The following is a 56,688-nucleotide window of genomic DNA, read 5'->3' as shown; positions in this document are numbered from 1 at the left end:
ACTACTTCCTGGAGTCCACCCGGATCGCGTTCGCCGACCGCAACCGCTGGGTCGGCGACCCGGACCAGGTCGACGTGCCGACCCAGCAGTTGCTGTCGCAGAAGTTCGCCGACTCACGGGCCTGCCTGATCAGCCCGGCCAAGGCCCTGACCAGCCCGGTCCCGCCCGGCGACCCGCGCAACCCCAAGCCGTGCGGCACCACCGGCCCCGGCGTGACGGCCCAGCAGGAAGGCACGAACACCACTCACCTGACCGTGGCGGACGGGTGGGGCAACGTGGTGGCCTACACGTTGACCATCGAACAGGAGGGCGGCAGCGGGATCGTCGTCCCCGGTCGCGGGTTCCTGCTGAACAACGAACTCACCGACTTCAACTTCGCGCCGCTGTTCCCGGGGGTGCCCGACCCGAACCTGCCCGCCGCCGGCAAGCGGCCGCGGTCGTCGATGGCACCGACGATCGTGTTGCGTAACGGCAAGTTCTTCTTCGCCGCCGGCTCCCCGGGCGGCGCGTCGATCATCACCACCACCCTGCAGATCATTCTGGGCCGGATCGACCGCGGACTGTCCTTGGAGCAGGCCATCGCCGCACCTCGCGCGTCCCAACGCAACAGCGCGCAGGCCCAGGTGGAACAGGCGTTCCTGGATCAGCCCGAAACGGCGGCGCTCATTGCCAGGGGCCAGGGATTCAGCAACGCCCCGGCCGAGATCGGCGCGGCGACGGGAGTGGAACGACGACCGGACGGGCGCTGGATCGCGGCCGTCGAACCGGTGAGACGAGGCGCGGGATCAGCGGCGGTGGTGTGGCCGTTCCGCTGGTAGGTGACCCGACAACGTCGCCGGCCCGGCGAGTTCCGGCTGGGTTTCGGCGTACACCTGGCGTTGTGGCTGGCCCTGGCCGTCGCGGTGGCCTGGGCCAGCGGCCTGCTCCTCACGTGGCTGCTGGGGCCGGCGACCGGGCCGGACCGGTTCGACCTGGTCAAGATCGCGCTGACGATCGCGGCCGGGGTCGGCGGGGTGGTGGCGTTGGTCGTCGCGTTCCGCAAGCAGCACCTGAGTGAGGCCGAGCACGTCCGCCAGGAAGCCGCCGCCCAGCGCGAACAGACGAAGCTCTTCAACGAGCGCTTCGGCAAAGCCGCGGAGCTGCTGAGTTCCGACAAGTCGGCGTCGCGGCTCGCCGGCGTGTACGCGATGGCCGGGCTCGCCGACGACTGGATCGACGGGCAGCAGCGGTGCATCGACGTGCTCTGCGCGTACCTGAGGATGACGAGTTCCAAGGACTTCGAGGAGCGCGTGGTCCGGCACACGGTCATCCGCGTGGTCGCGGCCCACCTGCAGCGGGACGCCTCGCCGTCCTGGCAGGGCAGGGACTTCGCCTTCGTCCGGGCCGAGATCGACGGCGGCACGTTCAACGGTGTCGTCCTGGACGAAGGCACGACCATGCTGTTCGACAACGCCAACTTCAACGGTGACGTGCGGTTCAACCGCGCGAAGTTCGCGGGCGGCCGGGTGAGCTTCCGCGGGGCGACCGTCCATGGTGGCAGGCTCGACTTCGCGGGCGCGACGGTCCGCGGGTCCGGCATCGACATGTCCTCGATGACGGTCGGCGGCGGGGTGGTCTCCTTCGACGCGGTCGACTTCACGACCGGACACGTCGACCTGGGCTACACGTCGTTCGTTGGCGGTGACGTCACGTTCCACGGTGCGAGGTTCGTCGGTGCCACAGTGTGGTTCCGGGGCGCCAGGTTCGACGGTGGCCGGGTCGACATAGGCGACCCGGCCGCCTACGACGTGCCGCCGGACTTCGACAGCTGGCCGGACGGCCAACCGCCCGGACTGACGCTGCCTACAGGCGTTCGATGACGGTCGCGTTGGCCAGACCGCCCGCCTCGCACATGGTTTGCAGGCCGTAACGTCCGCCGGTCTGCTCAAGCACCGACACCAGGGTGGTCATCAGCCGTGCGCCGGACGCGCCCAGCGGGTGGCCGATCGCGGTGGCGCCGCCGTTCACGTTCACCTTGGCCTCCTCGGCGCCGGTCTCCTGCTGCCAGGCCAGCACGACACTGGTGAACGCCTCGTTGACCTCGAAGGCGTCGATGTCGCCGAGGGTCAGGCCGGCCCGGCCGAGCACCTTCGCGGTGGCCGGGATGACGCCGGTCAGCATGAACAGCGGGTCGTCGCCGACGACAGCGAAGCTGTGCAGCCGCGCCCGCGGTTTGAGGCCGAGTTTCCGGGCGGTCTCGCTGCTGGTGATCAGCACTGCGGCGGCGCCGTCGTTGACCGGCGACGAGTTGCCGGCCGTCACGTGCCAGCCGATCTCCGGGAACCGCGTGGCCCAGTGGTCGGCGTAGAAGGCGGGCTTCAGGCCGGCGAGAACGTCCACAGTGGTCGACGGGCGGACGGACTCGTCCTGCGCCAACTCCTTGAGCGGAGCCACATCGCGGGCGAACCGACCGTCGGCCCACGCGGCGGCGGCCCGCTGGTGGCTGGTGGTCGCGAACTCGTCCAGCTGGGTCCGGGTGAGTCCCCACTTGGCCGCGATCAGTTCCGCGCTGATTCCTTGCGGCACAAGGCCTTCCGGGTACAGGTCGGCGACTTTCGGGCCGAGGAAGTCATGGCCGGCGGCCTGGCTGCCGATCGGGATCCGGCTCATCGACTCGACCCCCGAGGCGATGACGACGTCGTACGCGCCGGACATCACGCCCTGCGCGGCGAAGTGGACGGCCTGCTGGCTGCTGCCGCACTGGCGGTCCACGGTCACCGCGGGCACCGACTCGGGCAGCCCGGCCGCGAGCGCGGCCCACCGGGCGGTGTTGCCGCTCTGCTCGCCGATCTGCCCGACCGCGCCGGAGATGACGTCGTCGACGAGTGCCGGGTCGATGCCGGTGCGGTCGATCAGGGCCCGGATGGCGTGCGCGTGCAGGTCCACCGGATGGACGCCGGCCAGCGCGCCGGTTGCCTTGCCCTTGCCGACCGGGGTGCGGACCGCGTCGACGATCACCGCGTCGTTCATGACCAGCCTCCTTGCTGACTTGCTTGAAGCAAGGTTACTTCGAGTATGCTTCTCTGAAGCAAGTCAATGTGAGGAGCGTCCCGATGTCGTTGCGCCAGGACTGGTCGACGCACCCGTGCCCGATCGCCCGCTCACTTGACGTGGTCGGCGACCCGTGGGTCATGCTGATCCTGCGGGAGGCGTTGTTCGGCGAACGCAGGTTCGAGCGATTCCGCCACCGCCTCCAGGTCGCCGACAACGTGCTGAGCCGCCGCCTGAACCAGATGGTGGACGCCGGGTTGCTGCGCCGCGAGTCGTACCGCGGCAAGCAACGGACGCACGACGAGTACGTGATCACCGAGGCGGGCGCGGACCTGCTGCCTGTGCTCGACGCTTTGGCCCAATGGGGCGAGAAGCACACGCAGACGCCACCCGCGCACTCCCGGATGTCGATCATGCACGGCGACCACCGCACCGCCAGCCCGGCCACCTGCACCACCTGCGGCGCCGCACTGACCGCCGCCGACCGGTCTTACCAGCGGGAATGGATCCCCGCGGCGGCTGGCCGCCCCTGATGAACGCGGGCCTGGTCAGGTGGGGGTGGCGGCGGTTTCGTAGAATGGACCGTCGTGACCATCCAACCGATCAGGCTGTTCGGGGATCCGGTGCTGCGCACCCGTGCCGACGAGGTCGTCGACTTCGACAAGGAGCTCAAGGTCCTGGTCCAGGACCTGTGGGACACGATGGAGTCCGAGGGTGGCGCCGGGCTGGCCGCGCCGCAGCTCGGGGTCGGCCTGCGGGTGTTCACGTATCACTGTGACGGGTTCGCCGGGCACCTGATCAACCCGACCTGGACCGCCCTCGACGACGAGTGCCAGGACGGCGAGGAGGGCTGCCTCTCGATCCCGGGCTTCCGCTGGGAGACGAGGCGGATGCGCAACGTCGTGGCCACGGGATGGGACGCGCACGGCGAGCCGGTCGAGATCCAGGGCACGGACCTGCTGGCCCGCTGCATCCAGCACGAGACCGACCACCTGGACGGCGTGCTGTTCCTGGACCGCCTTGACCAGGAGACGCGCAAGCAGGCGATGAAGGAGATCCGGCAGGCGCCCTGGTTCGACGGGACCGTGCCGACCGTCAAACAGAACCCGCACGCGCTGTTCGGGGGCCTGTAGAGCATGCGCCTGGTCTTCGCCGGCACGCCGGCACCCGCTGTTCCCACGCTCAAGGCGCTCATCGAAGCCGAGCGGCATGAGGTGGTCGCGGTCGTGACGCGCCCGGACGCGCCGGCTGGCCGCGGCCGGCACGTGGTGCGGTCTCCCGTCGGCGCGTTGGCGGACGAACACGGGATCGAGGTGCTCACCCCGCAGCGGGTCAAGGAACCGGAGTTCCTGGACCGGCTGCGTGACCTGCGGCCGGACTGTTGCCCGGTGGTCGCGTACGGCGCGTTGCTGCCGCAGGTGGTCCTGGACGTCCCCACCCACGGATGGGTCAACTTGCACTTCTCGGTGTTGCCGGCGTGGCGGGGTGCCGCGCCGGTGCAGGCCGCCGTCCGGGCCGGCGACGAGATCACCGGGGCGAGCACGTTCCGGATCGTCAAGGAACTCGACGCGGGACCGGTGTTCGGTGTGCTGACCGAGCCGATCCGGGCCACCGACACCGCCGGGGAACTGCTCGACCGGCTCGCGCTGGCCGGCGCCGAGCTGATGGTGTCCACCTTGGACGGTATCGAGGACGGTACGCTTCAGGCGATCGAGCAGCGTGCGGCCGAAGGGATCAGCTACGCGTCGAAGATCACGGTCGAGGACGCGCACGTCGACTTCACGGTGCCCGGAATCGCCGTCGACCGGCTCGTCCGGGCGGTCACGCCGGAACCGGGCGCGTGGGCGGAGTTCCGCGGCGAACGGCTGAAGTTGGGTCCGGTGAGCGTGGCCGAGGCGGACTCCCTCGCACCCGGCGAGGTGTGTGTGGAACGCAAACGCGTGCTCGTCGGGACCGCGACGCAGCCCGTTCGGCTCGGTGACGTGCAGGCGCAAGGGAAGAAACGGATGGCGGCGACCGACTGGGCCCGTGGCGTCCGCGTCGAGCAAGGGGAACGACTCTCGTGACACACCGCCCTTCCCGCCCCCGCCAGGCGCATCCGCCGCGTCGCCGCGAACCGTCCGCGCCGCGCCCGCCCGCCGAGGACCCAGCCCGTCGCGCCGCCCTGGACACGTTGAGGGCCGTAAGCGACCGGGACGCGTACGCGAACCTCGTGCTGCCCGGTATGTTGCGTGAGCGCCGGATCGTCGGCCGGGACGCGGCGTTGGCCACCGAGCTCACGTACGGCACGTGCCGCGCGCAGGGCCTGCTGGACCAGGTGATCGCCGCGTGCTCCGACCGGCCACTGTCCCAGATCGACAAAGCACTGCTCGACGTGCTCCGGCTCGGCGCGTACCAGTTGCTGCGCACCAGGATCCCACCGCACGCCGCCGTTTCGTCCACAGTGGACCTGGCACGCGCGGACGTCGGCTCGCGGCTGGCCGGGTTCGCCAACGCCGTGCTGCGCAAGGTCGGCGAGCTGACCGAGGACGAGTGGGTGGCGAAACTCGCGCCGAACCGGGACGAGGACCCGATCGGCTACCTCGCGACCGCGACCGCGCATCCCCGCTGGATCGCGCGGGCGTTCGCGGACTCGTTGGGCGACAAGGGAAGCAAGCTCCAAGCGGCGCTGGAGGCGGACGACGAGCGGCCGGCCGTGCACCTGGTGGCGCGGCCCGGCGACATCACCGCCGAGGAACTCGCCGCCATCACAGGCGGCGACGTCGCCCCGTACTCGCCGTACGGCGTGCGGCTCGACGCGGGCGCCGGCGACCCCGCCCACATGGATCCGGTGCGGGAACGGTTCGCCGCCGTCCAGGACGAGGGCAGCCAGCTCTGCGCGGTCGCCCTCACCCGGCCCGTGCTGACCGGCACGGACGAGAAATGGCTGGACCTGTGCGCCGGCCCCGGCGGGAAGGCCACGTTGTTGGGCGCGCTGGCCGGCCTGCAGGGCGGGTCCGTGGACGCCGTCGAGAAGGCGCCGCATCGCGCCCGGCTGATCGAGCAGGCCACCGAGGGACTGCCGGTGTACGTCCATGTCACCGACGGCCGCGAGACCGGCTTCGAACCCGAGTCGTTCGACCGGATCCTGGTCGACGCGCCCTGTACCGGCCTTGGCGCGTTGCGCCGCCGGCCCGAGGCCCGGTGGCGGCGCCAGCCATCCGACGTCGGCGACCTGACCAAGCTCCAGCGGGAACTGCTGACGGCCGCGCTGGACCTGGCTCGCCCCGGCGGCGTGGTCGCGTACGTCGTGTGTTCGCCGCACCTGTCGGAGACCATCGGCGTGGTGGGCGATGTGATCCGCCGGGCCAAGGTCGAGCAGATCGACGCGCGGGAGTTCTTCCCCGGCGTGCCCGACCTCGGTCCCGGTCCGGACGTCCAACTCTGGCCGCACCTGCACGGCACCGACGCGATGTACTGCGCACTGCTCAGGAAGTAGCGGTCAGAACGAGACGCGGTTCGTGGTGTCCGCGCGCAGCACGGACTCCTGGTGGAACTCCTTCTTGTACTCCGTGCGGATCTCCTCGATGTCCTTGGTGGCGTGCCGGTTGCTCAGGGGGTACAGCAGGATCAGCACGTACGAGTCCTCCTTGCCGCCCTTCCACTGGCCGTGCGCGTTCAGCCAGGTGAGGCCGTCCGGGAACGCCGGGGTGACCTCCTTGTCCAGGAACAGTTCGAACTCGGCCGGGGTGACCGCGGTGCCGTCCGGCTTGCCGGAGCCGAAGTACAGTTCCGTGCGCCGGTAGGTGTCGCCGATCGAGAGGTCGGTGGGGGTGGCGGGGGCGGCGACTCCGGCTCCGGTGAGTCCCAGCAGCAGAGCGGCGACCAGGCCCGCGACAGCGGTACGTCGAGTAGTCATGAGGGCATTCAACCGGTCGTCTAGACTCGGCGCCCCTTCACAAGTACATCTGGGGAGAACGAGATGCCGTTGTTCGGCGCGGGGGCGTTCAGCCTGATCGTCCTGGCCTTGTGGATCTTCTGTCTGGTCGACGTGTTCACGTCGGTCGAGGGCACCACCCGGAACCTGCCGAAGATCGGCTGGATCTTCGTGGTGCTGTTCCTGCCGTTGGTCGGGTCGATCCTGTGGCTGGTCGCCGGCCGGCCGGACAGCGGCTACCGGGAGCCGCCGTCCCGCAGCCGGTACCCGGAGTACGACCGGCCGGGCCGGTTCGCGGCGACCAACCCGGACGACGATGAGGACTTCCTGCGCCAGTGCCGGGAGCGGGCCGAGGAACAGCGCAGGCAGGCCAAGCTGAACCAGCGTGAACAGGACGAGTCATAGCCACCCTGGGTCTGGTGGTCTCCGCCTGCTACGGCGTCGACCGGCGGCTGTGCGCGGAGATCGCCGGTCCGGCGGCTGAGCGGGGTTGGCGGCTGGCCGTCACGGTGACACCGACCGCTGAGCGTTGGCTGCGGGCATCGGGCGAGTTCGAGCGCTTGACGGCGCTCACCGACTTGCCGGTGCGCAGCGAGCCACGGCTGCCGGGTGAGCCACGGCCGCATCCGGACCCCGGGCACTTCCTGTTCGTGCCGGCCAGCGCGAACTCGGTGGCCAAACTAGCGCTTGGTCTCGCCGACAACCAGGCGCTCACCGTGCTCTGCGAAGCCGTCGGCGGACCGCCGCAGGTGGTCGTCTGCCCGCAGCTGTCAGCCGAGCAGATTCGGCATCCGGCCTGGTCAGGGCACTTGCGGACGCTTCGGGGCGCCGACGTGCGGATCGAGCCGCTGGCGCCCGACCAACCGTGGACAAGTGTGCTCGATGCCCTAGATACGAGTACCGTCGGAGAACCATAGACTTCCTATGTGCCTGTAGAACCCATGATCGCCCCGAGCATCCTGTCCGCCGACTTCGCCCATCTGGCCGACGAGCTCGACGCCGTCATCGGGGCCGACTGGGTGCACGTGGACGTGATGGACGCGCACTTCGTCCCCAACCTGACCTTGGGACTCCCCGTGGTTGAGGCGTTGCTCAGGGTGACCGACATCCCGGTCGACTGCCACCTGATGATCGACGACCCGGACCGGTGGGCGGTCGGGTACGCCGAGGCGGGCGCGTACAACGTCACCGTGCACGCGGAGGCCGCCAAGGACCCGGTGGCGATCGCCAGAGACCTGCGGGCGGCCGGGGCCAAGGCGGGCCTGTCGGTCAAGCCGGGCACCCCGCTGGAGCCGTGGGTGGACGTGCTCAAGCACTACGACACGTTGCTCGTGATGTCGGTCGAACCCGGCTTCGGCGGCCAGTCGTTCATCCCGGACGTGCTGGCCAAGGTCCGGACCGCCCGGCACCTGGTGGACACCGGGCACCTGCGGCTGCTGGTGGAGATCGACGGCGGCATCAACAACGACACGATCGAGCTGGCCGCCGAGGCCGGCGTGGACTGTTTCGTCGCGGGGTCCGCGGTCTACGGCGCGGACGACCCCGCGAAGGCGGTCGCGGCGCTGCGTGACCGCGCGGCCCGCGGACAGGGAGGGGAATAGATGTTCACGGGGATTGTCGAGGAACGCGGCGAGATCGTCGCGGTCGAGCCGCTGCCGGACGCGATGCGGCTGACCGTGGCCGGTCCGCTGGTCACCCAGGACGCCAAACACGGCGACTCGATCGCGGTCAACGGCGTGTGCCTGACCGTGGTGGACGTGTCCGCGGGCGCGTTCACCGTCGACGTCGTGCACGAGACGCTGCTGCGGTCCAGCCTGGCGAAGGCGCACGCGGGCGACCAGGTCAACCTGGAGCGGGCGATGGCGTTGGGGGACCGGCTGGGCGGCCACATCGTGCAGGGGCACGTGGACGGCACGGCGGTGTTCCGGTCCAGGGACGAGGCCGGGCTGACCACGTTCGAACTGCCGAAGGAGTTGGCGCGCTACATCGTGGAGAAGGGTTCGATCGCGGTCGACGGCATCTCGCTGACGGTCGCCGCGGTCGACGACGAGACGTTCTCCATCGCGTTGATCCCGACCACGCTCGAGGTGACCACGCTCGGCCGGCGGCAGCCGGGGGACGTGGTGAACATCGAGGTGGATGTGCTGGCGAAGTACGTCGAGCGGCTGGTCATCAAGGAGGTCCCCGGTGAATGAGATCGAGCGGGCGATCGCCGACATCGCGGCGGGCCGCCCGGTGGTCGTGGTGGACGACGAGGACCGGGAGAACGAGGGCGACCTGATCTTCGCGGCCGAGAAGGCCACGCCCGAGCTGCTCGCGTTCATGGTCCGTTACACGTCCGGGTACATCTGCGTGCCGTTGACCGAGCAGGACTGCGAGCGTCTGGACCTGCCGCCGATGTTCCACACCAACCAGGACCGGCGCGGCACCGCGTACACGGTCACGGTCGACGCGGCGAGCGGCGTGTCCACGGGCATCTCCGCCGCGGACCGCGCGCACACCATCCGGCTGCTCGCCGACCCGGACTCCAAGCCGACCGACTTCACCCGCCCAGGGCACGTGGTTCCGTTGCGTGCCAAGGAAGGCGGCGTGCTGCGCCGGCCGGGGCACACCGAGGCCGCGATCGACCTGGCGGTGATGGCCGGGCTGCGGCCGGCGGGGGTGCTGTGCGAGATCGTGTCCCAGAAGGACGAAGGGGACATGGCGCGGCGGGACGAGCTGGAGGTGTTCGCCGCCGAGCACGACCTGGCGCTGATCTCCATCGCCGAGATGATCAAGTACCGGCGGCGCAACGAGAAGCAGGTGGCGCGGGTCGCCGAGGCCCGGATCCCGACCGCGCACGGCACGTTCCGCGCGGTCGGCTACGACAGCCTGCTGGACGGGATCGAGCACGTCGCCCTGGTGTACGGCGAGATCGGCGACGGCAAGGAGGTCCTGGTCCGGGTGCACTCGGAATGCCTGACCGGTGACGTGTTCGGCTCGCTGCGCTGCGACTGCGGACCGCAGCTCGACGCGGCCCTGGAGGCGGTGGCGTCCGAGGGACGCGGGATCGTGCTGTACATGCGCGGCCATGAGGGCCGGGGAATCGGCTTGATGCACAAGCTTCAGGCGTACCAACTGCAGGACGCGGGCGCGGACACCGTGGACGCCAACCTGGCCCTCGGTGTGCCGGCCGACGCGCGGGACTACGGTATGGGCGCGCAGATCCTGTCGGACCTCGGTGTGCAGACCATGCGGTTGTTGACGAACAACCCGGCGAAGCGGATCGGCCTGGAGGGTTACGGCCTGACCGTGGTCGACCGGGTGCCGTTGTCGGTGTGGCCGAACCCGGAGAACCTGCGGTATCTGCGCACGAAACGGGATCGGATGGGCCACGAGCTGGGCGACCTGGACCAGTTCGGCGGTGAGGAGGCGCAGTGAGCGGCGAGGGCAGGCCGGACGCGACCGCGCCGGAGTGCGACGGTATCCGGCTGGCGGTGGTGGCCACCAAGTGGCACGGCAAGATCACCGACAACCTGGTGGAACGCGCGCTGGTCGCGGCCAAGCAGGCCAGGGTCGAGGATCCGACGGTGGTGCGGGTGTCCGGCGCGATCGAGCTGCCCGTCGTCTGCCAGGAGCTCGCCAAACACCATGACGCCGTGGTCGCCCTCGGCGTCGTGGTCCGCGGCGGCACCCCGCATTTCGAGTACGTGTGCGACGCGGTGACCGCGGGCCTGACTCGGGTGTCGCTGGACGAGTGCACCCCGGTGGGCAACGGCGTGCTGACCGTGAACACCGAGGAGCAGGCCCTTGACCGCGCCGGCTTCCCGGACTCGGCGGAGGACAAGGGGTTCGAGGCGTGCGTGGCGGCCCTGGAGGCGGCGTTGGTGTTGCGCGGCCTGCGTCAGCCGTGGACGGAACGGGGATTCGAGTGAGCCAGCAGGTGTTCCAGTGCCGGCCGTTCAAGGTTCGGTTCGTCGCGATCGGGTTGGCGGTCGTGTTCGTCGTGGTGTTCACGCTCGTGGCGATCCTGCTGCGCAGCGAATGGACGGGCGCGTACTTCCAGGCGTCCGACCAGTACGCGATGATCGGCATCGGCTTGGTCCTCGCCGGGGCCGCACTGCTGTTGGTCCGTCCCCGCGTGCGCGCTGACATCGAGTGCGTCGAGGTACGCAATGTCCTTGGCGCGCGGCGGTTCTCGTGGGGCGAGGTCGAGCACGTCAGCTTCCCGGACGGCGCCGCCTGGGCCCGCCTTGAGCTGCCGGACGACGAGTACGTGACGATCCTGGCTATCCCGGCCGTCGACGGCACCCGGTCGGTGGCGGCGATTCGGGAGCTGCGGCGGTTGAAGGCGCAGTCGGCCGCCGAGACGCACCAGGCCGGTTAGTCCTCGTCGGAGCGGGCGCCGGTCAGGGTCATCACGTCGAGCGTGCCGGCGATCACCGCTTCGGAGACCACGCTGATGAACTGGTTGTGGTTACGCGAGTAACGCCGGAGCGTCGCGAACGCGTCCTCCATGTCGACGCCCAGCCGCTCGGCGAGCACCCCTTTCGCCTGTTCGATCAGGATCCTGGCGTGCAGTGCCTGCTGGAGCTGTTCGGCCAGCAGTTCGTTGCGGCTGATGACCCGCGCCTGCAGGAGGCCGATGGTGGCCACGTCCGCCATCGCCTGGGCCACCCGGATCGTTCCTTCACCTAGGTCGCCGAGCCGGGTGGAGAACAGGTTCAGCGCTCCGACCGTCTGCGTGCGCAGCCGCATCGGCAGCGCGTGCACCGACCGGAAGCCAGCTGCCACGGCGGTCGACGCGAACTCGGGCCATCGTGACTCGGTCTCAAGGTCGGCGATGGTGACCGGGACACTGGTGAGGTAGGACGCCATGCAGGGTCCCCCTCGGTGTTGCAGCTCGAACAACTCCACCAGCCTGGCCTGTTCGCTGGACGCGCCGACCACCTGCAGTTCACCGTGGTGGTCGGCCAGCAGGATGCCGGCGGCGTCGACGTTCAAGGTGTCGACGCACCGATCCGCCAGCAGTCGCATGAACTCGGCCGGGTCGAAGTCCGCGACGAGCGTGTCGGCCAGCCGTACGAAGGTCTCCGCCAGGTTCTCCAGTGACATGCCCACCTCTTCAGTCATGGCGTGCCGTCCAGGACTCGCACTGTCAACCACATTCTCATGTCGGATCGGGTTCCGGGTTCAGCCGCAGCCGCCGGGTCACCACGTCCCGGGCCACGTCGGCGATCGTTCGTTCGTGGGCGAACGCGTACGCGCGCAGCCGCATCATCGCCTCCTCCATGGGCACGCCCAGTTGTGCGGAGATCATCCCGGCGGCCTGGTGGACCTCGGTCCGGCTGAGCGGAAATCCGTCGGTCGGCCGCCCGCCCGGAGGATGGTGGGTCGGGCGGAGCTCGCCCAGCAGCTGCGACAGGATGAGGTCGGCGACCACCAGCGCGTCCGCGACCTGGCCGGAGGTCAGCGGGCCGGGGGTGGACCGGTGGGCCGCGAGCGTCCCCAGCCGGATGGCTCCGCTGCGGAGCGGGAACGCGAACACCGCCCGCACTCCGGCGGTGACCGCCACCGCGGTGAACATCGGCCACCGCCGACGGCCCGACCCGGAGTCCAGGTCGGAGACCAGTACCGGCATGGCGGAGCGGAACGCGTCCACACCGGGCCCCTCGCCCATGGTGAACTGGGTGTCCTCGATGAGCGCGCTGATCTTGTTCGTGGCGTACTGCGTCTCGCCCTGTCCCGAGCCGTTCATGAGGGACAGCCCCGCGCCGTCGACGTCGAGCAGAGCGACGCACGCCTCGCAGGCGGTCCCGCTGGAGACCACGGTGTGGTTGGCGGCAGCGAGGTCGGCGAGGTAGGCGAGGACGCGAACCAACCGATCATCGCTCACGCACACCGCCTCGGCCGGAAACGACCAGTCTACTTGCGCGTCACTCAGCGTTCCGGACGCGGGGCCCACTCGACCCGACAGGTGTTTCGGGCGCGCGGCGGGAGATCAGCTGTTCCTGGAGAACCTGGAGCGCCCGCGCCTGGGCGGTGGTCACCGCGTCGGGGGTGGATCCCAGCACCGCCGCGGTCTCCTCGACCGACAGGTGGGCCACGAGCCGCAGCCGGAGAACCTCCCGCTGGGTGGTGGAGAGCAGGGCGAGCAGCCGGGCCACCTGATCGGACCTGGAATAACTGGTGCTCATGGTCGGCCTTCCTGCGTAGCGGTCTCGCGGTCGGAGTGGTTTCGTCGTCATGGGGTGGTCGCCGCGTTGAACGAGTCGATTCGCACCGCGAGCTCCCGGGCACCGCTGTGCGCATGGTGTTCCTCGGCCCGCTGCCGCAGTGGACGCATGCGGTCACGGACTCGCGTGGACGTGAGGCTCTCGGCCGAGGCCAGTGCCCGGAAGCCGACGTCGACACCATCGTCGACATCGCCACTGAGCAGGTGGTTCTCCGCCAGCATGAGGAGACCGAACGTCAGGCTGCGGGCCATGTCGCGGCCGTAGCGGTCGGTCGCCTCGGTCAGCGCCGGGATAGCGCGGTCGGTGTGCCGCGGGTCCACCTCACCGGCCAAAGTGGTGTGCACGGCACCCGTCATCGCCAGCATCTCGGTCTCGGTGAAGAACCTCGCCCAGTCCGGCGGGTCGCGGTGGTCGGCTGCCCCGAACTGGTCGGTCGCGCGTTCCATCAGCAGGCGGGCCGGATCGGCGGCACCTGTCTTGGCGTGCGCCCACGCCTGGTTCATCGACAGGATGCTGGCCGTCAGCTCGCCACCGGGCCGGTCCGCGGCGAGTTGGCCGAAGTCGAAGTACTCCAGCGCCTGTGCCGGGTCGCCGTGGTGCAGGCACACGCGACCCAGGCGGTAGAAGACGTTGGCGACCAGGTCGTCGTCATGGGACTGCCCGGCCAGCGCCAGAGCCTGGCTGAAGTGCGCCTGGGCGCGTGCCGGCAGGCCGATGTCGAAGTACACCCAGCCGGTGAGGTTGTGCACGTCGGCCACAGCCAGGTGGAGACGGCCCCGCGTCGCCTCCGTGCCGGCGAGGCCCAACATGTGGTGGGCGTCGTGGATCAGCGTGGGCAGTTCGGGAAAGCTGGAGCCGCCGCCGCTGCGGTAGTCGATGGCGCGCTGCGCACGGGTTCGTGCTTCCAGGCGGTCAACGTCGGAGTCGCCGATCCGGTGATGTCGCTGACCGAGGGAGTCCATGGCGTAGCTCCTGAAGCCACGAAGAGTCTGGACACCGCCGGGGTCAGGAGCGGGATGAACATGCCGCCGTCGGATTCGACGGCGACAGTGTCAGACCTTACCGGGGCTCTCTGGCCGACCCCTGCCGCCGAATGGGGGGTTCGCCGTTCGGCGTAGTGGACATTTTCGTCCACAGTGGACTCGGCGGTGTCCGGGTTGCCCTCGGGGTGATCTCCGGGGTGTCACGGATGGCACGAGTGCGCCACCGTAGCAGGCTTTCCGGCATGAAAACCCGCCATTTCAAGGGAATACCCCGCGCTGCCGGTCTGGTCTGCGGGATTGTGTTGCTGGCGACCACCTTCGCGACCTCGGCATCGGCCACTACCGTGCCGCCGCTGAATCCGGCCGCGCTGCGGGCGGCCATTGCCGGGCTGCCCAACGACGAGGCCAGCGGTGCGCTGGTCCAGGTACGCGGCTCGGCCGGCACGTGGGTGGGCACCTCGGGTGTCGCCGACATCCTCACCGGTCGGCCGGTGCCGGCGAACGGCCGCTTCCGGATTGGCAGCATGACCAAGACGTTCACCGCGACAGCCGTGCTGCAACTGGCCGCCCGGGGCCGGATCGACCTGAACCGCACAGTGCGGAGCTACCTGCCCGACCTGCTGCCCGCCGGGTACGCGCCGGTCACCATCCGCCAGCTGCTCAACTACACCGCCGGGATCCCCGGGATCAGGATCGACCACAAGGACCCGACCTGGTTCCTCGCCCACCGGTTCGACACCTGGACCCCGCGGCAGCTGATCGACCTGGCCACGGCCGGCCAGCCGATGACGTTCGCCCCGGGCACCAAGCAGGACTACGACAACATCCCCTACCTGGTGCTCGGCATGGTCATCGAGAAGGTGACCGGCTGCCCGTACGGCACGGCGATCCGCGACGGGATCATCGAGCCCCTGCACCTGTCCGCCACCTCTGTGCCGGGCACGGACGTCAAGATCCACGGGCCGCACGCGCACGGGTACGAGGCCGTCACCGTCGACGGGCACACCGACTACGTCGACATCACCGAGGCCAACCCCACGTTCCAGTGGGCGGCGGCGGAGATGATCTCCAACGCGCCCGACCTCGACCGGTTCCTCACCGCGCTGGTGTCCGGCCGGCTGCTGCCGCCGGCGCAGACCGCCGAACTCTTCGCCATCCCGAACGTCCCGGACTACGACGGTGACAACGACCCGGGCAACGACGTGCCGGCGCACATCGGTGGCGGGCTCGCCCGGATGACCGTCGGCCAGGTCGTGTTCTGGGGCAAGACCGGCGACCGGCCCGGCTATGCCAGCGGCATGGGCACCACTCTCGACCTGTCCCGCCGCCTGGTCTACTCGGTGAACACCCTGCACATGGGTGGGGACCTGCCGAAGGTCGCCCAGCGCGTCATCAGGGCCGCTGCCTAGCTCAGGAGGTCGCCGATCAGCTTGACCATCGCGCTCGGGTCCTCCACGTGCGCGTTGTGGCCGAGGCCGGGCAACACAGTGGCATTCGCGTCGACTTCCTTGACCTGTTCCGGGCTGCACATCTGGTCGTGTTCGCCCACCGCGAGCAGGGTTTCCGCCTGGCTGGCGGCGAGCAGGCCAGGGACGTCCGGGCGGCCGACCGCGAACGTGCGCGGGTCGAACGCCAACTTCCAGCCGTCAGGTGTCTCGGTCAGGCCGGCGTCCACGCGTGGGTCGTCCGGGTCCACCAGGCCGCCGAGGCCGGAGACCTTCAGGTACCGCTCGGCGGCCTCGGACCGCAGGAAGTAGAGCTTGTTGGCGCGTTCCGCGTACGCCTTGGCGCCGGACAGTTCCGCCGCGGACCAGGCCACCTTGATGCCCAGGCCGCAGGCGCGGTCGACCGAGCCGCCGAACCAGCCGCTGGCCAGCGCCAGGCCGAGCACCCCGCCGAGGGAGTGACCGAGCACGACCACGTGCTCCTCGCCGTCGATCAGGGGTGCCAGCGCGGCGGCGAAGTGGCCGAACGTGTAGCGGTCCAGCGGGTCGGACAGGCCATGGCCGGGCAGGTCCGGGGTGATCCACCGGCAGGGGCCGTCCGCGAGCTGGTCGTGGACGCCCTGCCAGACGTCGCCGGTCGCGCCCAACCCGTGCAGCAGCAACACGACCGCGTCGCCCGTGCCGCCGCTCTGCACTCGAAGCCGTTCTCCCATCCGACGAATTTTGCCGGACCGCCCAGGTGCGCGGCTAGGGAGGTCGGGTTCACACCCGGGGGAACCAGTTGGTCGCGACCTCGGGCAGCTCCGGCTTCCAGCCGGTGGCCTCGGTCAGTTTGGTCGACACCACCCGCTGTGACCTGGCCAGGATCTTCAGGAAACCGATCTTGAACGGGACCGTCCTGGCCTTCTTGCCGCCGGCCGCGGTCGCCACCACCGCACCGAAGTCACGCTTGCGCACCGGGGTGGCGCCCACGTTGTACACGCCGCTGGGCGCGGACAGCGCGGCGGCGATGGCAGTGCCCACGTCGGCCGGGTGGATGGGGGTGATCCAGCCGTCCTTGTTGCCGAAGTACGACGGGCCGCGGCCCTTGGCGCCCTTGAGGATCCAGCGGGTCAACGGGTCGTCGCCGTGCACGTTGGCGATCCGCAGCCGGACCGCGATCCGGCCCTCCCCGGCGAACCCCTCCACGGCCTGGTGCGCCGCCACGGCCGCGGCCGGCGGCCCGACCGGGTTCAACGCGGCGTTCTCGGCCAGTTCGGCGTCGCCGCCGTCGGCGTACGCGAGAACAGTGCCCTCCTGCACCAGGATCCCGACGTCCGCGGCCTTCGCGGCGGCGACCAGCGCCTTGCTGCCCTCGGTCCGGATCCGGCCGTTCTCGACCCAGCTGGACGAACGGATCAGCTTGCCGCCCACCGGGATCCGGGTCGCCAGGTTGATCACCGCGTCGTGCCCGTGCAGCGCGTCGGTGAGCGACTGCACGTCGAACAGGTCGGCCACGACCGGTGTGATGCCTTGCTTGGCGATCACGGCGGCGCGTTCGTCGTTCCGCGCCAGGCCGGTGACCTGGTGTCCGTCGGCGAGCAGCGGGCCCAACGCGGCGCTGCCCAACACCCCAGTCGACCCGATCAGCAGTACTCGCACCGCAGTCACACCCCTTCGGAGAGTTTGCCCTCATGGTGGTGACCGCGTTCCCCTACCTGACACCCCAGCCGACCCCGGGTCAGCCGGCGCCGAGGTCGGACCGGAACGACTTGAGCGGGTTCTCGGTGTGCGACGGGTTGTCGCGCAGCTGGCCGACGCGGTCCTGCCGGAGCACTTCGTCCGACGGCGCCCGGCCGACCAGTTCGGGGACGAGCTCGAAGATGCCCGCCAGCCAGTCCCGGCAGGCTTTGACCGCCTCGGCGGGGGCGATCAGGTCGACGTACGTCTGCGCGCTGCGGACCGCGTCCTGCAGCTCGAAAATCGCCTGCGCCCGGTGCGGGTCGTCGATCCGCAGGACCTTGTCCGGGTCGCTGTCGATCGCGTCGGCGATGGCCGTCCGCCAGCGGTGGATCGCCTCCAGATATCGGTAGTACGTCTGCACGCGGTACAGAAACGGGTCCGCACTGTCGAACGTCATGCCACAGGGTTCCTAACCTTCATGCGGAAACGACAGGAGCATCTCGTCGGCGAAAACCTCCATGCGACCCCGGCCGTTGCGTTTCGCCTGGTACAACGCCACGTCCGCGCGCCGCATCAGATCCGCCGGGTCGGGCATCCCCGGCGTGCTCAGCGCGATCCCGATGCTGGCGTTGACCCGCAGCTGCCGGCCGGCGATCGGCATCGGCTCGCCCAGGGTCCGCAGGATCCGTTCGGCCACCCTGGCCGCGTCGGCCGTGGTCGCCACAGCGTAAAGGAGCACGGCGAACTCGTCGCCGCCCAACCGGGCGGCCACGTCGGTGGCGCGCAGCTGGGACTTCAGCCGGCCGGCGGTGATCGTCAACAGGTCGTCGCCGGCCGCGTGGCCGAGCGTGTCGTTCACGGCCTTGAACCGGTCCAGGTCGATGAACAGCAGCGCGACCCGCCTGGTCTCGCGCTCGGCCTCGCCCAAGCGCTTGGTCAACTGGTCCAGGAACAGGCCGCGGGACGCCAACCCGGTCAGGGAGTCGTGGAACGCCTGGTACATCCGGTCGACGGTGTTCGCGTCGGTCAACGCCAGGCTGACGTGTTCGGCGAACGCCCGCAGGGTCTGCACGTCCGCCGCGGTGTACGTCCGGGTCTGGCGGTGCGCGCCGACCATGAGGCTGCCGGTGACCGTGCCGCTGTCGTGCACCGGCGCCGCCATCGACGCGCAGAGCCGGCCGTCGGTCAGTTCGGCGATCAGCGTGGACGTCTCGCCGTAGCCGTGCAGGACGACGACGTCGTCGGTGAGCATCGCCTGGCCGGCGGCGCCGGCCTCGACGAGCGGGATGACCGGGCGGCGGCGGGCGACCTCGGTGCGCAGGCCGACGTGCGCGACCAGCCTGGCCTCGTCGCCCTCGGGTTCCCGCAGCCACAGTCCGACGATCTCGTCGCCGAGCAGGTCCTGGGCGGCGCCGGTGATCATGTCCAGGATCTGCGCGAGCGGCCGGCGCCGGGAGATCGCGCGCTGGATGTCGAACAGGTGCTCCACCAACCGTTGCCGCTGCTGTAACGACTTCAGCAGCTCAGCGTTCTCGGCCGCGTGCCGTTCGCTGCGTTGCAACGCGCGGAGCATGGTCAGCGTCAGCTCAAGTAATCGAGCCATCCCACGGACCAGGCTCCGCTCCTGGACCGTGAACGTCGCACCCCGGCGAGCCAGGACGAGGCTCCCGGGACGAGCGCCGCCCCACCGCGCCGAGACCGTCGCGCACGGGCCGACACCCGGAACGTCCAGTGTGTTCAACTCATGGCGGGTGACCGCGACGACGTCGACCGCCGGCACCCGGCCACGCGGGAACCCGACGCAGGCCGCCACGCGCTCGCCGAACACGACCGCGGCCACCTCCGCCTCCAACGCCTGGGCCGCCCGTTCGGCCGCGCCGCGGATCGCCGACTCCTCGTCCGGGTACGACGACACCACGGCCAGCAGCTCGAGCAGCTGCTGGCCCTGGATCCACCCGTCCTCGTCGGTCATCAGGTGACAGCCAACACCGCGAGGGTCCGGTTGTGGAAGCCGTCGATGCCGAAAGGTTGGTATGTCTTCAAGACCGGCCGACCAGGGGGTCACCTTCATCTCTGCGGGGGACCGCCCTGGCCGGTGCCCATCTGGGCGCGGTCCATGACCGAGTCGGCGGTCGCGTTGTCCCCGTTGGGTGTGGCCACGACAGTGACGGTGTCGCCGGTCTTCACGTCCGACTTCGAGCCGTCCCGGCCGAACGTCGTGCTGGTGCTGAACGTGTAGACCTTCGTGTATCCGTCGGCGCTCTTGGCCGTCAGCGAGGTGTCGGTGAGGGCGGTGACCTCGCCGGTCTGCATGATCGCGGTCTTGTAGCCGCCGTTGCCGTCCGAGATGGTGAACGTGCCGTGCAACGCGTCCATCATGCCGCCGCCTGGCCCGCCGCGCATCCCGCCGGGGCCGCCGCCGTCCATCCCGGGCTGCGCGGAGGCGCCCGCGGACCCGCTGGCCGCGTAGACGGCGACACCGCCCGCGGCGGCCACCCCGACGGCGATCGCGACGGCCGCCGTGGTCTTCTTCCCGGACCAACGTTTACGCGGAGGTTGCTGCCCGCCCCAGGTGATCTCCTGGTCGGCGGGAGGAGTCGTGTCAGTCATGCCCACCACGGTCGACGCCGTCGCTGTGTGTCCGCTGTGCGGCTGATGGGTCCACGCTATGAGCCGCTCGACGGGTGCGACGGACGCACAGCTGGTACACAGGAACCGCTCAGCGAGCGCACATCAACACCACCGACCATCGAGGCATGCGCGTGAACGCCCAGCGTCCGGACCTCCGCCGACCGGACGGCCAGCCCGTCCGGGTGCTCGTCGTGGACGACGAGCCGACCCTGGCCGAGTTGGTGACGCTCGCCGTGCGGTACGAGGGCTGGGAGGCCCGAGCTGTGCACGACGGCGCCACCGCGGTCCGGACCGCGCGGGAGTTCCGGCCGGACGTCGTGGTGCTCGACATCATGCTGCCCGACTTCGACGGCCTGGAGGTCCTGCGCAAGATCCGCGCCGAGACCCCCAGGCTGGCGGTGCTGTTCCTGACCGCGAAGGACGCGATGGAGGACAAGCTCGCCGGCCTGACCGCGGGCGGCGACGACTACGTGACCAAGCCGTTCAGCGTGGAGGAGGTCGTGTTGCGGCTGCGGGCCCTGCTGCGCCGGTCCGGGGTGGCCGAGTCCGGTGCCGGAGCGTCCATTGTGGTCGGTGACCTGGTGCTGGACGAGGACGCCCGCGAGGTCACCCGGGCCGGCACGGAGATCCAGCTGACCGCGACCGAGTTCGAGCTGCTGCGGTTCCTGATGCGCAACCCGCGCCGCGTGCTCAGCAAGACCCAGATCCTCGACCGGGTGTGGAACTACGACTTCGGCGGCGCGGCCAACATCGTCGAGCTGTACATTTCGTACCTGCGCAAGAAGATCGACACCGGCCGGGAGCCGATGATCCACACCATGCGGGGCGCCGGCTATGTCCTCAAACCAGCGGGGTAGGCGCCGGACCCTCTCCGCGCGCCTGATCGCCGGGCAGCTCGGCCTGCTCGCCGTGGTGTGCCTGGTGATCGGCGTGGCCACCCTGTTCGCCGTCCGTACGCTCCTGGTCGACAAGCTCGACGCGCAGCTCACCGGGGCGAGCGACCGCGCGAAGACGGTCGACCGCGACGGCCCGCCGGGCAACGGCCCTCGCGGCTCGGCGGGGAATTTCCCGCCCGACGGCGGTCCTGCGGGCAACGGCTGCCGTGCCGGCGGCGACGTCCCTCCTGGGCTGGCCGCGCCCGGTCTGCCGCCCGGCACGGTCATCGCGTTGATCTGCCACCAGACCGGAGCCGTCATGGCCGGCCGGCTGCAGCTGGGGACCGCCGCCCAGGAGCCGCTGACCGAGTCGGCGCACACCACCTTGCGCGGGATCCCCGTCGACGAACGCCCGCACAACGTCGACCTCGGTCCGGGCCTGGGGGAGTACCGGCTGATGTCGGTGGTGACGTCCAAGGGCGACACCATGGTCACCGGCCTGCAGTTCGATCCGGTCACCTCCACGCTGGTGACCATCGGGTCGATCCTCGGCGGGGTGTCCCTGGTCGGCCTGGTGATCACCGGGCTCGCCGGCGTCGTCATCATCCGTCGGACCCTGCGGCCGCTCAACCGGGTGGCGGCGACCGCGAGCCGGGTCGCCGAGCTGCCCCTGGACAAGGGCGAGGCCGCGTTGTCGGTGCGGGTGCCCGAGCCGGACACCGACCCACGGACCGAGGTGGGCAAGGTCGGGGCCGCGTTCAACCGGATGCTCGGCCACATCGGCAACGCGTTGGCCGCCCGGCACGCCAGCGAGACCCGAGTCCGGCAGTTCGTCGCCGACGCCAGCCACGAGCTGCGGACGCCGCTGGCGGCCATCCGCGGTTACGCCGAACTCGCCGAACGTTACCGGGACGACGTGCCGCCCGAGGTCGCGCACGCGATCGGCCGGGTGGAGTCCGAGGCCGTCCGGATGACGAGCCTGGTGGCGGACCTGCTGTTGCTGGCCCGGCTGGACGCGGGCCGGCCGGTGGAGCACGCCGCCGTGGAGATCTCCCAGCTGGTGGTGGACGCGGTCAGCGACGCCCGGGTGGCCGGGCCGGACCACGGCTGGCAGCTCGACCTGCCCGCCGAACCGCTCACCGTCGTAGGGGACGGGCCAAGGCTGCACCAGGTGCTGGCCAACCTGCTGGCGAACGCCCGGACGCACACCCCGCCGGGCACCACCGTGGTGACCAGTCTGTCCACAGTGGATGATGGGGTGGCGTTGGCGGTCACCGACAACGGTCCAGGGGTCCCGGCGGACCTGCGGGACGAGGTGTTCGAGCGGTTCGCCCGGGGCGACAGCTCACGATCCCGCGCGGCCGGCAGCACCGGCCTCGGCCTGGCCATCGTCGCCGCCGTCGTGCACGCGCACAACGGCACGGTCACCCTGGACAGCAAGCCGGGGGAGACCCGGTTCACGGTCCGCCTGCCCGCGGACCCATAGTCGGACACAGCCGGCACACAGGATCAGCACATCAATCGCCCAGGCTCGCCGACGACCCTCGTCGGCATGACAGCTACCCTCGCTCCGCCCCGGCACGACGTGGACACAGCGTCCGCGAGGGACCGTTGGGTCCGTCCGTCCTTCTGGGCCTTGTTGGCCGCGACCGCCGCGCTGTACCTGTGGGACCTCGGTTCCTCCGGGTACGCCAACGACTTCTACGCCGCCGCCGTCCAGGCCGGGACGCAGAGCTGGAAGGCGCTGTTCTTCGGCTCGCTCGACGCGGGCAACGCCATCACCGTGGACAAACCGCCGGCCGCACTGTGGATCATGGGGCTGTCCGGGCGGATCTTCGGGTTCTCCAGTTGGAGCATGCTCGTTCCGCAGGCGCTGGAAGGCGTCGCCTCGGTGGCGTTGCTGTACGCCGCGGTGAAGCGGTGGTCCGGGCCGGTCGCCGGACTGTTCGCGGGTGCCGCGCTCGCGCTGACACCGGTCGCGGCGTTGATGTTCCGGTTCAACAACCCCGACGCGCTGCTTGTGTTGTTGCTCGTCGCCGGTGCGTACTGCGTGGTGCGGGCGACCGAGACAGCCAGTCCGAAGTGGCTGATGCTGGCCGGGGTCGCGGTCGGGTTCGGCTTTCTTACGAAGATGCTGCAGGCGTTCCTGGTCCTGCCCGCGTTCGGACTCGTGTATCTCGTCGCCGCGCCGACCGGTCTGCGTCGCCGCTTGACGCACCTGGCCGCGGCAGTGGGCGCGGTCATCGTGTCCGCGGGCTGGTACATCGCGGTCGTGGACCTCTGGCCGGCGGACGCGCGGCCGTACATCGGTGGGTCCACCGACAATTCGATTCTGGAACTCGCCCTGGGGTACAACGGGTTGAGTCGGATCTTCGGCGGCGAGGGCAACGGCGGCGGCCCCGGCGGGAACGGGAACACGGCGTTCGGCGGGACGAGCGGGCTCGGCCGGATGTTCGGTGCGTCGTTCGGCACCGAGATCTCCTGGCTGCTGCCGGCGGCGTTGATCGGGCTCGTGGCCGGCCTGTGGTTCACGCGCCGAGGCCCACGCACGGACCGCACGAGGGCCGCGCTGATGCTGTGGGGCGGCTGGCTCCTGGTGACCGCGCTGGTGTTCAGCTTCATGCAGGGCACAGTGCACCCGTACTACGCCGTGGCCTTGGCGCCTGCCATCGCCGCGCTCGTGGCGATTCCCGTGCGGGAGCTATGGCGCGGCAGGGCGCATCCCGGCGCGCGTATGGCGTTGGCGTCGATGGTCGCGGTAACGGCGATGTGGTCGTTCGTCCTGCTGACCCGTACCGAGGAGTGGCTGCCGGCGCTGCGCTGGATCCTGCTCATCGGCGGACTTCTCGTGGCCGCGCTGATCGCGTGGGGTGCGGCACGGAAGTTCATGGCCGGCCTCGTCGCCGCCGCGCTCATCGCAGGCACCGCCGCGTACGGCCTGGCGACGGCGGCCCAGCCACACCAGGGTTCCATTCCGATCTCCGGCCCGACCGCGGCAGCGGGCTTCGGCATGCGTGGCGACGGCGAGGTCTCGACCGCGCTCGTCCAGGCGTTGCGGGCGACGACGGAGAGGTGGGCGGCGGCGAGCACCGGCGCCCAGGGCTCCGCGGGCCTGCAACTGGCCAGCGGCAAAGCCGTCATGGCCATCGGCGGCTTCACCGGCAGCGACCCGTCGCCCACCCTCCAGGAGTTCCAGCAGTACGTGGCGGACGGCCAGATCCACTATCTCGTCACGGGCGGCATGGGCCGAGGCGACAGCGACATCACCGAATGGGTCGCCGCCCACTACACAGCCACGACGATCGGCGGCCGGACCATCTACGACCTCACCCAAGCAACTGTGAGTTCCTAACGGACGTCAAGGGGTCGCCCGCTTGGCCGCGCCGGTCATTTACGCCGCGCAACACGCCCGACATCGCCCCAGGCACAGCGGCGGCCAGCCATGAGCGAAGATGTCGGTCGCGTGGTGCGCGGTGGAAATGACCGGCTTGAGGCGGCCAAGCCTGTCCGAGCGGAGCGAGGACCATTCAACACAGCCACTCGCTGATCACGTCGGCGATCATGCCGGCACCCCGCGAGTTCTGGTGAATGGTGTCGGTGGTCAGGCTCAGCCCGCGCCGGGCCGAGATGTCGTCGAAGCCCCGACGCAGCATGAAGTGCTGGATCGACGCCCGCGACGACAACCCCATGCCCGGCCGGTACTGGGTCTTCGGCGGCCACGTGCGGGTGCGCAGGTACGCCGTCTGCCGTTCGTGCAACGGCAGGTAGGCGACGTTATGCGCGGTGGCGATCTCGCGCACGATCTCGCTGTACTCGGCCGCGCGGCGTAGCGGCTCCGAGTCGAGCTCCTCGCCGATGACGGGCAGCGACAACAACCCGATCCGGGCGTCTGTCCGGTCCCGCAGGTCCTGGACGATCCCGGCCAGGTCGGTGCGGTACCGCTCGGCGGTCGGCCGGCCCGGCGGCCGCTTCATCAGGGCGATCATCCGCCTGGTGGTGCTGTCGAGCGTCGAGTTGGCGTCGTTGGTGCCCACGAGCACGGTCACGACGTCCGGCTCGTGCGCCGTGACGTGGCCCAGACGCCTGCGCACCGAGTGGGCGAGGTCGTAGTTGACGCCTTCGTTGACGAACGTGGCGGCGGGATGGCGGGTCCGCAGTTGACCGACGTAATCGGCGCTGACCTGGCCACGCGTGATGCTGTCGCCGACACAGACGACCCTCATGGTCCCTCCAGTGGTTAGTGAGTGCTCACTAACCACTATGATGGGTGAGTACTCACTCACTTGTCAACCACGGAGATGCCGTGAGCACTCGCGACCGAATGGTGGACGCGGCGGCCCAGGTGATGCGCGAGCGTGGCCTGGCGCACGCCACCACCAAGGAGATCGCCAAAGCCGCCGGCTTCTCCGAAGCCGCGCTGTACAAGCACTTCCGAGACAAGACCGAGCTGTTCATGGCCGTGCTGGCCGAGCGCACGCCCGGCGAGTTGGGCGCGCTGTTGGCCGGGCTGGGCGAACGCGCCGGCCATGGCACCGTGGCCGAGACCCTCACCGAGGTCGCGCACACGGCGATTCGCTTCTACCAGCACAACTTCCCGATGGCGGCGGCCCTCTTCGCGGAGCCGACGCTGTTCGCGGCGCACCGCAAGGCGCTCGGTGAACGCCAGGCCGGGCCGCACCACGTCAGCCGGGCAGTCGCCGACTACCTGGCCGCCGAGCAACGCCTCGGCCGGATCGGCCAGGCCGCCGACCCGGCGGCCGCGGCCGCGCTGTTGATCGGCGCGTGCCTGCAACACGCCTTCCTCGGCCATTTCGTCGACCGCGGCCAACCGACCGCGTCGGCCCTGGTCCACACCCTGCTGGCCGGCCTGGCGTGACGAGCCGTGGTCACCCGTCTGAGTGTCGGTGCTTGCGCCTAGGCTTGTCGGGTGGCCGATCCCTCGACTTACCGCCCCGCACCCGGGACCATCCCGGACGCCCCTGGCGTGTACAAGTTCCGGGACGCCGGCGGCCGCGTCATCTACGTGGGCAAGGCCAAGAGCCTGCGCAGCCGGCTGAACTCGTACTTCGCGGACGTGCTGGGCCTGCATCCGCGCACCGCCCAGATGGTGACCACGGCGGCCGGGGTGGAGTGGACCGTGGTGTCCACCGAGGTCGAGGCCCTGCAGCTGGAGTACAACTGGATCAAGGAGTTCGACCCGCGGTTCAACGTCCGCTACCGGGACGACAAGTCCTACCCGGTCCTCGCGGTCACGTTGAACGAGGAGTTCCCGCGTCTGCAGGTCTACCGAGGCGCGCGGCGCAAGGGCGTGCGTTACTTCGGTCCATACGCGCACGCGTGGGCGTTGCGCGAGACCCTGGACCTGCTGCTGCGCGTGTTCCCGGCGCGGACGTGCAAGATCGATGTGTTCCGCCGGCAGTCCCGGATCGGGCGGCCGTGCCTGCTGGGTGACATCGGCAAGTGCTCGGCGCCGTGCGTCGGCCGGGTCGACGCCGCGGAACACCGGCGGATCGTGGACGACTTCTGTGAGTTCTTCGCCGGCCGCACGGACGTGATGATGCGGCGCCTGGACAAGGAGATGCAGGAGGCGTCCGCCGAGCTGGAGTTCGAGCGGGCCGCGCGGCTGAGGGACGACCTGGGCGCGCTGCGCCGGGCCATGGAGAAGCAGGCGGTCGTGCTCGGCGACGGCACGGACGCGGACGTGGTCGCGTTCGCGCAGGACGACCTGGAGGCGGCCGTGCAGGTGTTCCACGTGCGCGGGGGGCGCGTGCGTGGCCAGCGCGGCTGGGTGATCGAGAAGGTGGAGGAGACCGGCACGGCCGGGCTGGTCGACCAGTTCCTCAGCCAGTTCTACGGTGATCAGTTCTTTGGCGACCAGGCCGGCATGGCGGAAGGGGCCGACACCGACACCACCCCGGTGCCGCGTGAGGTGCTCGTCCCCGAGCTGCCGGAGGACCACGACGCCATCGCCGAGTGGCTGTCGGCGCTGCGCGGGTCGAAGGTGCAGCTCAGGGTGCCGCAGCGGGGGGACAAGCGAGCCCTGATGGAGACGTTGGAGCGCAACGCCAAGGAGGCGTTCCTCCAGCACAAGCTCAAACGCGCCGGTGACCTGACCGCCCGGTCGGCCGCGTTGCAGGAACTTCAGGATCAACTGGGCCTGGACTCGGCCCCGCTCCGTATTGAGTGTGTGGACATCAGTCACATCCAGGGCAGCGACGTGGTCGCGTCGCTCGTGGTGTTCGAGGACGGGCTGCCGCGCAAGTCCGAGTACAAGCGGTTCGCCATCCGTGAGGCGGCCACCGAGGGTGACGTGGCGTCCATCGCCGAGGTCGTCCGGCGGCGGTTCGCGCGCATGCTGAGCGAGCCCGTGGCCGAGACGAGCACGCCGGGCATCAACCCGGAGACAGGCCGGCCGCGCAAGTTCGCGTACCCGCCGAACCTGCTGGTCGTCGACGGCGCCGGTCCGCAGGCCAACGCGGCCGCGGACGTGCTGAACGAGCTCGGTGTCAACGATGTCGCGGTGATCGGGCTGGCGAAACGACTGGAAGAGGTGTGGCTGCCGGCGGACAGCGAGCCGGTCATCCTGCCGCGCACGAGCGAGTCGCTCTACCTCTTACAACGGGTGCGCGACGAGGCGCACCGCTTCGCGATCACGTACCACCGGCAGAAGCGCGGCAAGCGGATGACCGCCTCCGCGCTGGACGGGGTGCCGGGCCTCGGCGAAGCCAGGAAGACAGCGCTGATCAAGCATTTCGGATCGGTGAAGAGGTTGCGCGCGGCGAGTGTCGACGAGATCAGCGAGGTGCCGGGTGTGGGCCGGCACACCGCGGCGGCCGTCCTGGCGGCGTTGACACAAGAGGTGCTCAACCAAGGGGAAGCTGTGTCGACAGGGGATGGGAACGAACGTGTCTGACCCGACCGGTATCGAAGTCGCGGTGGTGACCGGGCTGTCCGGCGCCGGCCGCAGCACCGCCGCGAAGTGCCTGGAGGACCTGGGCTGGTTCGTGGTGGACAACCTGCCGCCCGAGCTGATCGCCACCATGGTCGAGCTGGGTGTCCAGGCCCGTGGCGCGATCACGAAGGTCGCGGTGGTGATGGACGTGCGCAGCCGCGCGTTCACCGACGACCTGTCCGCGGTGATCAAGGACCTGGACGCGCGCAGCTACAAGCCGCGCGTGGTGTTCCTGGAGGCGACCGACGAGCTGCTCATCCGACGGTTCGAGCACGTCCGCCGCGGCCACCCGATGCAGGGCGACGGCCGCTTGGATGACGGCATCAAGGCCGAGCGGCACCTGCTGATGCCGTTGCGGGAGATCTCCGACCTGGTGGTGGACACGTCGTCGTTGTCCGTGCACCAGTTGCGTGCCAAGATCGAGGACGCGTTCGGCACCGGCTCGGCGACCCAGACCCGGGTGACCGTGCTGTCGTTCGGCTACAAGTACGGCCTGCCGATGGACTCCGACCTGGTGATGGACGTCCGGTTCCTGCCGAACCCGTTCTGGATCCCGGAGCTGCGCGAGCAGACCGGCCTGGACACCGAGGTCCGCAACTACGTGCTGAGCCAGGAGGGCGCCGAGGACTTCCTGGAGCGTTACCACGAGCTGCTGCGGCTGATCGGCGCGGGCTACCGGCGGGAGGGCAAGCGGTACCTGACCCTCGCGGTCGGCTGCACCGGCGGAAAACACCGCAGTGTGGCCATATCCGAGGAGCTGGCCACTCGTTTGTCCAAAGAGGATGGTGTGGCGGTCAAGGTGGTACACCGGGATTTGGGGCGCGAGTGACGATTGGGTCGAAACCCAGGGTGGTGGCCCTCGGTGGCGGGCACGGGCTGCACGCCACGCTGAGCGCGGTACGCGAGATCACCCCGGCGGTGACCGCGGTCGTCACGGTCGCGGACGACGGCGGCTCCTCCGGGCGCCTGCGCCGCGAGCTGGGCGTGCTGCCACCCGGCGACCTACGCAAGGCACTGGTGGCCCTCGCCGGAACCGGCGAGGATGTGAAACTGTGGAATTCCGTGTTCCAGCACAGGTTCGGCGGAACCGGCGCGCTGGCCGGCCACGCCATCGGCAACCTCGTGCTGTCCGGGCTGATCGAGGTGCTCGGCGACCCGGTCGCGGCACTGGACGAGGCGGCCCGGATGCTCGGCATCACCGGCCGGGTGCTGCCGATGTCCACCCAGGCGCTGGACATCGAGGCGGACGTGACCGGGCTGGACGAGGACCCGGCGGTGGTCCGGCGGATCCGCGGCCAGGTCGCCGTGGCCACCACCCCCGGCCAGGTGCGGCGGATCCGGCTGAAGACGGCGTCCGGCGACGTGCCGACCGCCTGCCCGGAGGCGTTGGCCGCGGTGCGTTCGGCGGACATGGTGATACTCGGTCCGGGCTCATGGTTCACCAGCGTGCTGCCGCATCTGCTGGTCCCGGACCTGCACCGGGCGCTGGTGGAGACCCAGGCAGCCCGGGTCGTGGTGCTCAACCTGGTACCGCAGCCCGGGGAGACGGCGGGGTTCTCGCCCGAGCGACATCTGGACGTACTCTGCGAACACGCTCCGGAACTCCGGATCGACGCGGTGATCGCCGACCTCGACAGTGTGCCCACGCCGGACCGGTTACGGCGGGCAGCGGCCGCCCTCGGCGCACGGGCACACCTCGCGTCGGTGAGCACTCCGGGTGCGGCGGACCGGCACGAGCCGGGTGCGTTGGCGCGTAGCCTGCTGCACGCGTTGACGGATACAAGGCGCGCGGACGGCGGAGAAGTGGTGGGATACGCAGGGCGTGAGCCCCGCGGGGGAGAGGAGGACACGTGGCGATGACCGCGGCGGTCAAGGACGAGCTGAGCAGACTCGCTGTGTCCAAGACGTGCTGTCGCCGTTCGGAGGTGTCCTCCCTGCTGCGTTTCGCGGGCGGACTGCACATCGTGGGCGGCCGGGTGGTGGTGGAGGCGGAACTCGACACCGGCTCGGCGGCCAGACGGCTGCGGAAAGAGATCCACGAGCTGTACGGCCACCACGCGGATGTGCACGTGATCACCTCGGGCGGCCTCCGCAAAGGCACGCGGTACGTGGTGCGCGTGGTGAAAGACGGTGACGGGCTCGCGCGTCAGACCGGGCTGCTCGACCCACGAGGACGGCCGGTGCGCGGACTGCCGGCCGCGGTCGTGTCCGGCGGCGTGTGTGACGCGGAGGCGGCGTGGCGTGGCGCGTTCCTCGCGCACGGGTCGTTGACCGAGCCGGGCCGTTCGTCCGCGCTCGAAGTCACGTGTCCCGGCCCCGAGGCGGCCCTGGCGCTCGTGGGCGCCGCCCGCCGGCTGGGTATCCAGGCGAAGTCCCGTGAGGTCCGCGGCGCGGACCGGGTCGTGATCCGTGACGGCGACGCCATCGGCGCCCTGCTGACCCGGCTGGGAGCGCATTCCAGCGTGCTCGCCTGGGAGGAACGCCGGATGCGCCGCGAAGTGCGGGCGACCGCCAACCGGTTGGCCAACTTCGACGACGCCAACCTGCGCCGCTCGGCCCGCGCGGCAGTCGCGGCAGCGGCTCGGGTGCAGCGCGCCATGGAGATCCTGGGGCCGGAGGCGCCGGAGCATCTGACCGCGGCCGGGAAGCTGCGGTTGGCGAACCGGCAGGCGTCGCTGGAGGAGCTGGGCCAACTGGCGGAGCCGCCGATGACGAAGGACGCGGTCGCCGGCCGGATCCGCCGCCTGCTGGCCATGGCCGACAAGCGGGCGAAGGACCTGGGGCTGCCGTCCACGGAGTCCGCGGTGACCGCGGAGATGTTGGAGGAAGAGGTCTGACCTGGGCGGGTCACGGACCAACCCGAAGGCCGATCGCTAGCCGAGATCGGGGTGCGGGATGTACCGGTCGGTGGACAGCGGGTTCGGCTCGCTGGTCATCAGGGTGTCCTGGTCCACGACGCGCAGACCGAGGTCGAGCAGTCGCAGGGTGGCCAGGTGGGCGGCGAACACCGCGATCCGGACAGTGAGCCCTTGCCGGGCCGCGTGGTGGGTGCCGGCGAGGGCGGCGGCCACGCTGGCTTCGGGAGTGCGGCCGCCGGCCGGGCCGACAACGCATGTGTTGCCGAGCGCCCGGGTGAACGCGTACCCGTCCGGCACGGTCCAAACGGTGACGCCGGGTTGGTTGGCGTACCAGGCGAGGTGAGTGCTGCGGTCGCCACCAGCCGCTTCGGCGTCCAGGATCAGCACTTCGGCGAGTGTGTCCGGCTGGGCCGGGGCGCCCCGCTCGTGTTCCAGGGCGAGGAAGTCCGGCGGCCGCGGCCAGTCGCGGAGCAGGTCGAACTTCGCGGCCAAGGCCCGGACCGCCGGCATGTCCCGCTCGATGGCCGGGCGGACTTGTGGTTCAGCCATGTCCCACCGGGTCTCAGGCGGTGACCACCGAGTCCCCGCTGATCTTCACCGGGATCTTGGTCAGGCCCGTGGTCGCCGGGCCTTTGCGCAGTTCCCCGGTCGAGCCGTCGAACTGGCTGCCGTGGCCGGGGCAGGTGATCGTGCCCTTCTTGGGCACCGCCACGGTCACCCCAGCGTGCGGGCAGACCGGGTCCAGGCCGTGCACCTCGTTGTCGGCGGGACGGACCAGGAGGATCTTGCCGCTCGGGCCGGCCACGATCAGGCCGCTGCCCACCGGCACGTCCGACAGCTTCGTCAGGGTGACCCCGCTCGGCCCGCCGGAGCCGGTGTTCTCCGAGGACGACGATCCGGCCGGCGCGGGCGGGTTGCCCTGGGTGGCGGTGGTCGAACAGGCGGCCAACGCACCCGGCGCCGCCAGTCCGATCAGCAGGCCGCACACGACGTTTCGGCGGGTGGGGTCCGGCAAGGGAACTCCAGGTGTTCAGGCGGTGGTGTTCAGGCAGTGGTGTTCGGGTTACGTCCAAAGATCACGCTGATCGTGCCGGACCGGTTCAACCGTGCGGGTTCTGATTCGATAAAGTGAGGTGGTCGGCACCGCGCCCCCGAGGCCATGACCAGGGCTATACGCTGGTCGCGCCGACGAGACGTTGACAGTCTGAGCAGAGGAGACGCACCGTGACGGTCCGAGTAGGTGTGAACGGCTTCGGCCGGATCGGCCGCAACTTCTGGCGCGCCGTGCAGGCGGGGGGCCACGACATCGAGATCGTGGCGTTCAACGACCTGGGCGACGTCGCCACCATGGCCCACCTTCTCAAGTACGACAGCATCCTCGGCCGGCTCCCGCAGGACGTGAGCGTGTCCGACGAGGGCATCGTCGTGGGTGGCAGGACCATCCGCGCGCTCGCCGAGCGGGACCCCGGCAAGCTGCCGTGGAAGGACCTCGGCGTGGACGTCGTGGTCGAGTCCACCGGCTTCTTCACCAACGCCAACGACGCCCGCAAGCACGTCGACGAGGGCGGCGCGAAGAAGGTCATCATCTCGGCCCCGGCCAAGAACGAGGACCTGACCGTGGTGATCGGCGCGAACGAGGACAAGTACGACGGTTCGCAGACGATCATCTCCAACGCCTCGTGCACCACGAACTGCCTGGCCCCGCTGGCCAAGGTGCTGCACGACGCGTTCACCATCGAGCGTGGCCTGATGACCACCATCCACGCCTACACGCAGGACCAGAACCTGCAGGACGCCCCGCACAAGGACCTGCGCCGCGCCCGCGCCGCCGCGCTGAACGTCGTCCCGACGTCGACCGGTGCGGCCAAGGCCATCGGCCTCGTCCTGCCGGAGCTCAACGGCAAGCTGGACGGCTTCGCGCTGCGTGTGCCCGTGCCCACCGGCTCGGCCACGGACCTGACCGTCACGGTCGGCCGCAACACCAGCGTGGACGAGGTCAACGCCGCGTTCAAGGCCGCGTCGGAGGGTGCGCTCAAGGGCATCCTGACCTACAACGTCGACCCGATCGTGTCGTCGGACATCGTCACCGACCCGGCGTCCTGCATCTTCGACAGCCCGCTGACCAAGGTGATCGACAACCAGGTCAAGGTCATCGGCTGGTACGACAACGAGTGGGGCTACTCCAACCGGCTCGCCGACCTGGTCAAGCTGGTCGGGAAAACCGTCTGAGATGAAGACCCTGGCTGACCTGCTGGCCGAGGGTGTCGCGGGTCGGCGCGTACTGCTGCGCGCCGACCTGAACGTCCCTCTCGACGGCGAGACGATCACCGACGACGGCCGCGTCCGCGCGTCGTTGCCCACCATCCGGCAGTTGACCGGCGCTGGCGCGCGGGTCGTCGTCGCCGCGCACCTGGGCCGCCCCAAGGGCGAACCGGATCCCAAGTTCTCCCTGGCGCCCGTGGCCAAGCGGCTCGGTGAGCTGCTCGGCGGCGAGGTCAAGCTGGCGGCCGACGTCACCGGCGAGTCCGCGAAGTCCACTGTGGACGGTCTGGGTGACGGTGAAGTGGCGCTGCTGGAGAACATCCGGTTCGACGCCCGCGAGACCAGCAAGGACGAAGCCGAGCGTGGTGCGTTGGCCGACGAGCTGGCCGCGTTCGCCACCGCGTTCGTGTCCGACGGATTCGGTGTGGTGCACCGCAAGCAGGCGTCGGTGTACGACGTGGCCAAGCGGCTGCCGCACTACGCGGGCGGGCTCGTCCTCGCCGAGGTCGAGGTGCTGCGCAAGCTGACAGAGGACACCGCGCGCCCGTACGTCGTCGTGCTCGGCGGCGCGAAGGTGTCGGACAAGCTCGGCGTGATCGCGAACCTGCTGACCAAGGTCGACCGGCTGCTCATCGGCGGCGGCATGGCGTACACGTTCCTCAAGGCCCAGGGCCACGAGGTGGGCCAGTCGCTGCTCCAGGCGGACCAACTGGAGCAGGTGTCGGGTTTCCTGGCCGAGGCCGAGAAGCGCGGCGTCGACCTGGTGCTGCCGGTGGATGTGCTCGCCGCGACCGAGTTCGCCGCGGACGCGCCGCACGAGGTCGTGCCCGCCGACGCCATCCCGGCCGACCGGCAGGGCCTGGACATCGGCCCGAAGACCCGGGAGCTGTTCACCGGGAAACTCGCCGACGCGGCCACCGTGTTCTGGAACGGCCCGATGGGCGTGTTCGAGTTCGAGGCGTTCGCCGGCGGCACCCGGGCGGTGGCCCAGGCGCTCGTCGACGGCACGGCGTACAGCGTGGTCGGCGGCGGCGACTCGGCCGCGGCGGTGCGCCTGCTCGGCCTGCCCGAGGACGGTTTCTCGCACATCTCCACCGGCGGCGGAGCGTCGCTGGAGTTCCTTGAGGGCAAAGAGCTGCCCGGCGTCCAGGTTCTGGAGGACTGACACACGATGGCCCGCACGCCGCTGATCGCAGGCAACTGGAAGATGAACCTCAACCACCTTGAGGCCATCGCGCTGGTCCAGAAGATCGCGTTCTCGTTGCCGGAGAAGTACTACGCGAAGGTCGAGGTGGCCGTGCTGCCGCCGTTCACCGCGATCCGCGCCGTGCAGAACGTGATCGAAGGGGACAAGCTCAAGCTCAAATACGGCGCCCAGGACGTGTCCCCGGTCGACTCGGGCGCCTACACCGGCGACATCTCCGGACTGATGCTCGCCAAGCTCGGCTGCCACTACGTGGTGGTCGGGCACTCCGAGCGCCGCGAGTACCACGAGGAGTCCGACGAGCTGGTCAACAAGAAGGTCAAGGCCGCGCTGAAGCACGGGATCACCCCCATCCTGTGCGTCGGCGAGAAGCTTGACGTCCGCGAGGCCAACGGCCAAGTGGAGCACTGCTCCGACCAGCTCGTCGCGGACCTCAAGGGCCTCAAGGCGGAGCAGGTGGCGAACGTGGTGATCGCCTACGAGCCCGTTTGGGCGATCGGCACCGGCAAGGTGGCCACCCCGGCGGACGCGCAGGAGGTCTGCGGCGCGATCCGCAAGAAGCTCGACGAGAAGTACGGCAGCGAGGTGGCCGCGACCGTCCGGGTGCTCTACGGCGGTTCGGTGAAGTCCGGCAACATTTCCGACCTGGTCACGCAGCCGGACATCGACGGTGCCCTGGTCGGCGGCGCGTCCCTGGACGGCGAGGAGTTCACCAAGCTCTCCGCCATGGCCGCCGGCGGCCCCTTCGTCTGACGACGTTTGTTACGCCATACAACTGTGGGACATTTGTACGGCCCGTGGTCAATCCGCGACACGTACGAGGTAACCTGTGAGTCCTGCCGTGCGACAGCGAGGATGAAATGGAACTGGCTCTTCAAATCGTCTTGATCGTGACCAGCGTGCTGCTGATCCTGCTGGTGCTACTGCACCGGGGGCGTGGCGGCGGCCTGTCCTCGTTGTTCGGCGGCGGAATGCAGTCGAGCCTTTCCGGCTCGAGCGTCGTCGAGAAGAACCTCGACCGCGCGACGCTCGTGGTCGGAGTCCTCTGGTTCATCTGCATTGTCGGACTCGGACTGCTGATCAAGATCCAGTGATCGGGCCGGCCGCTGGGGATCCGGAAAGTTGGGCGGCCGGTAGCGACCGCCGTGTGATGGGGGTGTGAGGATCAATGGCAGGTGGTAACGCGATCCGGGGGACCCGGGTTGGCGCGGGACCCATGGGCGAGTCGGAGCGCGGTGAGTCCGCTCCGAGACGCCGGGTGTCCTACTGGTGCGCGAACGGGCATGAATCGCGCCCGTCCTTCGCGGTCGACGCGGAAGAGCCGGAGTCGTGGGACTGCCCACGTTGCGGCCTCCCCGGCGGCAAGAACAAGGAGGCGCCACCCAACGCGCCGCGCAACGAGCCCTACAAGACGCACCTCGCGTACGTGAAGGAGCGTCGCTCCGACGCCGACGGCGAGGCCATCCTCGCCGAAGCGCTGGCCAAGCTCCGCCAACAACGCGAAGGCTGAGCAGGGCCTCCTCAGGTTCTGGGCGAGGTGTGCTCGCGGAGAGCGCTCGCCTGGAACCTTCGGGTGTTTTCTGGGGGCGCGGCCCCCAGACCCCGCCCGGGCGGCTCCGCCCCCGGACCCCCGCTGGGGGCTCCGCCCCCAAACCCCCAACACCAACTCGCCGCCCGCTCGGCGGGCTCCGATCGGGCTCCGCCTGCGGACCCTGATTGCGGCCCTCGGCCCCCAGCCGATGGGCTCCGCCCGGCCTGCCTGTTCTCATACTGGCTGGTCGGGTGTCTGTTTCGGGGTTTTTCGGGTTCGCCCGTTTGGGCAGCGTCGCTGTTCCCCATGGGGTAGGTTCACCGCGAACTTCCGGACCGGGGTCCGGCTCGGTGAGGGACTGGGGATGAGATGCTCGTTGCTCTTTTCGTCGTACTCTTCATCGCCATCATGGCGTTGTTGAACGTGTTCACACTGGTGCTGCCGCGGCAGTTCCTGAAGAAACGTCAGGATTCGAAAAACGCGGAACGCCAGGCGTTCGCGATGGGCCAGGGATGGCAATTCCGGCCGTACGCGCCCGAACTGCTCACCGCGTACAACTGCAAGCCGTTCACGCTGCGCGGTGACCGTCGGGTCGCGTTCGGCGCGGTCGTCGGGCTGGTCGATGGCCTGCAGGTCACTGTGTTCGACTACCAGCGGCGGACCAAGCGCACCTCGTACAGCGGCCTTGTCTACTCCGACGCCAACGAGGTGTACACCGTCTGGGTGGTCAAGTTGCCCGTCGCGTTGCCGCCGCTGCACGTGGCCAACCGGGGCATGCGGCTGCTGACCGGCCACGCGGTCGAGCCGCGCACCCCGGACCAGGAGTTCAACAGGCAGGTCCTGATCGAGGGCGGCGACGAGAACTTCGCCATGGAGTTGTTCACCCCGCAGGTGATCGGCGCGATGCGGCAGACCCGGCTGTCCGACTGGACGATCCAGGGCAACGAACTGATCCACCCGGCCCGGAACTTCTTCACCCGCACAACGGCCCAGGAGATCTTCGAAACCGCGCAGGGCCTCACCGCGGTGATCCGCGCCTTCCCGCAGCACCTGTGGACCCGCCAGGGCGCGTCCCTGCCGGCCGGCGGACAACAGCCCACCTACCCGACCGGCCCCCAGCAGATGCCGCCGCCCCAGCAGATGCAGCCACACCCCAGCGGCCCCCAGCCGATGCCCATGCAGCAGCCGATGTACCCCAGCGGGCCGATGCCCAACGCGCCCCAGCCGATGCCGCAGCCACAGATGCAGCCGGGCTACTACCCACAACAACCGGGCTACGGCCAGCCCCCACAGCCCTACGGCTACCCACCCCGCTGACCCGGGAACGCTCGACACGGCGTCCAGGAACGCCGCGACACGGCGGGGTGGGCTGACTGCTCGGGCGGGGGGCTGAGCAGCGCCAACGGCCCCCTGTGTGTATCCCCGGCGCGTATCGCCTCTTGACAGCGCGCGATCATAGTCAGGTACCCGGTTCGATCGTGCCGTGCTGTCGCGGCGTGAGTCGACACCGGGAGCTCCGCCGGGTGCAGGACCGGTAGGGCGATGAGCATGGCCGTGGTTTCGGTGATCGCTCGTCGCCCAGCGCCAGCAGGTACACGGAGGAGGCTTCATGGTCGACGACGACCGCGCGGTCCAGCACCGCGTCTGGGCCCTCGCACGCGTGTCTCCTGGATCCGCCGCGTCCGCCGCGTTCGGCCGTCGGCTCTCATCCCTGGTAGCCCACCCGGCCGAGGGCGGGGGCGAACGGCAGATCGGGCCGGTCCGCTTGGACCGGGACGGCCCGTTCCAGCACCGCGACCTGGGACACCTGAGCATTGTGAAAGCCCTACCAGGTCCGGTTGCGCATGGCGGATGGCACACCTTCAACCGAATGCGCTACCGACGTTCGTCCTGCCGGAATGTGCGTTCGCACATTCCTTGCCGACCGGGCGTCCGCGTTCGAGGATCGGACTGTCTTCATAAGGTGACGCACCGCGAACACCCTCCGCGGTCGTCGGAGAGGCCGAGCCAATGCCACGACAACGACACCGGCCGGCCGAGGGCCATGGCGGGGCCACCAGCCCGAGCCACGTTCCCCGGCCACGCGACGGCTCCCCCGTACGGTCACCGGCGACCGGGGGCAGCACACTGCCGATCCAACCGGACACGCAGGCCGAACCGAGGGGTTCCACGGTGGTCACGCACACTTTGACAACCGGGCAGTCAGGGGAAGTGGTCGAGAAGGTCACTCTGGCCCGCAACCGGTTCGCCAGCCTGGACCGGATCGTCAAGATCCACAAGCATCCCGTCGCCCGGGGACCGGTGCTCGACGGATTCGCCGTCCTGCTCTCCGCGCTGGAGGTCTGGCTGCGGATCTCGCCGCAGACGCAGACCTACTCCATCGTGCTTTCGGGTGTCGCGTGTGCGGCGGTGATGTTCCGCAGGCGATGGCCGTTCCTCGTGTTCCTGGTGACCGTGCCGGGGTATTTCGCCGGTGCCGCCCAGATCGCGGGCATGATCGCCCTCGGCACCCTGGCCAGGCGCAAACAATGGATGTGGCAGACCATGGTCGCCGGCGGCCTGGCCTGGACCTGCGCGTACGTCCAGTGGCCGCTGGACAGGTTCTTCAACCTGAGCTGGCGGGCGCACATCTTCAACGGCATCTACGGAATCCTCTACGCCGGCCTGCCCATCGCGCTCGGCCTGCTGATGGCCCTGCGCGTGGAACTGTCGGACCGGCTGGCCGCGCTGGCCGCGAGCAAGGAACGCGAACAGGCGCTGCACGAGCAGACCATCCGCGCCGCGGAACGGGCGAGCCTCGCCCGCGAGATGCACGACGTCGTGTCCCACCAGGTGACCCTGATCGCCATGCAGGCCGGCGCCCTGGTGGTCTCCGCGCAGGACGACGAGTCGCGAGAAGCCGCCAACACCATCCGCCAGCTGTCCAAACGGACCCTGGACGAGTTACGTGACCTGGTCGGTGTGCTGCGGTCCGGCGCGGTCGACGACGACGTGCACCCCGGCCTGGAGGAGCTGCCGCAGTTGCTGCGCAACGCCGAGGTGCCGGTCACCATGGTGGAGCAGGAGGTCCCGGATCCCGTGCCGCAGGCGGTGTCCCGGGCCGCCTACCGAACCGTCCAGGAGGCGTTGACCAACATCAACAAGCACGCGCACGGCGCCCACGCCACCATCCGGATGTTCCCGTGCGGTTCGGCGCTGATCGTCGAAGTGGTCAACGACCGCCCGGCCAAGGAGCCGGCCGGCGCCGTCAGCCTGCCGTCGGGCGGCCACGGCCTGATGGGCGTGCGGGAACGGACCGTCCTGCTGGGCGGCACGTTCCACGCTGGGCACACCCCCGAAGGCGGCTTCCGGCTCTGCGTGACGTACCCGATCGAGAACTGAGCCACGGCCCTCGCCGGCGGAAATCGTTGGCGGGGGCCGCCGACCGGTTCCTAGGATCCGGAAGTGTCGAACACCAGGCCAGAACCGCCGTACTATGCGGTCATCATCACCAGCGCACTCACCGGCGACGACCAGGAAGCCTACGACGCCATGGCGGTCCGGATGGCGGAACTGAGCGTGCGGCAGCCCGGCTATCTCGGCCGGCAGTCCCAGACCGGGGCCGACGGACGCGAGCTCACGGTGATCTACTACCGCGACGCGGAGTCGATCACCGCGTGGAAACGACAGACCGAACACATTGAGGCGCAACGACTTGGGCGCCGGAAGTGGTATGCGGACTACTACATCGAAGTCGCCAGGGTGGAACGCGCGTACGGCTTCGAGCGGGCCGCTCTGGAATGATCGGTGAGTGCGTGACCTGAGCGAGCTCGTCGACGTCGATGATCCGGTGTGGCCTTCGTTGCGGGAGGAGTTCGCGAGCAGTCCGGCGCGGGTGGATGTCCTTGCCGGCGAAGGGGAACAGGGACGGGCCTGCCTGCTGCAGTTGCAGGTGACCGCGCGGTCCGTGCTCGGTGCCGTGGTTCTGCACACCGGTGGGGTGGTCGTGGACGGCGGGTGGTTGCGGATCTACGGCGGTGGTGGGGGAGCGATGCCGGGGTTGGCGACGGTCAACCGGTTTCCCGGTGAGGTCGATCCCGGATGGCGTCCGCCGGGCGGTTTCGTGGTCGGACATGACGTCGTCGGCGGGGTGTTCGTGCTCAACGGGTACGACCCGGCGTCGGCCGGCCGGCCCGGCGAGCCCGGCCAGATCGCGTTCTTCGCGCCGGACTCCCTGGAGTGGGAGGCGTTGGGCATGGGGTACGGCACGTGGGTGGACTGGGTGCTGGCCGGCCGGTTGGAACAGTTCTACGCGGGTCTGCGATGGCCTGGCTGGCAGGACGAGGTCGCCGGGCTGGCGCCGACGCAGGGCATGTCCGTGGTCCCGTTCCTGTGGTCCAAGGAAGCCCACGACGATCTCGCCGCCACCAGCAGGCGGCCGGTGCCGATGGCGGAGCTGCTCGGCCTGAACGAGACCTTCTGCACGCAGATGGGGTTGCCCACACCCGGCTTTCTCGGGGTGGTCTGATGCGTGGATCAGGTCGCCGCGGCCAGATGCGGGCGCAGGAATTCGGCGAGTTGGTCGGGCACCTGCTCCGGGATCCAGTGCCCGACCCCGGGCAGGGCGTGGAACGTGTACGGCCCGGCGACGTAGTCCCGGGTCAGTTCGGCGCCCTTGCGGCCCAGCGCGACGTCCTGATCGCCCCAGACCAGCATGGTCCGGGTCCGGACCGGTTGCCTGGTCTGGCCTGGGCTGCTCAGCGGCATCGCCCGGTACCAGTTGATGGCTGGGGTGAGGGCACCGGAACCGGACAGGAAGTCGATGTCCCTGGCCGCGTTCTCGGCGGTCTGCCCGCTGGCCATGTTGACCTTGATCGCCCGGTCCCGCCCGTACCGGTGGGCCAGGCGCACGAGCAGTTCGGGCAGCCAGGGCAGCTGGAAGAACACCATGTACCAGGACTTGACGGCCTGGCCGCTGGTCACCATGGACTTCAGGAACGCGGCCGGGTGCGGCACGGACAACGCGGTGAGGGTGGCGACCACCTCCGGTCGCCGCGCGGCCAGCATCCACGCCACCGCGGCACCCCAGTCGTGACCGATCACGTGCACGCGGTCCGCGCCAGTCACCCGGTACAGGGCGAGGACGTCCTCGACGAGTTCGGACATCCGATAGGCGCGTCGACCCCGTGGCCGCGCTCCGGGTGAATAGCCACGCTGGTTCGGCGCGAGCGTTCGGTAGCCCTCGGCGTGCAGCAACGGCGCCAGCGCCGACCAGGACGCGGCCGTCTGCGGGAACCCGTGCAGCAGCACGACGATCTCGCCGTCCAACGGCCCCTGGTCGGCCACGTCGAACGTCAGGCCGTCGCGGCTGAACGAGGTGATTCTGTGATCCATCGCGACCTCCACCACGAGCCTACTCGCGGTAGGTCGCGAGGGTGTCGACCCCAAGTCGACACCCTCGCGTCCGGTCAGGCCGCCTTGTGCAGGGCGATCCGCACGGTGGACTTCTGCGTCACGCCGTTGACGGTCACCGCGAGGGTGAACGTGCCCGGCCACAGCGGGGTGATCTCGCCGGTCCGCGGGTCGAGCCGGGCGATGTCCCATGGACGCCAGTCGCGCCAGTCGCCGATGAGCACGTTCGGCGACGCCGTCCAGTCGTAGCTCACCGGGTACGCCACCGGGACCTGCCGGGTGCCCTGGGTGAGCGACGCGGTGACCTTCGGGCGTTCGTTCAGGCCGATCACGGTGGGCGCGTTGACGGTCAACGCGTCCACCCGGGGCCGGATCTCCGCGGCGAGCCAGTCCCGTCCCTTACGGTCGTTCACGCCGAACATGGTCCAGCCGGTGAAGCCGCCGAGGGTGCTGTCGCCCGCGGGGGCCTTGCCGGAGTTGCCGTTGATCACGTACGGCACACCGTCCACATGGGACGCGTTGAACACGCCGACGTGCGCCCCGACGAACGCGGCGCCCTTGCCGGTGTCCCGCTGGAAACCGGCCAGCCACTGTTCCAGCATGGCCGCCTCCATCCGGTCGTTCAGCTGGCTGCCCTTCTCCGGCGTGGGATCCCGCGGCGGCACGTGCTCCAGCACCACGACGGAGTTGACCGACCGGTCCGTCCTGGCCGAGTCCAGTGCCTTCTTGAGCATCGCGGTCTGGTCGAAGCCGCCGCCCCGGATCGTCAACGACGACGTGTCCAACAGGACGAACCGGGTGCCGTTGTGGTCGAACGTCTGGTTCGTGATGCCGAACTCGCGCCGGAAGTTGTCGATCGTGCCCGGCCCCATCACCTCGTGGTTGCCCGGCACGTAGTACCACTTCAGTGAATCGCCGAGTTCCTCGTTGAGGATCCGGTGCGCCAGCGCGAGATCCTCGGGCGCGGCCTCGTCCACGAAGTCGCCGTTGATGATCAGGAAGTCCGGACGCTGCGCCTTGATCTCCTGCAAGGTGCGGCGGGCGGCCTTGACGTAGTCGCTGTCCGGGGCACGGGCCACGAACTGGGCGTCGGACATCACCGCGAACCGCCACTGTTTGCCGTTCAGGTTCCCGTCCTGCACCACGACCGGGTCCTGGACCACCGGGTCGGCCGGGATCTGCACGGACGGCGGCACCTTGGCGACGAAGTCGTCGATCAGCACCTCGCCGGTGTACTGCGCGCTCGCCTTCGTCTCGATCGTGTAGAACCGGCTGACCGAGATCGGGAACGCCATGTCCGACGGCACCGGGATCTCCAGGTACTTCCAGCCGGTCCACGTGATGTACGGACCGTACAGCGACTTCGCCGAGCCCTGGTTGTCGAGCACGGTGAACGCCGTCCACTCGCCCTTGCCGTTGCCGTACACCCACGCGCCGAGCGCCAGCGGCTGGCCGTCGACCTTGATCGGCGTCGGCGGGATCGCGTACGCCGTGCGCGTGCCGGTGGACAGCGAGAAGTCGTACGACAGTTTCAACCCGGCACCCGTGTGTCCGTTCGGGACCGGGGCGACCGAGCCGGTTCCCCTGGCGGAGCCGAACTTCCACGCGGCGCCGTCGTCGAACGCGGCGATGGTCCGCGTTTCCAGGCCGACCGTCACGGCGATCTTGGTGACGCGGGAGCCGACCGTCGCGGTGATCACGTTCGAGCCGAGGTCCTTGCGGCCCTTGACCTGCAGGGTGCCGTCCGCGGTCGGGGTGACGTCCAGCAGGTCGTGGTCGTAGTCCAGCTTGATGTCCGCGGGCTCGATCGGCGCGGTGAAGCCGGCGTCGTCGAAGCCGACGATCCCGGCCGTGCCGGTCGCCCCCGACGCGGTGAGGCTCAACCGGTTCGTGGTCGGCGCGATCCGTGCCAGGGATCCCAGCACGGTGAGTGTGTAGTCGCCGCTGACCTTCCCGCGCCGCGCGGTCACCTTCGCGGACCCGCTGTGCGTGGCGTGGAAGACGCCGTCCGCGCCGACCCAGCCGTTGTCCCTCGCCTGCCAGGAGAACGGCCCCGGTTTCGCCGGACCGTAGGTCTCGTCGTAGGCATTGGCCTCCATCCGGCGGGTCAGGCCGGGGAAGACGCGGTCCGGCCGGCCGCCGGGGATGGTGTTGGCACCGGGTGCCTTGCCCGGGTCGCTCACCGGCCGCACCCAGAACCCGGTCAGCTTCCCGCTGCCGGCCGGCGCGTACAGGGCCAACCCGTTGGGCACCAGCCGCTCCGAGCCGTCCGACGGCGTGTTCTGCACATCCAGCGCCGCACTGCCGGGCTCGCGGGCGACCATCGTGGTGGAGCCGCCGCCGTCCAGGTTCAACGCGTTGTACGCGCCCATCTCCCTGAGCACCGACGCGAGGTCCTTGAGGTTCAGCCCGAGCAGGAACGCGCCCTGCCGACCGTCCACAGTCAACAGGAACATCTTCTTGCCGTCCTGGGAGAACCCGACCGCGGTCCGCGGGTGCAGCGGGTCGTCCGGCGCGACGATCTGGCCGTTCTGGATCAGCAACTGGTTGCCGCCGATCGCGGCGCGCGGCTTGCTGCCGTCACTCGTCCGCGACGAGTAGTCGACCTTCACGTGGTCACCCACATGCAGCCCGGCCAGGGTGTCGGCGCCCGCCTCTCGGCCGACCAGGGCGTATCCGTTGGCGGGGATCGGGTCCGCGCCCGCCTTGGCCCGGACGTCGGTCACCACGTCGTTGACCACCAGCACCTCGGCCGTCCTACCGGCCCCTTGGGTGGCGCGGTCCCGGGAGTACGTGCCCCACATCGGGTTGAACACGCCGATGCCGTCCTGGTCGATCCGGGCGCTGTTCAACTGGGACAGCTTCGCGGTGCCGGCCGGCAGCGTGAGCGTGCCGTCGAAGAACATCTCCATCACCCGGCCGATACCGGCCGCGTCGATGCCGACCGCCCGGTTGTGCCCGGACTCCGGCGACTTCACCAGCGTGCCGGACTGCACGCCGACACCTTCCGGCGCGTCGGAGTTGTTGATGTCGAAGAAGTCCCCGTTGATCGCCGCGACCGCGTGCTTCGCGCCGGCCTGGGCGGACACCGGCGCGGCCTCGGTCACATGACCCGGGGAGAGGTAGTCGATGGTGGTCCCGGCCCCCAGGTCCACCGTGAGCGAGTCGCCGCGGACCCAGCCCCCGGCGGCACCGGACTCGTACCAGTCGAACGAACTCAAACTGACCCCCGGCGCCACCGGCCGGGTGGTGCGGGCGGTCTCGATCCGGTGCGCCGGATCGACGGCACTGACAGTCGACGCCACCCCGGGGACGTCGAACAGGGGAGCTGCGGAAACAGGGGCGGCCAGCCCCAACAGGAGTAACGGCGGTACGGCGATGAGGGCACGTCTGAGTGACACAAGGACTCCCACAAGCCTGTGAATAGTTTACGGGATGACAGCCAACCCGGTGATGGGTTACCGCGCAAACCGCCTTTCGGGGTAGTCCGATGAAACATTGAATGAAGGATGTCGATCACCCGATCGTGGAGGTCAAAGCCGCGATCCGATCCTGGTGATCCATGCCACGATGATCACGTGAAGCTGGTCGTGCAGGTCAGGCTGCTGCCGGATGCCGCCCAAGCGGCGGCTTTGGCGTCCACGCTGCGGTCCTGTAACGAAGCAGCGAACTGGGTGTCGCAGGTCGCGTTCGAGCGCAGGACGTTTCACGAGTACGCGCTGCGGAAGCACACCTACGGCAACCTGAAGGATCGTGGGTTGGGAGCGCAAGCCGCGCAGCACGTGATCAAGAAGGTTGTCAACGCCTACACCTCGTTCCGGGCGTCTTTCTGTGCCGGCGAGAAGGACAGCCGAAACTCTGAGCGACGCGCAAAGGCCGAGGCGGTGCCAGTCACCTTCCGTGTGACAGCTGCGCATCCGTTTGACGACAGATGCCTCTCTTGGCAGCACGACAGAAGCACGGTTTCGATCTGGACGGTGAACGGGCGGCTCAAACACGTGCGGTATGCCGGACACCCTAACCAGGTCGAGGTCCTTCGGCGGTATCGGCGAGGAGAAACCGACCTGGTGTGCCGGGATGGCATGTGGTTGCTCCTCACTACCTGCGAGGTACCGGAGGCCGACCAGGTCAGCCCTACCGACTGGATCGGTGTCGACCGGGGAATCGTGCATATCGCCACCACCAGCGATGGGCATGACCATCAGGGGCGCCGCCTTCTCAGATACCGCCGGTGGGCGGCGCGCAAGAGAGCTGAACTCCAAGCCAAAGGCACCCGCTCCGCTGCGCGACGTCTGAAGCGACGTACGCGTCGGGAGGCGCGGCACGCGAGTCATGTCAATCACAAGGTGTCGAAGGAGATAGTGGCCGTCGCGCAACGCACCGTGCGCGGGATCGCCCTGGAAGAACTCCGGGGGATCCGCGACCGGGTACGGCTCCCGCGTGACCAGCGGGCCACTCTCTCGGGCTGGTCATTTCACCACCTGGGGCACCTGATCACCTACAAAGCCCGCCGCGCCGGCGTGCCGGTGATCTTGGTGAGTGCGCATTACACGTCGCAGATGTGTCCGCGATGCGGGCACACCGCGCGGAACAACCGTCCTGCCAGGGGCGATTTCTGTTGTCGTCGGTGCGGTCTCGCTGGCCCAGCCGACCACGTCGCCGCCGTCAACGTCCGAAACCGGGCACGGCGCGCGTGGGTGTTCGCCAACACACCCGCACCCACCTGAGGGTGAGTGGATGCGTCCCGAGCGCCTGCAGCCAGCGGTGCACGGTGAACGCGACTCGGTGTGAACGACCAAGTCGAGCAACTTGGCAGTTCAGCGCCGAGAGTTGGCTGAACCGTGGGCTGCCCGTCACATCCTGTTGAAAGCATCCGGCCCATGAGGAGACGGATCGGAAGCTTGACCACCATCGCCGTGGTGGCCGGCCTGGTGACGGCGGCGCCGGCCCAGGCCCACCCCTGGCGTGGTGACTTTGATCTAGAGGCCCATCGCGGCGGTATCGGCCTGCGGTCGGAGAGCACGCTGAGCTCGTTCGGCAACGCGATCCGGCTCGGCGTGCGCACGCTGGAGCTGGACCTGCAGATCACCAAGGACGGTCAGGCGGTGGTGACGCACGACCGGAAGGTGGACGGGAGCAAGTGCCTGGACACCCAGCCGGTCACCGCGGGCGACCCACTGTTCCCGTACGTCGGCAAGTACGTGAAGGACCTGACGTTCGCGCAGGTCGAGACCCTGGACTGCGGCTCGAAGAAGCTGCGTGATTTCCCCAACCAGGTGATCTCGCCCGGCTCCCGGATGCCGCTGCTGAGCCAGGTGTTCGACCTGGTGAAGAAGTATCGCGCGGACGACGTGCGGCTGAACGTCGAGACCAAGGTGGAGGCCGGCGCGCCGCAGGAGACCGCGCCTCGGGAACAGTTCGTGCAGGTCGCGGCGGCGGAGATCCGGAAGGCCGGGTTCGAGCGCCGGGTCACCATCCAGTCGTTCGACTGGGGTTCGCTGATCCGGATGCGCCAGGTCGACCCGAAGCTGCCGCTGGTCGCGCTGACCAACATCGACTTCCTGCAGACCGGCCAGCCGGGCCGGTCGCCGTGGCTGGGCGGCCTGGACATCGACGACTTCGGCGGCGACCCGATCGCGGCCATCAAGTCGTTCGGGGCGTACGCGTTCTCGCCAGTGCACGGCACCCCGCAGGGCGGGCACGTCGGCGACCCGGGCTATGTCCCGTACGTCACCAAGGACATGGTCCGGCACGCTCACGACAACGGCATCAAGGTCATCCCGTGGACCGTCGACGACGTGCCCACCATGAACAAGCTCATCGACGACGGCGTGGACGGCCTGATCACCGACTACCCGGACGTGCTGCGGACCGTGCTGCAGTCACGCGGGTTCCGGCTGCCGCGCGGCTACGCGTCGCCGTTGGACATCCAGGCCCACCGCGGTGGCCGTGCCCTTCGTCCAGAGAACACCCTGGTGTCCTTCAGTTACGCGCTCGGCCTGCCCGATGTGTCCACGTTGGAGATGGACATCGGCATCACCAAGGACAACGTCATGGTGGTGAACCACGACCGGTTCATCAACGGCGCGCACTGTATCGACACCAAACCCGCCAGGCCGGGCGACCCGCTGTTCCCGTACGTCGGCAAGTTCCTCCGCCAGCTGACCCTGGCGCAGGTCAAGACCGTGGACTGCGGCACCAAGACGCTGCCGGACTTCCCGAAGCAGGTGGCGTTCCCCGGGACCCGCATCCCGACCCTGGCCGAGGTGTTCGACCTGGTGAAGTCGAGCGGCCGCACCGACGTCGCGATGAACATCGAGACCAAGCTCAGCCCGATCGCGCCGCAGGAGACCGCGTCCTACTGGCAGTTCACCTTCCAGCTGGTCGGCGCGATCGAGGCGGCCGGCTTCGCGCACCGGGCGACGATCCAGTCGTTCGACTGGCGCACGATCCGGCTGTCGCACGCGATCGACCCGCGGATCGACACGGTCGCGTTGATCTGGCAGTACGGCCCGGAGGAGTGCAAGACCCTCGCGGACGAGTGCTCACTGCAGGCCGTGTACGGCGACCCGTCGGTGCAGAGCCCGTGGACCGGTGGGCTGGACTGGTGGAAGTTCAAGGACCTGGGCAAGCTCGCCCGTGCCGCCGGCGCGTCGGCGATCTCGCCGAACTGGCAGGTCGACGACCCGCACCAGACCAAGGCGCCGAACGCGGACTGGTACCTGCGCACCGACCCGGCGTACTACTTCGGGCCGGACGCCCCGACCCTGCTGACCAGGTACGGCATCAAGACTGTTCCGTACACAGTGGACGATGAGGCGACCATGCAGCACGTGATCGACCTCGGTGTCACCGGGATCATCTCCGACGACCCCGCGCTGCTGGTCGCGGTGGCCCGCCGCAACGGCCTGCGCTGACACGTAATACGCCAGGCGTCCGCAGGGCGCCTGGCGTACCGTGGCAGCGTGGGGGAGACCAAGTACAACGACTACAGCGGTTTCGCGCGTGCCTACGCCCACAGCAGCGAAACCAAGTCATTCAACGCCCTGTACGAGCGGCCCGCGATTCTGGCGTTGGCCGGGGATGTGCGTGGGTTGCGTGTCCTTGACGCCGGGTGCGGCCCTGGGCTGCACGCCGCCGAGTTGATCGAACGTGGCGCGGCGGTCACCGGAATCGACCTCAGCCAGGAACTCCTCGATCTCGCGCGGGACCGCGTCGGGCCGTCGGTGCCCTTGCGGCGGGCCGACCTGGCACAGCCGTTGGACTTCGCGGACGACAGCTTCGACATGGTGATGTCGTCGCTGGTCATGCACTACCTGCGGGACTGGGGGCCGACGCTGCGGGAGTTCCGCCGGGTGCTCGTCCCGGGTGGGCGGCTGGTGATGTCCACCCACCACCCGTTCATGGGGCTGCGGATCGGCCGCACCGACGACTACTTCGCCACGTACACGTTCACCGAGGACTGGCAGCGCGGTGGGCGCACCATGCACATGCGCTTCTGGCACCGGCCGTTGCGCGACATGTTCCGGGCGTTCCGGGCGGCCGGGTTCACGGTGGACGTCATCGAGGAGCCCGATCCGCTGCCCGAGATGGCCACCGCGGACCCGAGCGGCCACGAACACCTCACGCGGCTGCCTCAGTTCGTCTTCTTCGTCCTGCGCTGATCGCTGGGAGCGAACGCCGGAATCATTCGATGGGTCTCGTAGTTGAGCTAGTCAGACTCAATCTTGTTACTTGAGGATGTGACAGCCGTGAGCGAGACGTTGAACCTTCCGGTTCTGCCGCTGGACGACATCGTTGTGCTGCCCGGGATGGTCGTTCCGGTGCGCCTCGCCGAGGCCGAGGCCCGGGCGGCCGTCGACGCGGCGCAGGCGGCGAACCAGTCCCAACTGCTGCTGGTGCCGCGCCTGGACGGGAAGTACGCCAAAGCGGGGACAGTGGGCGAGATCGAACAGATCGGCCGGCTGCCCGGTGGGGAGCAGGCCGCCGTGGTCCGGGGGGTGACCCGGGCGCGGATCGGCGCCGGCACGACCGGGCCGGGAGCCGCCCTGTGGGTCGAGGCGACCGTGCTGGCCGAGTCGGTCGACGAGCGGGCCCGTGAGCTGGCCAAGGAGTACCAGAACCTGGTCACCGCGATCCTGCAGCGCCGGGGCGCGTGGCAGGTGATCGACCAGGTCAAGCAGGTCACCGACCCGGCCGCGCTGGCCGACCTGGCGGGCTACGCGCCGTACCTGGACGAGGAGCAGAAGCTGTGGCTGCTGGAGACCCCCGAGGTCACCGAGCGGCTGGCGAAGCTCGTCACCTGGGGCCAGGAGCACCTGGCCGAGCTGGACGTGGCCGAGACCATCAACAAGGACGTCAAGGAGGGTGTGGAACGCCAGCAGCGGGAGTTCCTGCTGCGCCAGCAGCTGGCCGCGATCCGCAAGGAGCTGGCCGAGCTGGACGGCAAGCCCGCGTCCGAGGAGCAGGACTACCGCGCCCGCGTCGAGGCCGCGGACCTGCCGGAGAAGGTCCACAAGGCGGCCATGGCCGAGGTGGACAAGCTGGAGCGGACCGCCGAGCAGTCGCCCGAGGTCGGCTGGATCCGGACATGGCTGGACACCGTCCTGGACATGCCGTGGAACGACCGGACCGAGGACAGCTACGACATCGCGGGCGCCCGCGCGATCCTGGACGCCGACCACGCCGGCCTGGACGACGTGAAGGAACGGATCATCGAGTACTTGGCGGTCCGTCGCCGTCGCGCCGACCGTGGCCTGGGTGTCGTCGGCGGCCGTCGCAGCGGTGCCGTGCTGGCGCTGGTCGGGCCGCCCGGTGTCGGCAAGACGTCGCTGGGTGAGTCGGTGGCGCGGGCGATGGGCCGCAAGTTCGTGCGGGTCGCCCTGGGTGGCGTGCGGGACGAGGCGGAGATCCGTGGCCACCGGCGGACGTACGTGGGCGCGTTGCCCGGCCGGATCGTGCGGGCGGTCAAGGAGGCCGGCACGATGAACCCGGTCGTGCTGCTGGACGAGGTCGACAAGGTGGGCTCGGACTACCGCGGCGACCCGACCGCGGCTCTGCTGGAAGTGCTGGACCCGGCGCAGAACCACACGTTCCGGGACCACTACCTTGAGGTCGAGCTGGACCTGTCGGACGTGGTGTTCCTGGCCACGGCGAACGTCCTGGACTCCATCCCGGGGCCGTTGCTGGACCGGATGGAGCTGGTGCAGCTGGACGGCTACACCGAGGACGAGAAGGTCACCATCGCCCGGGACCACCTGCTGCCCCGGCAACTGGACCGCGCCGGCCTGACCACCGACGAGGTCACGGTCGACGACGAGGCCCTGCGCCTGCTGGCCGGCGAGTACACCCGTGAAGCCGGTGTGCGGCAGCTGGAGCGCGCGATCGCTCGGGTGCTGCGGAAGGTCACGACCAGACTCGCCGTCGACGAGAAGGCGGAGAGCCTGCACGTCGGTCCGGGTGACCTGAAGGGGTACCTGGGCAGCCCGAAGCACAAGCCGGAGTCCGCCGAGCGGACGTCGGTGCCCGGTGTGGCGACGGGCCTGGCCGTGACCGGAGTCGGCGGCGATGTGCTGTTCGTCGAGGCTTCCTTGGCGGACAAGGAAACCGGGCACACCGGGGTCACGTTGACCGGTCAGCTGGGCGACGTGATGAAGGAGTCGGCGCAGATCGCCCTGTCGTACCTGCGGTCGCACGGCGCCGAGCTGGAACTGCCGGTGGGTGACCTGTCCGAGCGCAACATCCACGTGCACGTGCCGGCGGGCGCGGTCCCGAAGGACGGCCCGAGCGCGGGGGTCACCATGACGACCGCGTTGGCGTCACTGCTGTCCGGGCGTCCGGTGCGTTCGGAGGTCGCGATGACCGGTGAGGTGTCGCTGACCGGCCGGGTGCTGCCGATCGGTGGCGTGAAGCAGAAGCTGCTCGCCGCCCACCGGGCCGGACTGACCACGATCCTGCTGCCCAAGCGCAACGAGCCGGACCTGGAGGACGTGCCGGAGTCGGTGCTCAAGCAGCTGGACGTGCACCTGGTCACGGACGTGCGTGAGGTGCTGGACCGGGCGTTGGTGCCGGCGACCGCGGCGGCCGCGATCGCAGCGTGAGATCCCGTCGGAGAGGGCGAACCGGACAAACCGGTTCGCCCTCTTTGGCATGATCGGTGCCATGCTCACGGTCGCATTGCTGCAACTCGCTCCGGAACCAACGGACTACCTCACCAGAGGGACGAAGGCGTGTCGTCAGGCGGCGGCGATGGGTGCGGACATCGCGTTGTTCCCGGAGATGTGGAACGTCGGCTACAAGTCCAACGGGACGCCGGACTTCTGGGGGCACTACCGTTCGCCGGGCCAGTGGGGCGACGACGAGGCGCCGGATCTGGCGCCGGTGTGGGCGGACCTGGCGATCTCGGTCGACTCCGACTTCGTCCGGCAGTTCCAGGCGCTGGCTCGCGAGCTGGACATGGCGATCGCGGTGACGTTCCTGGAGGACGGGCCGCGCAACAGTGTGGCGCTGATCGACCGGCACGGCGAGATCGTGCTGAAGTACTCGAAGGTGCACACGGTCGCGGCCAGCCCGCACGAGTCATCGCTCGTGCCTGGCGACGAGTTCCCAGTGGCCACTTTGGACACTCGAAACGGCGAGGTGGTCGTCGGCGCGATGATCTGCTACGACCGCGAATTCCCGGAGAGCGCCCGCGCGTTGATGCTGGCCGGCGCCGAGCTGATCCTGACACCGAACGCGTGCGATATCGAGATCAACCGGCTCAGCCAGTTCCGGGCGCGGGCGTTCGAGAACATGGTCGCGGTGGCGATGGCCAACTACGCCGGCCCGTGGATGGGGCATTCGGTCGCGTACGACGGGATCGCGTTCACCGACGACGACTCCCGGGACATGCTGGTGGTGGAGGCCGGTGAGCGGGAGGGGATCTACCCGGCCGTCTTCGACCTCGACGCGCTCGCGGAGTACCGCGGCCAGGAGATCCACGGCGACAGTTTCCGCCGCCCGTCCGCCTACGGTTCCCTGGTGTATCCGGCGGTTCGGGAGCCGTTCGTGCGGGTGGACCGCGATGGGCGGCTGCCGCGCCGCTGAGGCAGGATGACCGCATGACACAGGTCGTCGTCCACGCCAATCCGGACCTGCTCGCCGCGGCCACCGCCGCTCGTTTGGTGACCACGCTCGTCGACGTCCAGGCTGAGAAGCGCTCGGCGTCGCTGGTGCTGACGGGTGGCCGGACCGGCATCGCGGTGCTGTCGCACCTGCTGGCCGAGCCCGCGCGGGACGCGGTGGACTGGTCGCGGGTCGACTTCTACTGGGGTGACGAACGGTTCCTGCCCGCCGGGCACCCGGACCGCAACGAGACCCAGGCCCGCGCTGCCCTGCTCGACCACCTCCCGGTGCACCCGTCGCAGGTGCACGCCATGGAGCCGTCGGACGGGCGGTTCGGCGACGACCCGGACCGCGCGGCCGAGGCGTACGCGACTCAGCTCGGGGCGCCTTTCGACGTGCTGTTGCTGGGCGTCGGCGAGGAAGGCCACACCGCGTCGATCTTCCCGGAGTCCCCGGCGGTGTACGAGACCGAGCGGACCGTGGTGGCCGTCCGCGACTGCCCCAAGCCGCCGCCGACCCGGGTGTCGTTGACGTTGCCGGAGATCCGCCGGGCCGGCGAGGTCTGGCTGCTCACCACGGGTGACGCGAAGGCCGACGCGGTCGGCGAGGCCCTGGGCGGCGCGAGCGAGGTGCGGATCCCCGCCGCGGGCGCCATCGGACAGCGCCGAACCTTGTGGCTGCTGGACAAGGCGGCCGCGGCGAAGGTCGATTGAGTTGGGTGCATAACGGTGTGCGCGACCGGTCGGGTGGCCTAGCGTCGAAGGATGTCCGAGGAGTCGGGGATCAGGGTGCTCGCCGGTCGGTACCGGTTGATCACCCCGTTGGGCAGCCGGATGACGCGCGGGTGGGACCTGCACCTGAAACGGGTGGTCGCGGTCCGGGTGTTCCCGCCACCGGACGGGTCCGACCAGGTGGCCGCGCGCGCGGCCGAACTGGTCGACCTGGCACATCCCGGACTGGTGCGGGTTCTGGACGCCGGAAACGCCGACGGCGAACCGTTCCTGGTGGCCGAGTTCATCGCAGGCGCAACCCTCAAGGCACGGCTCACCGACGGCCCGCTGCCCGCCGAACTGGTCGGCCCGATCGGCGTGCAGCTGGCGAAAGCGTTGGCGTACGCGCATTCCCATGACGTGGTGCACCGAGATGTCAGTCCTGGCAACATATTGCTCGGCCCCGGCGACGAGCCGTACCTGGCACACCTGGGCATCGCCGAGACGCCGACACCCGCGTACATGGCGCCCGAGCAGGTCGAGGGTGCCGGCCCGGCGCCCGAAGCGGACATCTACGCGCTCGGTCTGGTCCTGCTCGAAGCCCTGACCGGCCGGACCCAGTACCCGGGCACCGACATCGCGTCCATCCGGTTCCGGCTCACCCACCCGCCGACCATCCCGGAGGACCTGCCGTTCGCCGCGGCGCTGGGCGTGATGACCGCGACCGACCCCGCTGTCCGGCCGGACGCGGCCGCCTGCGCCGACCTACTGCGCGGCGACTCGGCGAAAGCCCGCAGGCAGACCCGGACAGTCCTGGTCGCGGCCCTGGCCGCCGCGGTGGTGGCGACCACGGTGATGCTGATCGCCAACTCGTCCGGTTCACACTCGCCAAAGCCAACTGAGCACGACCCGTTGCAACAGGTCGTCGCGGCTCCTCTGAACACCGCGCCGAACATCCCGTACATGAACCCGACGCCCAGCTCACAAACCCAGCCCGTACCGCCTGTGGAGCCGCCGCCCGAGCGGATCGCGCCGACATCGCAGACCCCGGTAACGCCACCGGTCAACGAGTTCGAACAGGCCATGGCGCCCGTCCAGTACCAGGCGACCGACGACGACCCGACCTGGCTGCTGGCAGTGCTGCAACACGTGCGGGAGAAGCACAAAGTGCCACCCGGCCAGGCCAAAAAGCACGCCACAGGCCAAGGCGACGACAACTAGCCGATAGCCGCCTGCCGGTAACGACCAAGATCAATGGTCATCTGGCCGGTAGGTTTGTGGTCATCTGGCCGGTACTCACGTGGTCATCTGGCCGGTAACCCTCGTGAGTGGCGGAGCCACTCACGAGGGATGCCGCTACTTGGCCTTGGCGGGGCGGCGGGTGGCTGGTTTCGGGGTTTTCGCGGGGGTGGCGGCGCGGCCTCGGGTGATCTTGTCCAGGCCTTTCAGGGTGGCCTCGTAGACCTCGTCGGGGTCGAGCCGGCGCAGTTCCTCCACCAGGCAGTCGGTCACCGAACGGCGGCTGAGGGCGACCCGGCGGGAGGGCTGGCCGGGCTGTTCCAGCGTGCCCACCTTGCCGTCCGGACGGACCAGTTCGACCGCGCCGGACCGGCGTTGCAGGGTCACCGCGTTGATGCCGGGGGCGGTGCCCTTGGCGCGGCGGACCGGGATCTTCAGGTACGTGGCCAGCCATGCGGCCAGGAGGTCGGTCGACGGTGAGTCGGCTTCGCCGGTCACGGTCGCGGCGGTGATCTTCTCGTACGGCGGCAGGTCCAGGGCTGCCGCGAGGTACGCCCGCCACGAGGTCAACCGGGTCCAGGCGAGGTCCGAGTCGCCGTCGGAGTACGAGCCACGCCTGTGTTCCAACGCCTTGATCGGGTTCTTGTCCGTCGCCGCGTCGGTGATCCGGCGGTGGGCGAGCGTGCCGATCGGGTCTTCGGCCGGCACCTGTGGTGACTCCGACGGCCACCACGCCACCACCGGGGAATCCGGCAGCAGCAACGGGATCACGCACGTGTCGCCGTGGTCGGCCAGTTCGCCGTACAGCCGCAGCACGACCACCTCCGAGGCGCCGGCGTCCCCGCCGACCCGGATCTGCGCGTCCAGCCGCGGCGCCGCTTTCCGGGCGCCGCGGGCCACCACGATCACCCGACAGGGGTGCTCGCGGCTGGCTTCGTTGGCGGCTTCGACGGCTTCCTCGGTCTTCTCGCCGTCGTCGGTGACGATCACCAGTGTCAGCACGCGGCCCAAGGCGACCGCGCCGCCGGTCTGGCGCAGTTCCACGATCTTGGCGTTGACCTTCGACGTGGTCGTCGACGGCATGTCGATGATCACGGGTGCCTCCAGGTCCGGCCCGTGCGGGCCAGCATCTCGTCGGCCGACTTGGGACCCCAGTCACCCGGCGCGTACGGGTCGGGCTTTCCCTTGCTCGCCCACTGGTTCAGGATCGGATCCAGGATCTCCCACGAGCGTTCGATCTCCTCGGCGACCGGGAACAGCGACGGTTCACCGAGCAGCACGTCCAGGATCAGCCGCTCGTACGCCTCGGGCGAGGACTCGGTGAACGCCCGGCCGTAGCTGAAGTCCATGGTGACGTCCCGGACCTCCATGGTGGTGCCCGGTACCTTCGAGCCGAACCGGATGGTGATGCCCTCGTCCGGCTGGATCCGCACGACCACGGCGTTCTGGCCGAGTTCCTCGGTGGACGTCTGGTCGAACGGCAGGTGTGGCGCCCGCTTGAAGACCACCGCGATCTCGGTGACCCGGCGGCCCAGGCGTTTGCCGGTGCGCAGGTAGAACGGCACCCCGGCCCACCGGCGCGTGTTCACCTCCAGGGTGATCGCGGCGAACGTCTCGGTCACCGAGTCCTTGGGGAAGCCCTCTTCCTCCAGCAGGCCCGGCACCTTCTGGCCGCCTTGCCAGCCGCCGACGTACTGGCCGCGCGCGGTGGTCTCGTCGAACGGCTTCGCCGGGGTGGTGGCTGTCAGGACCTTGATCCGTTCGGTCCGCAGCGACCGTGGCGAGAACGACACCGGGTCCTCGATGGTGGTGAACGCCATCAGCTGCAGCAGGTGGTTCTGGATCACGTCCCGGGCCGCGCCGATGCCGTCGTAGTAGCCCGCGCGACCACCCAGGCCGATGTCCTCGGCCATGGTGATCTGCACGTGGTCCACGTAGTTGGCGTTCCAGATCGGCTCGTACATCTGGTTGGCGAACCGCAGCGCCAGCATGTTCTGCACGGTCTCCTTGCCGAGGTAGTGGTCGATGCGGAACACCGACTCCTCGGGGAAGACGTCGTTGACGATCTGGTTCAGTTCGCGGGCACTACGCAGATCGTGCCCGAACGGCTTCTCGATGACCACGCGCCGCCAGCTGTCACCGTCCTGACTGGCCAGTCCGGACCGCGCGAGTTGCTTGCACACCACCGGGAACGCGCCCGGCGGGATGGACAGGTAGAACGCGTGGTTCCCGCCGGTGCCGCGCTGCTCGTCCAGTTCCCTGACCGTCTCGGCGAGCCGGTCGAACGCGTCGTCGTCGTCGAACGTCCCCTGCACGAACCTGATGCCCTCGGCCAGCCGGTCCCAGACCTCCTGGCGGAACGGGGTTCGCGCGTGCTGCTTGACCGCCTCGTAGACGACCTGGGCGAAGTCCTCGTTCTCCCAGTCGCGGCGGGCGAAGCCGGTCAGCGCGAAACCCGGCGGCAGCAGGCCCCGGTTGGCCAGGTCGTAGATGGCCGGCATCAGCTTTTTGCGCGACAGGTCGCCGGTCACGCCGAAGATCACCAGGCCGCACGGCCCGGCGATGCGCGGCAGTCGCTTGTCCCGGGGGTCGCGCAGCGGGTTCTTCCAGTTGCGCACACTCACGGCCGATGTACCTCCTGCACGGCTTTCACGAGATGGGCCAGCCCCGCGGCCCGGTCG

57 protein-coding genes and 1 pseudogene (2 of these 58 running past the window's edge) are annotated in these 56,688 nt (G+C 69.7%); 39 read left to right on the top strand and 19 right to left on the bottom strand.

Annotated elements, in window-relative coordinates:
• Nucleotides 1-818 carry the final stretch of a gamma-glutamyltransferase gene (ggt, locus tag EV192_RS47375; RefSeq protein WP_132125339.1) on the top strand. The gene continues 967 nt to the left of window position 1, outside the view, so 818 of the gene's 1,785 nt are visible here — the last part of the coding sequence; its start codon lies beyond the left edge, outside the window; its stop codon occupies nt 816-818.
• On the top strand, nt 819-1,859 hold the full coding sequence (locus EV192_RS47370) for a pentapeptide repeat-containing protein (RefSeq protein ID WP_132125338.1): 1,041 nt from the start codon (nt 819-821) through the stop codon (nt 1,857-1,859). It abuts the gene before it with no gap.
• On the opposite strand, the gene EV192_RS47365 is transcribed toward EV192_RS47370, so the two are convergent.
• Nucleotides 1,843-3,009: a thiolase family protein gene (locus EV192_RS47365; RefSeq protein ID WP_132125337.1), complete on the bottom strand. Its 1,167-nt coding sequence runs from the start codon at nt 3,007-3,009 to the stop codon at nt 1,843-1,845. The two genes, EV192_RS47370 and EV192_RS47365, sit on opposite strands and share 17 nt — an antisense overlap.
• Before the next feature lie 83 nt (nt 3,010-3,092).
• Here EV192_RS47365 and EV192_RS47360 point away from each other — a divergent pair, with 83 nt between their 5' ends.
• From EV192_RS47360 to EV192_RS47345, 4 genes are read left to right on the top strand one after another with little or no spacing between them, the layout of a single operon-like run.
• Entirely contained in the window at nt 3,093-3,563 is a 471-nt protein-coding gene (locus tag EV192_RS47360) for a winged helix-turn-helix transcriptional regulator (RefSeq protein WP_132125336.1), read from the top strand.
• A gap of 54 nt (nt 3,564-3,617) precedes the next feature.
• Nucleotides 3,618-4,163, top strand: a complete 546-nt coding sequence (gene def / locus EV192_RS47355) for a peptide deformylase (protein WP_132125335.1) — start codon at nt 3,618-3,620, stop codon at nt 4,161-4,163.
• A gap of 3 nt (nt 4,164-4,166) precedes the next feature.
• Nucleotides 4,167-5,096 carry a methionyl-tRNA formyltransferase gene (gene fmt / locus EV192_RS47350; protein WP_132125334.1) on the top strand — a complete coding sequence of 310 codons (930 nt, stop codon included), beginning with the start codon at nt 4,167-4,169 and terminating at the stop codon, nt 5,094-5,096.
• Entirely contained in the window at nt 5,093-6,508 is a 1,416-nt protein-coding gene (locus EV192_RS47345) for an RsmB/NOP family class I SAM-dependent RNA methyltransferase (protein ID WP_132125333.1), read from the top strand. The genes fmt and EV192_RS47345 overlap by 4 nt, the downstream gene beginning before the upstream one ends.
• Nucleotides 6,509-6,511: 3 nt before the next feature.
• On the opposite strand, the gene EV192_RS47340 is transcribed toward EV192_RS47345, so the two are convergent.
• The gene (locus EV192_RS47340; protein ID WP_132125332.1) at nt 6,512-6,928 is read right to left on the bottom strand and encodes a DUF3574 domain-containing protein; all 417 of its coding nucleotides are present in this window, start codon (nt 6,926-6,928) and stop codon (nt 6,512-6,514) included.
• Between the two features lie 63 nt (nt 6,929-6,991).
• On the opposite strand from EV192_RS47340, the gene EV192_RS47335 reads away from it, so the two are divergent.
• Genes EV192_RS47335 through EV192_RS47305 form a run of 7 tightly spaced genes read left to right on the top strand, consistent with a single transcriptional unit; the run spans nt 6,992 to nt 11,312 of the window.
• On the top strand, nt 6,992-7,351 hold the full coding sequence (locus EV192_RS47335; RefSeq protein WP_132125331.1) for a PLD nuclease N-terminal domain-containing protein: 360 nt from the start codon (nt 6,992-6,994) through the stop codon (nt 7,349-7,351).
• Nucleotides 7,348-7,863 carry a flavoprotein gene (locus EV192_RS47330; RefSeq protein WP_132125330.1) on the top strand — a complete coding sequence of 172 codons (516 nt, stop codon included), beginning with the start codon at nt 7,348-7,350 and terminating at the stop codon, nt 7,861-7,863. Before EV192_RS47335 ends, EV192_RS47330 begins: the two co-directional genes overlap by 4 nt.
• A 24-nt stretch (nt 7,864-7,887) precedes the next feature.
• A complete protein-coding gene (rpe, locus tag EV192_RS47325; protein WP_132125370.1) occupies nt 7,888-8,547 on the top strand; it encodes a ribulose-phosphate 3-epimerase in 660 nt (219 codons plus the stop codon).
• Nucleotides 8,548-9,141, top strand: a complete 594-nt coding sequence (locus EV192_RS47320; protein WP_132125329.1) for a riboflavin synthase — start codon at nt 8,548-8,550, stop codon at nt 9,139-9,141. It begins immediately after the preceding gene.
• Nucleotides 9,134-10,366 (top strand): bifunctional 3,4-dihydroxy-2-butanone-4-phosphate synthase/GTP cyclohydrolase II, encoded by a 1,233-nt coding sequence (locus tag EV192_RS47315; RefSeq protein ID WP_243727530.1) that lies wholly within the window; start codon nt 9,134-9,136, stop codon nt 10,364-10,366. Before EV192_RS47320 ends, EV192_RS47315 begins: the two co-directional genes overlap by 8 nt.
• Nucleotides 10,363-10,860: a 6,7-dimethyl-8-ribityllumazine synthase gene (ribH, locus tag EV192_RS47310; protein WP_132125327.1), complete on the top strand. Its 498-nt coding sequence runs from the start codon at nt 10,363-10,365 to the stop codon at nt 10,858-10,860. The genes EV192_RS47315 and ribH overlap by 4 nt, the downstream gene beginning before the upstream one ends.
• Nucleotides 10,857-11,312: a PH domain-containing protein gene (locus EV192_RS47305; protein ID WP_132125326.1), complete on the top strand. Its 456-nt coding sequence runs from the start codon at nt 10,857-10,859 to the stop codon at nt 11,310-11,312. The genes ribH and EV192_RS47305 overlap by 4 nt, the downstream gene beginning before the upstream one ends.
• Here the strand turns inward: EV192_RS47305 and EV192_RS47300 are convergent.
• From EV192_RS47300 to EV192_RS47285, 4 genes are read right to left on the bottom strand one after another with little or no spacing between them, the layout of a single operon-like run.
• A complete protein-coding gene (locus EV192_RS47300) occupies nt 11,309-12,058 on the bottom strand; it encodes a GAF and ANTAR domain-containing protein (protein ID WP_243727529.1) in 750 nt (249 codons plus the stop codon). The genes EV192_RS47305 and EV192_RS47300 overlap by 4 nt on opposite strands.
• A gap of 37 nt (nt 12,059-12,095) precedes the next feature.
• On the bottom strand, nt 12,096-12,821 hold the full coding sequence (locus EV192_RS47295; RefSeq protein WP_132125325.1) for a GAF and ANTAR domain-containing protein: 726 nt from the start codon (nt 12,819-12,821) through the stop codon (nt 12,096-12,098).
• A 40-nt stretch (nt 12,822-12,861) separates the two neighbouring features.
• Nucleotides 12,862-13,122 (bottom strand): sigma factor-like helix-turn-helix DNA-binding protein, encoded by a 261-nt coding sequence (locus EV192_RS47290; protein ID WP_207926827.1) that lies wholly within the window; start codon nt 13,120-13,122, stop codon nt 12,862-12,864.
• A gap of 47 nt (nt 13,123-13,169) precedes the next feature.
• Nucleotides 13,170-14,123, bottom strand: a complete 954-nt coding sequence (locus EV192_RS47285) for a tetratricopeptide repeat protein (protein ID WP_132125323.1) — start codon at nt 14,121-14,123, stop codon at nt 13,170-13,172.
• Between the two features lie 263 nt (nt 14,124-14,386).
• Here EV192_RS47285 and EV192_RS47280 point away from each other — a divergent pair, with 263 nt between their 5' ends.
• Nucleotides 14,387-15,553: a serine hydrolase domain-containing protein gene (locus EV192_RS47280; RefSeq protein ID WP_207926825.1), complete on the top strand. Its 1,167-nt coding sequence runs from the start codon at nt 14,387-14,389 to the stop codon at nt 15,551-15,553.
• Here the strand turns inward: EV192_RS47280 and EV192_RS47275 are convergent.
• From EV192_RS47275 to EV192_RS47255, 5 genes are all read right to left on the bottom strand, one after another.
• Entirely contained in the window at nt 15,550-16,302 is a 753-nt protein-coding gene (locus EV192_RS47275) for an alpha/beta fold hydrolase (protein ID WP_132125321.1), read from the bottom strand. The genes EV192_RS47280 and EV192_RS47275 overlap by 4 nt on opposite strands.
• 49 nt (nt 16,303-16,351) lie before the next feature.
• Nucleotides 16,352-17,230 (bottom strand): NAD-dependent epimerase/dehydratase family protein, encoded by an 879-nt coding sequence (locus EV192_RS47270; protein WP_132125320.1) that lies wholly within the window; start codon nt 17,228-17,230, stop codon nt 16,352-16,354.
• 79 nt (nt 17,231-17,309) lie between these two features.
• Nucleotides 17,310-17,708 (bottom strand): hypothetical protein, encoded by a 399-nt coding sequence (locus EV192_RS47265; protein WP_132125319.1) that lies wholly within the window; start codon nt 17,706-17,708, stop codon nt 17,310-17,312.
• 12 nt (nt 17,709-17,720) lie between these two features.
• On the bottom strand, nt 17,721-19,223 hold the full coding sequence (locus tag EV192_RS47260) for a sensor domain-containing diguanylate cyclase (protein WP_132125318.1): 1,503 nt from the start codon (nt 19,221-19,223) through the stop codon (nt 17,721-17,723).
• 95 nt (nt 19,224-19,318) lie between these two features.
• A complete protein-coding gene (locus EV192_RS47255) occupies nt 19,319-19,861 on the bottom strand; it encodes a hypothetical protein (protein ID WP_132125317.1) in 543 nt (180 codons plus the stop codon).
• A 146-nt stretch (nt 19,862-20,007) separates the two neighbouring features.
• On the opposite strand from EV192_RS47255, the gene EV192_RS47250 reads away from it, so the two are divergent.
• From EV192_RS47250 to EV192_RS47240, 3 genes are all read left to right on the top strand, one after another.
• A complete protein-coding gene (locus tag EV192_RS47250; RefSeq protein ID WP_132125316.1) occupies nt 20,008-20,739 on the top strand; it encodes a response regulator transcription factor in 732 nt (243 codons plus the stop codon).
• A complete protein-coding gene (locus EV192_RS47245; RefSeq protein WP_132125315.1) occupies nt 20,717-22,243 on the top strand; it encodes a sensor histidine kinase in 1,527 nt (508 codons plus the stop codon). The genes EV192_RS47250 and EV192_RS47245 overlap by 23 nt, the downstream gene beginning before the upstream one ends.
• A gap of 66 nt (nt 22,244-22,309) precedes the next feature.
• Nucleotides 22,310-24,109, top strand: coding sequence for a glycosyltransferase family 39 protein (locus EV192_RS47240; protein WP_132125314.1), 1,800 nt, complete (start codon nt 22,310-22,312; stop codon nt 24,107-24,109).
• Between the two features lie 175 nt (nt 24,110-24,284).
• Here the strand turns inward: EV192_RS47240 and EV192_RS47235 are convergent, their stop codons facing one another.
• Entirely contained in the window at nt 24,285-24,980 is a 696-nt protein-coding gene (locus EV192_RS47235) for an SGNH/GDSL hydrolase family protein (protein ID WP_132125313.1), read from the bottom strand.
• A gap of 80 nt (nt 24,981-25,060) precedes the next feature.
• Here EV192_RS47235 and EV192_RS47230 point away from each other — a divergent pair, with 80 nt between their 5' ends.
• From EV192_RS47230 to whiA, 5 genes are read left to right on the top strand one after another with little or no spacing between them, the layout of a single operon-like run.
• The gene (locus EV192_RS47230) at nt 25,061-25,633 is read left to right on the top strand and encodes a TetR/AcrR family transcriptional regulator (RefSeq protein WP_207926823.1); all 573 of its coding nucleotides are present in this window, start codon (nt 25,061-25,063) and stop codon (nt 25,631-25,633) included.
• A gap of 51 nt (nt 25,634-25,684) precedes the next feature.
• Nucleotides 25,685-27,670, top strand: a complete 1,986-nt coding sequence (uvrC, locus tag EV192_RS47225) for an excinuclease ABC subunit UvrC (RefSeq protein WP_132125312.1) — start codon at nt 25,685-25,687, stop codon at nt 27,668-27,670.
• Nucleotides 27,651-28,538, top strand: coding sequence for an RNase adapter RapZ (rapZ, locus tag EV192_RS47220; protein WP_132125311.1), 888 nt, complete (start codon nt 27,651-27,653; stop codon nt 28,536-28,538). The genes uvrC and rapZ overlap by 20 nt, the downstream gene beginning before the upstream one ends.
• Nucleotides 28,535-29,569, top strand: a complete 1,035-nt coding sequence (locus tag EV192_RS47215; protein ID WP_243727528.1) for a gluconeogenesis factor YvcK family protein — start codon at nt 28,535-28,537, stop codon at nt 29,567-29,569. The genes rapZ and EV192_RS47215 overlap by 4 nt, the downstream gene beginning before the upstream one ends.
• Complete coding sequence (gene whiA / locus EV192_RS47210) at nt 29,560-30,546, top strand: DNA-binding protein WhiA (RefSeq protein ID WP_132125310.1); 987 nt, start codon at nt 29,560-29,562, stop codon at nt 30,544-30,546. The genes EV192_RS47215 and whiA overlap by 10 nt, the downstream gene beginning before the upstream one ends.
• A gap of 36 nt (nt 30,547-30,582) precedes the next feature.
• Here whiA and EV192_RS47205 read toward each other — a convergent pair whose 3' ends face one another.
• Nucleotides 30,583-31,116 carry a hypothetical protein gene (locus tag EV192_RS47205; RefSeq protein WP_132125309.1) on the bottom strand — a complete coding sequence of 178 codons (534 nt, stop codon included), beginning with the start codon at nt 31,114-31,116 and terminating at the stop codon, nt 30,583-30,585.
• 13 nt (nt 31,117-31,129) lie between these two features.
• On the bottom strand, nt 31,130-31,582 hold the full coding sequence (locus EV192_RS47200) for a Rieske (2Fe-2S) protein (RefSeq protein WP_132125308.1): 453 nt from the start codon (nt 31,580-31,582) through the stop codon (nt 31,130-31,132).
• Between the two features lie 209 nt (nt 31,583-31,791).
• Between EV192_RS47200 and gap the strand changes: the two genes are divergently transcribed.
• From gap to EV192_RS47155, 9 genes are all read left to right on the top strand, one after another.
• The gene (gene gap, locus EV192_RS47195) at nt 31,792-32,796 is read left to right on the top strand and encodes a type I glyceraldehyde-3-phosphate dehydrogenase (RefSeq protein WP_132125307.1); all 1,005 of its coding nucleotides are present in this window, start codon (nt 31,792-31,794) and stop codon (nt 32,794-32,796) included.
• Nucleotide 32,797: 1 nt separating this feature from the next.
• Nucleotides 32,798-33,994 carry a phosphoglycerate kinase gene (locus EV192_RS47190; protein WP_132125306.1) on the top strand — a complete coding sequence of 399 codons (1,197 nt, stop codon included), beginning with the start codon at nt 32,798-32,800 and terminating at the stop codon, nt 33,992-33,994.
• 6 nt (nt 33,995-34,000) lie between these two features.
• Complete coding sequence (gene tpiA / locus EV192_RS47185; protein ID WP_132125305.1) at nt 34,001-34,786, top strand: triose-phosphate isomerase; 786 nt, start codon at nt 34,001-34,003, stop codon at nt 34,784-34,786.
• A gap of 107 nt (nt 34,787-34,893) precedes the next feature.
• Complete coding sequence (secG, locus tag EV192_RS47180) at nt 34,894-35,127, top strand: preprotein translocase subunit SecG (RefSeq protein ID WP_132125304.1); 234 nt, start codon at nt 34,894-34,896, stop codon at nt 35,125-35,127.
• Nucleotides 35,128-35,201: 74 nt separating this feature from the next.
• A complete protein-coding gene (locus EV192_RS47175) occupies nt 35,202-35,543 on the top strand; it encodes an RNA polymerase-binding protein RbpA (RefSeq protein ID WP_132125303.1) in 342 nt (113 codons plus the stop codon).
• Between the two features lie 390 nt (nt 35,544-35,933).
• The gene (locus EV192_RS47170; RefSeq protein ID WP_132125302.1) at nt 35,934-36,881 is read left to right on the top strand and encodes a hypothetical protein; all 948 of its coding nucleotides are present in this window, start codon (nt 35,934-35,936) and stop codon (nt 36,879-36,881) included.
• Between the two features lie 855 nt (nt 36,882-37,736).
• Nucleotides 37,737-38,945, top strand: a complete 1,209-nt coding sequence (locus EV192_RS47165; protein WP_243727527.1) for a sensor histidine kinase — start codon at nt 37,737-37,739, stop codon at nt 38,943-38,945.
• Between the two features lie 63 nt (nt 38,946-39,008).
• Nucleotides 39,009-39,347, top strand: a complete 339-nt coding sequence (locus tag EV192_RS47160) for an antibiotic biosynthesis monooxygenase family protein (protein ID WP_132125300.1) — start codon at nt 39,009-39,011, stop codon at nt 39,345-39,347.
• Nucleotides 39,348-39,354: 7 nt separating this feature from the next.
• Nucleotides 39,355-40,071, top strand: a complete 717-nt coding sequence (locus tag EV192_RS47155; RefSeq protein WP_132125299.1) for a DUF2625 family protein — start codon at nt 39,355-39,357, stop codon at nt 40,069-40,071.
• An 8-nt stretch (nt 40,072-40,079) separates the two neighbouring features.
• On the opposite strand, the gene EV192_RS47150 is transcribed toward EV192_RS47155, so the two are convergent.
• The gene (locus EV192_RS47150; protein WP_132125298.1) at nt 40,080-40,937 is read right to left on the bottom strand and encodes an alpha/beta fold hydrolase; all 858 of its coding nucleotides are present in this window, start codon (nt 40,935-40,937) and stop codon (nt 40,080-40,082) included.
• 74 nt (nt 40,938-41,011) lie between these two features.
• A complete protein-coding gene (locus EV192_RS47145) occupies nt 41,012-44,356 on the bottom strand; it encodes a phosphodiester glycosidase family protein (RefSeq protein ID WP_243727526.1) in 3,345 nt (1,114 codons plus the stop codon).
• A gap of 177 nt (nt 44,357-44,533) precedes the next feature.
• On the opposite strand from EV192_RS47145, the gene EV192_RS47140 reads away from it, so the two are divergent.
• The 8 genes and pseudogenes from EV192_RS47140 to EV192_RS47110 all read left to right on the top strand — a co-directional run bounded on the left by EV192_RS47140 (nt 44,534) and on the right by EV192_RS47110 (nt 53,989).
• Entirely contained in the window at nt 44,534-45,682 is a 1,149-nt protein-coding gene (locus EV192_RS47140) for an RNA-guided endonuclease InsQ/TnpB family protein (RefSeq protein ID WP_207926821.1), read from the top strand.
• 153 nt (nt 45,683-45,835) lie between these two features.
• Nucleotides 45,836-46,867: pseudogene (locus EV192_RS56510) on the top strand (glycerophosphodiester phosphodiesterase family protein); the annotation flags it as partial.
• 9 nt (nt 46,868-46,876) lie between these two features.
• Nucleotides 46,877-47,872 (top strand): glycerophosphodiester phosphodiesterase family protein, encoded by a 996-nt coding sequence (locus EV192_RS56505; protein WP_279495777.1) that lies wholly within the window; start codon nt 46,877-46,879, stop codon nt 47,870-47,872.
• 48 nt (nt 47,873-47,920) lie between these two features.
• A complete protein-coding gene (locus EV192_RS47130) occupies nt 47,921-48,619 on the top strand; it encodes a class I SAM-dependent methyltransferase (RefSeq protein WP_132125295.1) in 699 nt (232 codons plus the stop codon).
• Nucleotides 48,620-48,706: 87 nt separating this feature from the next.
• On the top strand, nt 48,707-51,055 hold the full coding sequence (lon, locus tag EV192_RS47125) for an endopeptidase La (protein WP_132125294.1): 2,349 nt from the start codon (nt 48,707-48,709) through the stop codon (nt 51,053-51,055).
• Nucleotides 51,056-51,116: 61 nt separating this feature from the next.
• Nucleotides 51,117-52,040: a carbon-nitrogen hydrolase family protein gene (locus EV192_RS47120; protein WP_207926819.1), complete on the top strand. Its 924-nt coding sequence runs from the start codon at nt 51,117-51,119 to the stop codon at nt 52,038-52,040.
• Nucleotides 52,041-52,054: 14 nt separating this feature from the next.
• Complete coding sequence (gene pgl / locus EV192_RS47115) at nt 52,055-52,771, top strand: 6-phosphogluconolactonase (protein WP_132125292.1); 717 nt, start codon at nt 52,055-52,057, stop codon at nt 52,769-52,771.
• A gap of 51 nt (nt 52,772-52,822) precedes the next feature.
• The gene (locus EV192_RS47110; protein ID WP_132125291.1) at nt 52,823-53,989 is read left to right on the top strand and encodes a serine/threonine-protein kinase; all 1,167 of its coding nucleotides are present in this window, start codon (nt 52,823-52,825) and stop codon (nt 53,987-53,989) included.
• A gap of 135 nt (nt 53,990-54,124) precedes the next feature.
• On the opposite strand, the gene opcA is transcribed toward EV192_RS47110, so the two are convergent.
• The 3 genes in view from opcA to EV192_RS47095 are tightly spaced (each overlapping or abutting the next) and all read right to left on the bottom strand, a layout consistent with a single transcriptional unit that may run on beyond the window.
• Entirely contained in the window at nt 54,125-55,102 is a 978-nt protein-coding gene (gene opcA / locus EV192_RS47105; protein ID WP_132125290.1) for a glucose-6-phosphate dehydrogenase assembly protein OpcA, read from the bottom strand.
• Nucleotides 55,099-56,631 (bottom strand): glucose-6-phosphate dehydrogenase, encoded by a 1,533-nt coding sequence (gene zwf / locus EV192_RS47100; RefSeq protein WP_132125289.1) that lies wholly within the window; start codon nt 56,629-56,631, stop codon nt 55,099-55,101. The genes opcA and zwf overlap by 4 nt, the downstream gene beginning before the upstream one ends.
• Nucleotides 56,628-56,688: the end of a glucose-6-phosphate isomerase gene (locus EV192_RS47095; protein WP_132125288.1), read on the bottom strand. 1,547 nt of this gene lie beyond the right edge of the window; only the last 61 of its 1,608 coding nucleotides appear in the window; the start codon falls outside the window, past its right edge; its stop codon occupies nt 56,628-56,630. Before EV192_RS47095 ends, zwf begins: the two co-directional genes overlap by 4 nt.

It is taken from the genome of Actinocrispum wychmicini (assembly GCF_004345645.1).
In the GTDB taxonomy this organism is placed as follows: Bacteria; Actinomycetota; Actinomycetes; order Mycobacteriales; family Pseudonocardiaceae; genus Kibdelosporangium; species Kibdelosporangium wychmicini.
The sequence above is the reverse complement of the archived record's forward strand: the minus strand, read 5'-3'. Positions and strand labels throughout refer to the sequence as shown.

Excerpts from the sequence above, each read along its gene's own strand:
- EV192_RS47260 (WP_132125318.1), bottom strand. The coding sequence starts at position 19,223 with ATGACCGACGAGGACGGGTGGATCCAGGGCCAGCAGCTGCTCGAGCTG.
- EV192_RS47255 (WP_132125317.1), bottom strand. The coding sequence starts at position 19,861 with ATGACTGACACGACTCCTCCCGCCGACCAGGAGATCACCTGGGGCGGG.
- EV192_RS47365 (WP_132125337.1), bottom strand. The coding sequence starts at position 3,009 with ATGAACGACGCGGTGATCGTCGACGCGGTCCGCACCCCGGTCGGCAAG.
- rpe (WP_132125370.1), top strand. The coding sequence starts at position 7,888 with ATGATCGCCCCGAGCATCCTGTCCGCCGACTTCGCCCATCTGGCCGAC.
- EV192_RS47290 (WP_207926827.1), bottom strand. The coding sequence starts at position 13,122 with ATGAGCACCAGTTATTCCAGGTCCGATCAGGTGGCCCGGCTGCTCGCC.
- tpiA (WP_132125305.1), top strand. The coding sequence starts at position 34,001 with ATGGCCCGCACGCCGCTGATCGCAGGCAACTGGAAGATGAACCTCAAC.
- EV192_RS47300 (WP_243727529.1), bottom strand. The coding sequence starts at position 12,058 with ATGACTGAAGAGGTGGGCATGTCACTGGAGAACCTGGCGGAGACCTTC.
- EV192_RS47340 (WP_132125332.1), bottom strand. The coding sequence starts at position 6,928 with ATGACTACTCGACGTACCGCTGTCGCGGGCCTGGTCGCCGCTCTGCTG.
- pgl (WP_132125292.1), top strand. The coding sequence starts at position 52,055 with ATGACACAGGTCGTCGTCCACGCCAATCCGGACCTGCTCGCCGCGGCC.
- EV192_RS47190 (WP_132125306.1), top strand. The coding sequence starts at position 32,798 with ATGAAGACCCTGGCTGACCTGCTGGCCGAGGGTGTCGCGGGTCGGCGC.
- EV192_RS47150 (WP_132125298.1), bottom strand. The coding sequence starts at position 40,937 with ATGGATCACAGAATCACCTCGTTCAGCCGCGACGGCCTGACGTTCGAC.
- EV192_RS47120 (WP_207926819.1), top strand. The coding sequence starts at position 51,117 with ATGCTCACGGTCGCATTGCTGCAACTCGCTCCGGAACCAACGGACTAC.
- EV192_RS47170 (WP_132125302.1), top strand. The coding sequence starts at position 35,934 with ATGCTCGTTGCTCTTTTCGTCGTACTCTTCATCGCCATCATGGCGTTG.
- secG (WP_132125304.1), top strand. The coding sequence starts at position 34,894 with ATGGAACTGGCTCTTCAAATCGTCTTGATCGTGACCAGCGTGCTGCTG.
- EV192_RS47205 (WP_132125309.1), bottom strand. The coding sequence starts at position 31,116 with ATGGCTGAACCACAAGTCCGCCCGGCCATCGAGCGGGACATGCCGGCG.
- EV192_RS47280 (WP_207926825.1), top strand. The coding sequence starts at position 14,387 with ATGAAAACCCGCCATTTCAAGGGAATACCCCGCGCTGCCGGTCTGGTC.
- EV192_RS47275 (WP_132125321.1), bottom strand. The coding sequence starts at position 16,302 with ATGGGAGAACGGCTTCGAGTGCAGAGCGGCGGCACGGGCGACGCGGTC.
- EV192_RS47250 (WP_132125316.1), top strand. The coding sequence starts at position 20,008 with ATGCGCGTGAACGCCCAGCGTCCGGACCTCCGCCGACCGGACGGCCAG.
- EV192_RS47175 (WP_132125303.1), top strand. The coding sequence starts at position 35,202 with ATGGCAGGTGGTAACGCGATCCGGGGGACCCGGGTTGGCGCGGGACCC.
- EV192_RS47360 (WP_132125336.1), top strand. The coding sequence starts at position 3,093 with ATGTCGTTGCGCCAGGACTGGTCGACGCACCCGTGCCCGATCGCCCGC.
- EV192_RS47285 (WP_132125323.1), bottom strand. The coding sequence starts at position 14,123 with ATGGACTCCCTCGGTCAGCGACATCACCGGATCGGCGACTCCGACGTT.
- EV192_RS47265 (WP_132125319.1), bottom strand. The coding sequence starts at position 17,708 with ATGACGTTCGACAGTGCGGACCCGTTTCTGTACCGCGTGCAGACGTAC.
- EV192_RS47110 (WP_132125291.1), top strand. The coding sequence starts at position 52,823 with ATGTCCGAGGAGTCGGGGATCAGGGTGCTCGCCGGTCGGTACCGGTTG.
- rapZ (WP_132125311.1), top strand. The coding sequence starts at position 27,651 with ATGGGAACGAACGTGTCTGACCCGACCGGTATCGAAGTCGCGGTGGTG.
- EV192_RS47235 (WP_132125313.1), bottom strand. The coding sequence starts at position 24,980 with ATGAGGGTCGTCTGTGTCGGCGACAGCATCACGCGTGGCCAGGTCAGC.
- EV192_RS47240 (WP_132125314.1), top strand. The coding sequence starts at position 22,310 with ATGACAGCTACCCTCGCTCCGCCCCGGCACGACGTGGACACAGCGTCC.
- EV192_RS47335 (WP_132125331.1), top strand. The coding sequence starts at position 6,992 with ATGCCGTTGTTCGGCGCGGGGGCGTTCAGCCTGATCGTCCTGGCCTTG.
- EV192_RS47245 (WP_132125315.1), top strand. The coding sequence starts at position 20,717 with ATGTCCTCAAACCAGCGGGGTAGGCGCCGGACCCTCTCCGCGCGCCTG.
- fmt (WP_132125334.1), top strand. The coding sequence starts at position 4,167 with ATGCGCCTGGTCTTCGCCGGCACGCCGGCACCCGCTGTTCCCACGCTC.
- EV192_RS47320 (WP_132125329.1), top strand. The coding sequence starts at position 8,548 with ATGTTCACGGGGATTGTCGAGGAACGCGGCGAGATCGTCGCGGTCGAG.